This window comes from Lysobacter rhizosphaerae (assembly GCF_054779795.1).
Genome location: NZ_BAAGXO010000004.1, coordinates 30,179 through 86,467, shown reverse-complemented (window position 1 = coordinate 86,467; position 56,289 = coordinate 30,179). Strand labels below are relative to the sequence as shown.

Here is a 56,289-nt window from a genome sequence, read left to right as displayed (position 1 = left end):
GTCGCCCTGCTCGACGTGCTGCAGTTCATTGCGCCCGACGCGCAGGCGCGCGCACTCGATGCCGCGGTCGCGATGCTGGTGCCGGGCGCGAAGCTGGTGATACGCACCGGCCTGGCAGATGGCAGCAAGCGCGCGCGGGTCACGCGCGCCGTCGATGTGTTCTCGCGCGCACTGGGCTGGATGAATGCCGGGCCGTCGCGCTATCCCGACGCCGATGACCTGCGCACGCGCTTCGCCGCGGCGGGACTGCAGGTCGAGTTCACGCCGCTGTACGGCAACACGCCGTTCAACAACTGGCGGGTCGTGGCGACGAAGTAACGAATCGGCCCCAGACTCAGGGGGCTTTGCATAACAGCGCGGGTGCGGCCTCCGCCGGCTCGAGGTCTTCCGGCAGCACGGTGCCGTAGCCCAGTGCCTCCAGGCGCTGCAGCAGCAGGGTCATCGCTTCCAGGTTGCGGCCGTGCGGGGATCCCTCGTGCGCCAGCACGATCGCGCCCGGCGCCAGTCCACGCTCGATGCGGCCGACCACCGCTTGGGGATCCGATGCGACCGCGTCGAAACCGCGCGCGCACCAGGCAACGCGTGCGAGGCCGTGGTCGCGCAGGGGCGCGGCCACGAACGGGTTGGCCAGGCCGACCACGGCGCGGAACCAGCGCGGCGCGGTGCCGGTGATGCCTGCCAGCGTGGACTGGTTGCGCGCGATCTCCTGGCGCAGTTGCCGCGGCCCCAGCGCCCAGAACCACGCCTGCGGATGGGTCTGGCTGTGATTGCCGAGCGTGTGGCCGCGCCGCACGATCTCGCGGATCAGTTCGGGCCGCCGTGCGGCGCGCTCGCCGATGACGAAGAAGGTGGCGCGCATCCCGTGGCGATCCAGCAGGTCGAGGATCGCGAGGGTGTCGTCCGAAGGGCCGTCATCGATGGTCAGCCACACCTGCCTGGCATCGGTCGGCAGGCGCCGCAGCACCGGGCTGAATACGCGCGAATCCGGCTTCAGCGTGCCCCACCACACCGGCACGTGCGACAACAGCATCGCCGGCAGGCCCCAATGCCAGCCCCAGCGCCACCAGACCAGGACCACCGCCAGCTGCGACAGCGGCAGCCAGACGATCCACGCATACGGATGGCGTGGCGGGCGATGCAGGGGTTCGGGCATGGCCGCGATGATGCGGTCCGCGACTGCCCCACGCAACGCACCGTTGCCGGGCGCCGCGGCGAATTCAGCTGAAAGCGGCGGCCGTGGCGCGTAAAATTGCGCATCCCCGTTCCGGAATCCCCCATGTCCCTCGATCCCATGCTGCGTTCGCGCATCGAAACCCTGTTGCAGGCGAACCGCATCGTGCTGTTCATGAAGGGCAACCCGCAGGCGCCGCAGTGCGGCTTCTCGGCCAAGGCGGTGGCGGCGCTGTCGGCGCTCGACGTCGACTACGCCCACGTCGACGTGCTGTCCGATCCCGAGATCCGCGAGGGCATCAAGCAGTACGGCGACTGGCCGACGATTCCGCAGCTCTACGTCGGCGGCGACCTCGTCGGCGGCAGCGACATCGTCGAGCAGATGGTGAACTCCGGGGAGCTGCATGCCCTGCTCGGCCTGCCCGCCCCGGACCGCACGCCGCCAGTAATCACCATCACTCCCGAAGCGGCGGCGATGCTGCGCGACGCGCTCGGCAACGCCGGCGACGGTTACGCGTTGCAGGTCGAAGTCGACGCTCGTTTCAACGCCAAGCTGCAGCTCGCCCCGCTCGACACCAACGCGATCGCGGTCGAGCAGGAGGGCATCCGCGCGCAGTTCGACATGACCAGCGCGCGCCGCGCCCAGGGCCTGCGCATCGACTGGGTCGACGACGAACGCGGCCGCGGCCTGGTGATCGACAACCCGAACGCGCCGCCGAAGACGAAGATCATGACCGTGGTCGAGGCCAACGCGCGCGCCGCCGCGGGTTCGCTCACCCTGGTCGACGTGCGCCCGCCGGAAGAGCGCGCGCTGGCGGCGGTCAACGTGCCGTTCTCGGTGTTTGACGGCGATGCCCGCTCGCACCTGGAAGGCCTGCCGAAGGACACGCCGCTGGCGTTCCTGTGCCACCACGGCGGCCGCAGCGCGCAGGCGGCGGAGCATTTCCGCGGGCTCGGCTTCCGCGATGTCTACAACGTCGAAGGCGGCATCGAGGCGTGGGCGCTGGAAGCCGACGCGCACGTGCCGCGGTATTGAGGCGCGAACCAGCAGTTATTGAATCGGCGGTTATTGGAGAAGGCGGGCACAAGCCCGCCTTTTTCGTGGCGGTGACAGCAGCGGATCGCAGCGTTGTCCGCAGCCGCGCGCGTCAGCGGCCGTTGCGCGCGAGCGCGTCCAGCGCGTCCTTGCGGCTCTGCGCCAGGTCCACGATCGGCGTGGCATAGCCGTTCGGAATCACTCCAGTCCACGGCTGGTGCCGCTGCGCCGGCGGCAGATCGGCCAACTCGGGCACCCAGCGCGCGATGTAGTCGCCGCGCGGGTCGAACTTCTGCGCCTGCAGCACCGGGTTGAACACGCGGTAGTACGGCGCGGCATCCGCGCCGGTGCCCGCCACCCATTGCCAGCCCAGCGTGTTGTTGGCCAGGTCCGCATCGACCAGCGTGTCCCAGAACCAGCGCGCACCGTGCTGCCAGTGCACACGCAGGTTCTTGCTCAGGAAGCTCGCCACGATCATGCGCACGCGGTTGTGCATCCAACCGGTGTGCCACAGCTCGCGCATGCCGGCGTCGACGATGGGGATGCCGGTGCGGCCGCGCTGCCATGCCTGCAACTGGCGCACCGACGGCTGCGCCCACGGAAAACCGTCGAAGCGCGGATTGAAGTTGGCGCCGGGCGTGTGCGGGAAGTGATGCAGCAGGTGGTGGGCGAATTCGCGCCAGCCCAGTTCGCGCACGAAGGCATCGCGATCGGTCCCGGCGGGGGCGGCATCGAGCAGGTGTGCGATGCGCCACGGCGCGATCTCGCCGAAGTGCAGGTGCGGCGACAGCCGCGAGGTTCCGGCAAGATCGGGGCGGTCGCGACGGTCCTGGTAGTCCGCACACGCGCTGCTAATAAAGCGCTGCGCGGCGGCGTGCGCACCGTGTTCGCCCGGTGTCCACTCGGACCAGAAGCCCGCGTCCCAGCGTGATGCCGGCTGCAATCCCAACGCGTCGATGGACACCGCGCCTTCGATCGCCGGTGGCGCGGGCAACCGCGGCGGCGCGTCCACCAGGGCCGGCAGCCGCCACTGACCTAACGCAGTGCGCCAGAACGGCGTGAACACGCGGTAGGGATCGCCGTTCTTCGTCTGCAGCTGCCATGGCTCGAACAGCAACGCGCCGTTGTGGCTCTCGGCGCGGACTCCGTCGGCGCGCAGCGTGCGCTTGATCGCGGCATCGCGCGCCTCGATCACCGGTTCGTAGCGGCGGTTCCAGAACACGGCTTCCGCGCCCACCTGCACCGCGAGCCGCTGCAACGTGGACAGCGTGGGTCCGCGCAGGACCTGCAGGCGCGAACCGCGGGCGCGCAGGTCGGCGTCGAGGGCGAGCAGCGAGCGCTGCCGCCACGCGTCCGAAGCGGCGCCGGGCGCCCACTCGCCTTCTTCCTCCGGCGCATGGACGCACACGGGCACCGGCTCGAGTCCCGCCCGCAGCGCCGCCTGCAGCGCGGGATGGTCGGCGAGGCGCAGGTCGTTGCGGAACCAGACGAGGGCGCGGGTCATCGTTCTACGATGCAGCGACACGCATGCGCATCAACCGCGGAATCCGCCTTCGGCGAGAAAGGCGCGTTCCTCGCTCGTGGTCTCGCGTCCAAGCGCCGCATTGCGGTGCGGGAAGCGGCCGAAGCGGCGGATGATGTCGTAGTGAAGGCGCGCCCAGCGATCGCCGCCGGTCGGCAAGCGCGAGAACAGTTCCAGGGCGCGCTCCTGGTCGGCCATGGCTTCGGAATGCTCGAACGGCAGGTAGAAGAAGCTGCGCAGGTTGAGATCGACCTGCACATCGAAACCCAGGGTCAGCGCGCGCGAGGCGTAATGCCGCGCGAGACCATCGGTGGCGAAGGCATGACCGCTGCGACGGAACACGTTGCGCGGGATCTGGTCGAGCAGCAGCACCAGCGCCAGCGCCCCTTCGGCATCGGCCAACCAGTGCTCGAATTCGCGCCGTGCCGCGAGCAGGTGCGCCTCGAGGAAGCGCGTGCGGCATTCGCCGTCGAACGCGTCGCCACCGCCAAACCAGCGCTCCGGGCCGGAGTCGCGCCAGAAGCCGACGATATCGCTGGCCGTCGTCATGCCAATTCCTCCATCGCTTCGGTTTCGTCGTCGCCGAGTTGGGTTTCCAGCTCGGCGCTCCAGGCCGCGGTGATGCTCTCCAACGTAACCGCATGGATCAGCGGCTGGATCGCGCCGGCAGAATAAGACTGCGCGATGAAGCGGGCGTAACGTTCGCGGAACGCCAGCCACGCCAGGTGGACGTGCTCGAAGGCGGCGAGGTTGTCTCCGTCGAGCTGGCGGCGCAGGTGCGCGACCACGCCGTCGAGGCGCGCGTCCACGCGCTGGAAGGCGGCGACGGCCTGGATGCTGAGGTCGTCGTGCGCAGTGACCGCCTCGCCATGGCGCGCGACTTCGCCGGCCTGGCTGACGTAGCGGCCGGCGATCTTCACCGCGGCTTCGGCCTTGCCGATCAGGCGGCCCTCGAACTGGCGCAGCTCCTCCAGGCTGGTGCTGGCCTGCTCCAGTCCCTGCTTCAGGTTCAGCAGCTTCTGGTTGCGCTCGATCACCTCGGTGGTCTTGCGCCGTTCCAGGCGGCGCTGGATGAAATACAGGCCCCAGGTGATTGCGGCGCCAACCAGCAGATAGACGATCTTTTCCATTACCCCTCCGTCTTGGGGAGATAGTGTGCGCGTAGGGGGTCGCAGGGGTTGCGACACCCTCGCAGCACCAGGCGCTCATTTGATGTGGCCGATCATCGGGGACGGCCTATCCACCGGCGACGGGTTGCGGCTCTGCCATCAGGTCGTTGAGGTCGGCGACGATCCCCGGCAGGGCTTCCTCCGAGTAGCCCCGATACACGCGCGCCACGGTTCCGTCCTTGCCGATCACAAACATGTGCGGTATCGACGAAACGCCATAGGCATCGCTGACCACGCCGCTCCAGTCGCCGGTCATGGTGAATTCGAACTTCTTGAGCTGGCGCAGCAGCGCGCGATAGGTCCGGCGGTCTTCGCGGGAATTCACCGCGATGACTTCGATCCGCGACTTCCCTGCGGCCTTCTGGATGCCCTCGAGAACGGGCAACTCCTTGCGACAGTAGCCGCACCAGGATGCCCAGAACGACACGATGACCACCTTGCCGCGCAGGCCGGCGAGGGTGATCGGCTGGTCGTTCTCATCCTTGCCGAATACGTCCGGCGGCGTGTCGCCCACCGCCACCACTGCCTTCGCCGTTTCCTGCGCCTGGGCGTATCCCGCGAACCCGAAGGCCAGCAGCGCAGCTACGAACATCGTCCTGATCAAATTCATCCCCTTGCAACGACGCGCCCCGAACAATTCGAAGCCCCCGCGCCGGTGTCTCGTTTTTGGCACACCTCCCACCGCCGCGCAAATCCGCACGCGGCGGGGCTCGTGACCACCCTACAAATGTCGCGTTTCGGCCGGAACTTCCATCCAGTTGTTATTGCGGCCGTCGCAATAACGGATGGGCGCGGCCAGCATTTCTTCCGGGGTGGCATCGTCGAGGCAGGTCACCTGCACGGAGACGTACTGGCCGCCGGCTTCGGGGATGTCGCCGCGGCCGAAGGGACGTACGCCGCAGGTCCTGCAGAACAGCCAGTGCGCGCTGTTGGTGCCGAACTGGTAGTCCGACAACGCGGCCTCGTCGGTCAGCAGGCGGAACGACTCGGGCTTGGTCATGACGGCCCAGTTGCGCGTCTTGGTGCAGATCGAGCAATTGCACTTGCCGGAGCCCTGGCTGAGATCGAGGTCGGCTTCGAAGCGGACGGCGCCGCAATGGCAACTTCCGTGGTAGGTCTTCATGGACATATCGCTGCTCCTTGCGTGGGTGGGACGGCGCACGCTCGGCCGCGTGCGCCCGGGAGACTGCCTCGTTACTCGTCGAAGCGCAGATGCTTCACCGACTTGCCATTCCGGCGGATCAGGCGCAGCGCCTCGATCCCGACCTGGATGTGGTTGTCGACGAATTCGCCGGTGACCTTGGCGTCGGAGGCCTCGGTCTTCACGCCTTCGGGAATCATCGGCTGGTCCGACACCAGCAGCAGCGCGCCGCAGGGAATGTGGTTGGCGAAGCCGGCGGCGAAGATCGTCGCGGTTTCCATGTCGATCGCCATGCAGCGCAGCTTGCGCAGGTATTCCTTGAATGCTTCGTCGTGCTCCCAGACGCGGCGGTTGGTGGTGTAGACGGTGCCGGTCCAGTAGTCGTGGCCGAGGTCGCGGATCATCGTCGACACCGCGCGTTGCAGGGCGAATGCGGGCAGCGCCGGCACTTCCGCCGGCAGGTAGTCGTTGGAAGTGCCTTCGCCGCGGATCGCCGCGATCGGCAGTATCAGGTCGCCGAGCAGGTTCTTCTTCTTGAGGCCGCCGCACTTGCCCAGGAACAGCACCGCCTTGGGCATGATCGCGGTGAGCAGGTCCATCATCGTCGCGGCATTGGGGCTGCCCATGCCGAAGTTGATCATGGTGATGCCATCGGCGGTGGCGCTGGGCATCGGGCGGTCGAGACCGACCACCGGCGCGCCGGTGAGGCGGGCGAAGGTGTGCAGGTAGCCGCCGAAATTGGTCAGCAGGATGTGCTCGCCGAACTGCTCCAGCGGCACGCCGGTGTAACGCGGCAGCCAGTTGCCGACGATCTGTTCTTTGTCCTTCATTCCGTCCTCCTCATCGTCATCCCGAGCACGGCCCGGGATGTTGTTTCATGCAGTGCGGCAGAAGCCCGTCGTTGACCCCTGTCGGCCGCGGCCCTGCTTGTGCCGAATCTGGCGGTTTGCCGCGAGGCGATTCTGTCACGTGGGCCATGACCAACGTCAGGGCTTGGCGTCCGGGCCTCGCGGGAGCTACGGTGCAGCGGTTGTCCATCCGCTATCCAGTTCCATCCCCGGGGAAAAACCATGTCCTTACGACCCATGTGGGCCGGCAGCGCGCTGACGCTGCTGGTCGGCGTGCTCCAGCTCGGCGCGGCGCACGCGGCGACGCCCGCCACCGCGCCCAAGCAGTCCCGCTTCACCCAGGATCCGTACCCGAGCACCTACCGCGCGATCGCGGCGGGTCCGGTGCTGATCCAGCACGCAACCGTGCTCACCGGCACCGGCCAGCGCCTCGATGACGCCGACGTGCTGATGCGCGACGGCAAGATCGTCGCCGTCGGCACGGCGCTGGAAGCGCCCGCCGATGCCACCCGCGTCGACGGCACCGGCAAATGGGTCACGCCGGGCATCATCGACGTGCATTCGCACCTGGGCGTATATCCGAGCCCCGGCGTGAGCGCGCACAGCGACGGCAACGAGGCGACATCGCCGGTGACGCCGAACGTGTGGGCCGAGCATTCGATCTGGCCGCAGGATCCGGGTTTCCTCACCGCGCTCGCCGGTGGCATCACCTCGCTGCAGGTGTTGCCGGGCAGCGCCAACCTGATCGGTGGCCGCGGCGTCACCCTGAAGAACGTGCCGGCCACCACCTACCAGGCGATGAAATTCCCCGGCGCGCCGTGGGGCCTGAAGATGGCGTGCGGCGAGAATCCGAAGCGCGTGTACGGGCAGAAGGGTGGTCCGTCGACGCGCATGGCCAACGTGGCCGGCTATCGCGCCGCGTTCATCGACGCCAGCGAGTATCTGCGCAAGAACGCGCCCAAGAGCGCGCCGAAGAAGAAGCATTGGTGGAGTTCCAGCAACGGCAGTAGCGCCGACAGCGAGAAGGACACCGGCGGCAAGCGCGACCTCAAGCTCGACACCCTCGCCGGTGCGATCAACGGCGACATCCGCGTGCACATCCACTGCTACCGCGCCGACGAAATGGCGACGATGCTCGACCTCGCCAAGGAATTCGGCTTCAAGATCGCCGCCTTCCACCACGCCGTGGAGGCCTACAAGATCAGCGACCGGCTGGCGCAGGAAGGCGTGTGCGGCGCGATGTGGGCCGACTGGTGGGGCTTCAAGATGGAAGCCTTCGACGGCGTCCAGGAAAACATCGCACTGGTCGACCGCCCGCAGAACAGCTGCGCGATCGTGCACTCGGATTCCGAGGAAGGCATCCAGCGCCTCAACCAGGAAGCAGCCAAGGTGATGGCGCACGCCAAGCTTGCCGGCATGGACATCGCGCCGGAACGTGCGATCCGCTGGGTCACCGAGAATCCGGCCAAGGCGCTGGGCATCCTCGACAGGACCGGCACGCTGGAGAACGGCAAGATGGCCGACGTCGTGCTGTGGAACGGCAATCCCTTCAGCGTTTACGCGAAGGCCGACCAGGTCTACATCGACGGCGCGCGCGTGTACGACCGCAACGATGCGACGCGACAGCCGGAGTCGGACTTCATGCTCGGACAGGGCGCGACGGGAGGTGTGCGATGAATAAGTCCAAGACCCTGAAGGCGCTGTCCGCCGCCCTGCTGCTGGCATTGGCGGCCGGCGCGAACGCCCAGGACGTGCTGATCCGCAACGCCACGGTGCATACCGCCAGTGCGCAGGGCACGCTGCAGAACGCCGACGTGCTGGTGAGCAATGGCGTGATCCGCGCGGTCGGCAAGGGCCTGCTCGCCACGGCGGACGCGCAGGTGATCGACGCGCAGGGGCGGCCGCTGACGCCGACCCTGTTCGGCGGCGTCACCGAGATCGGCCTGGAGGAAGTGTCGGGCGAGAAGAGCACGGTCGACGCCTCGGTCGGCCTCGGTGCCGGCCGCAAGGAGATGACGGTACGGCCTGAGTTCGACGTCACCCTGGCCTTCAATCCGGACTCGGTGCTGATCCCGGTCGAGCGCATCGAAGGCATCGGCTGGACGCTGCTGGGCGCGAACACCACCGACGGTGGTTCGATCATCGGCGGCCAGGGCGGCGTGGTGCGCCTGGACGGCAGCCCGGATCCGGTCGGGCCGCGCGTGCTGTTCGTCAACCTCGGCAGCGAGGCCGCCGGCCTCACCGGCAATTCGCGTGCGGCGCAATGGATGCTGCTGGACCAGCTGATCGACGAAGCACGCGGCCGCATCGCTCCGGATTCGAACATGGCCCTGCTGACACCGGCGGGCCGCGCCACGCTGGCGAAATACCTCAACGGCGGCGGCCGCGTGATGGTCAGCGTGCACCGCGCGGCCGACATCCGCCAGTTGCTGCGCTGGTCGGCGCGCCACAACGTGCGCATCGCGATCGAAGGCGGCTCGGAAGCATGGAAGCTCGCACCGCAACTCGCCGCGGCGAAGGTGCCGGTGTTCGTCAACCCGCTGGCCAACCTGCCCGCCAACTTCGACGAGATCAACGCGACCATGGAGAACGCCGCGCGCCTGCGTGCGGCGGGCGTGGCGGTGAGCTTCGCCCAGGACGGCGACGCCTCGCACAACGCACGCAAGATCCGCCAGATCGCGGGCAACGCGGTCGCCAACGGCCTGCCCTGGGAAGACGGCCTGGCCGGGCTCACGCGCGTGCCGGCGGAAGCCTTCGGCGTCGGCGACAAGCTCGGCAGCATCGCGGTGGGCAAGCGCGCCGACCTGGTGCTGTGGAGCGGCGATCCGCTGGAAGTGAGCACGGTGGCGATGCAGGTGTGGCTGGACGGTCGCGCCATCATTATGCGCAGCCGCCAGACCGAACTGCGCGATCGCTACCTGCGCACGGCCACCCCGGCCGAAGTCGGGGGCATGCCGCGGGCGTATTCGAACAGCGGGCACTGAGCCGTTGCCATGACCCACGAAAAAGCCCGCCATCCGGCGGGCTTTTTCGTGGCGGGCTTTTTCGTGGCAGCCCTTCAGCGCAACGCGCTCATGACGTCACCGGCTCCGCCAGCTCGCGGACTCCCGTGCCGTCCAGCACCACCACGCGATTGCGCCCTTCGTGTTTGGCCTGGTACATGGCCTCGTCCGCGCGCTGCAACAGCGACGTCGCGCCGTCCTGTGCCTGGCATTCGACCACGCCGATGCTCAGCGTGAGGGCCACCGGCGCGCCGCGCACGCGGGCGCAACGCGCTTCCACTTCGCGGCGGATGCGCTCGGCGAGATCGCGCGCGTGGCGACGCGCCGAACCCGGAAGCAGCAGCAGGAACTCCTCGCCACCGGTGCGGCCCAGCTTTTGCTCGGGCTGCATTTCCTCCTCGATGGTCTCGGTGACCGCGCACAGGCAGGCATCGCCGATGGCGTGGCCGTGGGTGTCGTTGATGCGCTTGAAATGGTCGAGGTCGAGGAACAGCACCGACAGCGGCAGCCTGCGCTGGCGACTGTCGGCGATGGCCTGGTCGAGTCGGCGCATCATGCCGGCGCGATTGAGCACGCCGGTCAGGCCATCGTGTTCGGCATCCTGCTTGGCGGCATCGCGCTCGCGCTGGAACATGCGCATGCGATGCGCCAGGCCCAGCACCAGTACGACCGCGGCGAAGGCCTGCATCAGCGGCAGCCCGTATTCGAGCCAGCGATTCAACGGCTGGCCGGACGCGAGCTGCAGCGTGCGCGCGGTCGAGACGAACACCAGCGGTACCCAGGCGATCAGCACGAAACCCGCCTGCCGTCCGCCCCGCAACCACACCACGGCCAGGGTGATGATCGCGAGGGCATTGGCCGCAAGCAGCAATGCATTGCCGATCGGCGGGAACCAGCTGCGGTCCGCGCCCGGCAACACCCCTGACACCATCAATGCACCCAGCAGGGCCGCCGGCAGCACCGCGCCGACGAGGGACAGGGCAGCGCTCAGGCGCGGCGCCCGCGGCCACAACTCGCCGAAGTCGAGCAGGAACAGCACCGTCACGATCGTCGAACAAGTGGCGATGAACCAGATGCCGGCGACGCCGAACGGCGCCAGCCACGCGAACACGGTGAGTGCATAGGCATCGCCATACGCCAACAGCACGTACAGCATCTGCAGGGCCATGGTCGTGGCGAACATCAGGTACACGCGCTCGCGCAGCTGCACCCAGAACAGCAGCGTCACCAGCGACACGCCGATCAGGATGCCGAGGCTGAGCCACAGCACGCGGACGTGGCCGTAGTCCTCGACGCTGAAGTCCTGCGGGGTACGCACCGCGACCTGCAACGGATAGCGCGCATCCTCCACGCCGATATAGACCGGTTGTGCGGTATCGGGCCAGGCGAAGGCCAATGCGCGGCGCGAATGCCCGCCATCGAGCGCGCGGTCGAAGATCGACTTGCGTTGCGGCCGGTAGTCGGGCGGCGCCAGCACCGTCAGGCGCGCGCTGTAGGGGTGGTAGACCAGCAGCAGCCGAGCTTCCCGTGCCGTCAGCGCATGCACTCGCCACCAGCCGCTGCCATGCTGCGCACCGGCCAACTGGTGCGGCTCTCCGGTGGAGGTCCAGGCGCTTTCCGGTTGCAGGCGCACCTGCTCGGGCCGCGCGATGCCGTACTGCAGGCGTTCGATGCGGGCCACGCCATTGCCCGCCTGGGTCTGCGCACCGGCAGGCGCCAATGCAAGCCAAGCTACGAGCAACACTGCCAGCCATGCTGTCTTCATGCGCTCCCTCCCTGCCGGGCCAGTGTCCCCTTCGGCGCATGGCACCGCAAGCCTGCACGGCCGTATGCTGCCGCCTTCATGGGGAAATCTGATTGGGGACGTGCATGTCGATGGATATCAACTGGCTGGCCGTGGTCGCGGCGGCTGTTTCGGCCTTCCTGCTGGGTGGCATCTGGTACGGACCGCTGTTCAAGAACGCGTGGTGCCGTGAAGCCGGGGTGGATCCGAGCAAGCCGGCGGGCCATCCCGGCCGCGTCTTCGGCAGCGCTTTCGTGCTGGCACTGGTGGCGGCAATCGCGTTCGCCATGCTGCTCGGCCCTGCCCCGTCGCTGCACCTGGGCCTCCACCATGGCGCACTGGTGGGCTTCGCCTTCGTCGCCACCAGCTTCGGCATCAACTACGCCTTCGCCGGGCGCAGCCTGAAGCTGTGGCTGATCGATGGCGGCTATCACCTGCTGCAGTTCGTGCTGTACGGCGTGATCCTCGGCCTGTGGCATTGAGGTAAGCGCATGTCGGCCCGCTGGTACTTCGACTTCCTCTCGCCGTTCTCCTACCTGCACTGGCAGAAGGTGAAGGCATTGCCCGGCGCGGTGACGCCGGTGCCGATCGTGTTCGGCGCCGTGCTCGCTGCATGCGGGCAGAAAGGGCCGGCGGAGATTCCCGGCAAGCGCGAATTCACCTATCGCCACGTGCTGTGGCAGGCGCGGCAGGAAGGCGTGACCCTGCGCTTTCCGCCCGCGCACCCGTTCAATCCCCTAGCCGCGCTGCGCTTGTGCGTGGCGGCGGGCAGCACGCACCAGGCAGTGGATGCCCTGTTCGACTGGATCTGGAAGCAGGGCCACGCCGGCGACAGCCTCGAGGCGCTGGCGCCGGTCGCGGCGGCGCTCGGCATCGAGGCCGCCGCCGTGCAGTCCGAGACCGTGAAGACGCAACTGCGCGCGAATACCGAAGCCGCCGTTGCAGCGGGTGTGTATGGCGTACCGACGCTGGCCTTCGACGGCGGGCCCCTGGATGGCATGTTGTTCTGGGGCAACGACGCCCACGCCTTCGCGCTTGCTGCGCTGGACAATCCCGCCCTGCTCGCGGATCCCGAGATGCAGCGCGTGTCGGCATTGCCGGTCGGCGTGCAACGGCGCTGACGCGCCACAACGAGGACGCGCCACGACTAGCATTGGCAGCCACGGGCGCAACCCCGTTCCTCGGCGTATGCTGCCTCTACTTGATACGAAGACGCCACAGGGGAGGCTTCGATGCGTATTGGTCTTGTTGTCGATTCACCGTGCGACCTGCCGGACAGCTACCTCTCGGCGCATCGGATCTCGATCCTGCCCACCAACGTCCGCATGGGCGCGGCCGTCATCGACGACTACCGCAATCCCGAGGCGACCCTGCAGTTCCTGCATACCCACCTGGCCGAGCGCGGCTGGGAAGCGGAAAGCAGCCCGTTCTCGGTCGACCAGATCCGCGACCTGTTCCTGGGCAAGCTGGTCATCGATTACGACTTCGTCTTCTGCATGACCATGACGAAGACGCGCAGCCTCATCTTCGACAACGCGCAACAGGCGAGCTTCGCCATCCTCAACGAATACAAGGCAGTGCGCGCCGCCGCCGGCAACCATTCGCCGTTCGCGCTGCGCGTGATCGACACGCAGAACGTGTTCGCGGCGCAGGGCATCGCCGTGGTCGAGAGCGTGCGCCTGCGCGACGCCGGCGAAGGCTCACCCAAGATCCGCGCGCGCCTGGAGAACCTGGCGCTGCACACCCAGGGATTCCTGATCCCGCGCGACCTCAACTACATGCGCGAGCGCACCCGCATCCGCGGCGACCGCAGCGTGGGCTTCCTCGCCGCCAAGCTCGGCACCGCCTTCGACATCAAGCCGATCCTGCATTGCAACCGCGGTGAAACCGGCCCGGTCGGCAAGGTCAAGACTTTCGACAGTGCCGCGCAGAAACTGTTCGAGCATGCCGTGCGTCGCATCGAGCGCAACGAACTGATGACGCCGACGCTGTGCGTCAGCTTCGGCGGCGAACTCGACGAGCTGCACACCCTGCCCGGCTTCGAAACGCTGCGCGCGGCGTGCAGCGCCCACAACGTGGAACTGTTCGAGTCGGTGATGAGCCTGAGCGGCATGGTCAATGTCGGCAAGGGCGGCCTGGCGTTGGGCTATGCGGCGGAAACGGCGAAGGTCGAACTGTAGGCCGGTGTTCGCTGGCCCGGGCCACACGGCCGGTCGATGCAACGCCGGCAATCGAGGCGATTGCCCATTCACATCGGCGCAATAGACCGGGCCCTAAGCTCGAATGCGTTCCTACTGATGCGTCCCTAATGCGTTCCCACTGAAGGGGATTTCCGGATGGCGACCCGTTACTACATCAGCCTGCCCGAGCCGGCGCGCGCACGCGGCAGCGATCCGGCACTCGCGTTCAGTGCGCATGGAGCGGATGAATTCGCCGCGCAGTTCCAGGAGGCATTGCGGACCACGTCGCTGTTCGATCGCTGGCGCGCCCGCCAGGACGATCCCGACGATGTCGATCCGTCCTTCGCCGCGACGGATCCCGATGCCACTGTGGTTGGCCGGCAGGACGACCTGCATGTGGTGCTGGTCGTCACCAGCTCGATTCCCGGCAACGTACTCAAGCAACGCCTGCGGCTGCTTGCCGGCGGCGGCTGGGAACTGCGCGACGTCACCGCGGCCTGAAAGGCCGCCCACGGCCGCTGGCCGTCGCCCATCTAGACCATCGAGGCGTCGGCGGCGGCCTTCTGGTCGGGCCGATGCAGCGCCAGCAGGGCCACGCGGCCACTGATGCCTTCGCGTTCGAACACCTGGTGCAGGTGGCTCTTCACGGTCTCCGGGCTGATGCCCAGGCGGCGGCCGATCTGTTTGTTGCTCATGCCCATGGCCGCCCAATGGACGATCTCACGCTGGCGATCGGTGAGGTGGCCGAGGTTGTGCACCGGTGCCGGGGCACGCCGTTCCGCGGCCAGCGCGCGCATGAGCAGGGAGCTGTCGACCGCGAACAGGCCCGATTCGACGGCGCGGAGGGCGCGCAGCAGGACTTCCGGGGGCGCCTGCTTCTCCAGGCAGCCGCTTGCCCCCACGCGCGCGCAGCTGCGCAGGCTGGCCACGTCCGGATGCCGGAAGCAGTAGATCCGCTGGGACTCGCCTTCATCCTGGGGTAACCGCGCCGTACGCAGGTCGTCCCCGTCCAGCAGCCAGATCGCCTGCCGGCTGACCGAGACCGGGGGCAGGGTCTCGGCGCTGAATACGCCGCACCAGTCCAGTTCGCCCCGCGGCCCGAGCACACGCTGCAGGTGCGCGGCCCAGCGGCGATCACGACCAAATGCGAGGACTGGCAAACCCGCCATTGAACCCATTCCCCGGGCACGGACACGCATGCCCCGTAAAAGCCACAACGCACCGTGAACGCGAGGTCGGCCACCGCCGACGGGGAGGGCCGATTCAGGGCCTTAAGCCGGGACCCGGCGGCGGCGGACCGCATAAGCTAGGGCATGCCCACGCGACCCATCCTCCTGTCCTGGAGCGGCGGCAAGGACGCGGCCTGGACCCTGCACGCACTACGCAACCGCGACGACGTCGAGGTGGTCGGCCTGCTGACCACTGTCACCGAGGGCTTCGAACGCATCGCCATGCACGGCATCCGCCGCGACATCCTGTTGGCGCAGGCCGAAGCAACCGGACTACCTCTGGTCGAGGCGCGCATTCCGCAGCAGTGCGACAACGCGACCTATGAAGCCGCCTTCGCCGGCGCATTGGCGCAGGCGCGCGTGCGCTGGCCCGGACTGGAGACCATCGCCTTCGGCGACCTCTTCCTCGCCGACGTGCGTGCCTGGCGCGAGGCGCTGTGCGCGCGGCTGGGATGGCGCATCGAGACGCCGCTGTTCGGTGCCGACACGAGCGCACTGGCCCGGGACATGATCGCCGGCGGGCTGCGCGCGACCTTGTGCTGCGTCGACACGACGCAACTCGCGGGCGACTACAGCGGACGTGAATTCGATGCCGCCCTGCTGGCGGAGTTGCCGGCGGCGGTCGACCCGTGCGGCGAACGCGGCGAATTCCATACCTGCGTGCACGCCGGACCGATGTTCGCGCACCCGCTCGCCCTGCGCGGCGGCGAGCGGGTGCTACGCGAAGCGCGCTTCGCCTACACCGACCTGGAGCTGACTGCGTAGGCGAAGCGGTTGAACCTCAGCGCGGTTGCGGCACGCAGTGGTCGACGTCCATCAGGAAGCCGGGGGCGCACTGGTCGCTGCTGCGCACCATCGTGCGGCACAGGCCGCTGACCGGCTCACAGCCGTAACCCGAGGCGGCGCAGTCGTTGCGCGCGCCGGCACTGGTCACGCTCAATGTCTGTGTCTCGCAGTAGGCGTGCACCAGGCTACCGCCCTTGCGGGTCCATTCGGCCAGCTGCGATTGCAGTTGTGCATTCTCGTTGCGCAACTGCTGGTTCTTGTCGCGTTCCTTTTCCCACTGCTGCTTGTAGTCGATCTGGATGGCATTGACGTTCCCCGGTGCCATCATCGGTCTCACGTTACCGACGTTCTGCGCCGACAGCGGCGCGGCGATCAGCAGGGTCAACAGCATCCAGCAGGCATTGCGATTCATCGGACTCCCCTCCGTATTGGCCGCCGGCCGGCGACGCCGCAGGATAGCGTTCGGGCACGCCGCTGTCCGACCAGCGGCCGGGCCCGCGTTTATGCCCATGCCACCCGCAGGAGCCCGCCATGCGCCGTGCATCCGCTTTCCCCGCGACTCCGTTCGTGATCGCGACTCCATTCCTGATCGCGACCCTGTTCGTGGTGCTGTTGCTGGCGCTGCTGGCCGCGTGCGAAGGCAACACCCCGCGGGATGCCGCGCCGGCTTCCCAGGTCGCCCTGTTCGAGAATTTCGGCGAACTGCATCGCGACATCGGCACGCGCGTGCCCGCCGCACAGCGCTACTTCGACCAGGGATTGCGCATGACCTACGGCTTCAACCACGAAGCCGCCGGACGCGCCTTCGCCGAAGCCGCGCGCCTGGACCCGTCGTGCGCGATCTGCGTCTGGGGCCAGGCCCTGGTGCTGGGGCCGAACATCAATCTCCCGATGCCTCCCGAAGCGGCCGCACCGGCCGCCACCCTGGCGCGGCGTGCATTGGAGCTGGCCGCGAACGCACAGCCGCGCGACCGCGCCCTGATCGAGGCGCTGCAGTTGCGCTATGCCGATCCCGCGCCGTCCGACCGCATGCCGCTCGACCAGGCGTATGCGACGGCGATGGCGGACGTGGTGCGGCGTTTCCCCGACGACGATGACGCCGCCACGCTCTATGCCGAGGCCTTGATGGACCTGTCGCCGTGGGCGTATTGGACCCGCGATGGCGCACCGACCGGACACACCAGCGAGATCACAACCACGCTCGAGCGCGTGCTCGCCCGCAATCCCGCGCATATCGGCGCGGTGCACTACTACATCCACGCGGTCGAGGCATCGAAGACGCCGCAGCGGGCCGAACACCTTGCCGACCAGCTGGCATCGCTCGCGCCCGGCTCGGGCCATCTCGTGCACATGCCCGCGCACATCTACATCCGCACCGGCCGCTATCACGACGCCACGCTCTCCAACTTCGCCGCCGCGACCGCCGACAAAGCGTTCCTCAGCGTGTGCAGCGGCAGCAATGGCCTCTATCCGCTGGGCTACGTGCCGCACAACTGGCACTTCGCGACGATGACCGCCGGCCTGCACGGTTCGCGCACACTGGCACTGCAAGCCGCGGAGCAGACCGCGCAACGCGCCGACCGGGGACGGCTCGAAGAGCTGGAATTCATGCAGCAGTACGTGGTGATGCCGCTATTCACCCAGGTGCGTTTTGGCCAGTGGGACGCGATCCTCGCGCAGGCGCAGCCCCCCGCGGCACTGCCTTATCCGACGGCGATCTGGCACTTCGCGCGGGGCATGGCACAGGTGCGCAAGGACGAGCTCCGCGCCGCTGCGAGTGAGTTGCAAGCGCTGCAGGCCGTGGCCAGGCAACCGATGGAGAAGCCGAAGCCCGGCAACAACGCGGCCAGCCGCCTGCTGCCGGTTGCCGAAGCCTTGTTGCGTGGCGAACTGGCGCTGCGGCGCGGCGACACGCGCCAGGGCATGGCCGCGCTGCGCGAGGCCGCGGCCGCCGAAGATCGCCTCGACTACAACGAACCCGCGGACTGGCCGCTGCCGGTGCGTCCCTACCTGGGCGCGGCATTGCTGCAGGCCGGGCACGCGCGCGAAGCCGCGCAGGCCTACGCCCAGGACCTCGAGACGTACCCGGACAACGGCTGGTCGCTGTTCGGACTCGCGCAGGCACAACGCGCCACTGGCGACACCGCGGCGGCGGCCGACAGCGAGCGCCGCTATCGCGCCGCCTGGCAGTGGGCGGACACGCCGCTCACGGCCTCGCGCTTCTAGGCCCGCGATGCTCCGCATGGAGCGCAGTGACCGCCGTCCCATGAACGCCACGCGCCCCGCCGCGAACCCCTGATCCACCACGACCGGACCGCTACAATCCTCCGCCCGCGGCGCGCCATCGCCGCGTGGTCATTTTGGGGGAGAACCGGCATGCCGATCCTGGGCCTTGGCCTGCACGTGGTCATCGCGATCTTCTTTGCCATGCACGCCGTGCGCAGCGGGCAGGAACGCTATTGGCTGATGATCCTGTTTGCATTCCCCGGGCTGGGCAGCCTGGTGTACGCGCTGACGGTCTGGCTGCCGTCCATGCGCTACACGCGCCATGGCCACGCGCTGGTGCGCGGCGTGAAGCAGGTGCTCGATCCGACCCGCGAGCTGCGTCGTGCGCAGGAGGCCTTCGAGGATTCCGCCACCACCGACAACCGCCTGCGCCTGGCCGATGCGCTGCTGGCCTCGGGTCGCGCGTCGGAAGCGGTGCCGCAGTACCAGTCCGCGCTGCGCGGCATCCACAGCGACGATCCGGACATCCAGGTGCGGCTGGCACGCGCGCTGCTGGAATCGGGCCACGCCACGCATGCCCGCGAGTTGCTCGACGAACTGATTCACAAGCGTCCCGGCTTCCGCTCGCAGGACGGCCATATCACCTATGCATGCGCAGCGGCCGCCGAAGGCGATCGCACCCGGGCGCGCAGCGAATTCGAGACGCTGATCGGCTACGCCAGCGGTTTCCAGGCGCACGTGCGCTATGCCGAGGTCTTGCAGGGCTGGGGCGAACTCGACAAGGCGCGTGGCCTGTGCGAACAGGTGTTGTCGCGTGCCAGGCGCATGCCGGGCTACGCGCGCCGCCTCAACAAGCCGGAACTGGATCGGCTCAAGCAGTTGTCCGCGCAGCTCGCGAAAGCGTAAGCCCGCTTCGCCTTACCCCCTCCCCCGCAACGCGGGGGAGGGCTGGGGTGGGGGCACGACGTCCTGGCGCCGCGCAATATCTAGCCCGTGTTCTGGATGCCCGCCGCGATGCCGTTCACCGTCGCGATCAGCGTTTGCAGCATGGCATCGTCCACGCTGCCGCCCGCGCGCCAGCGCGCGAGCAGGTCGACCTGGAGCACGCTGATCGGATCGAGGTAGGGATTGCGCAGGCGGATCGAGCGAGCCAGGCGCGGGTCGTCGGCGAGCAGCTCGGTGCTGCCCTTGATTGCGAACACCGCATCGCGCGTGCGCTCGAACTCGGCGGCGATGCGCGGATGGAACTGCGCGTGCAGGTCGCCCTGCGGCAGTTGGCTCGCGAGCAGCGAGTAACGCTCGAAGATGCCGGGGTCCGACTTCGCCAGCACCATCTCGACGTCGTCGACCAGCGTGTTGAAGAACGGCCAGTCGCGGGCCATTTCCGCCAGCGTCCCGACGCCGTGCCGTTGCAGCGCGCGTTGCAGCGCGGTGCCGACGCCGTACCACGCGGTGAGGCCGGAGCGGTTCTGTGCCCACGCGAACACCCATGGGATCGCACGCAGCGCGGCGATGCCCGGTGGCCGCACCACGCCGACGCCACCGGCGCGCTTGCTCGGCCGTGAGCCGATGCGCAGGCATTCGATCACGTCGATCGGGGTCGCCGCGCGAAAGTACGCGGGGAAATCGGGATCGTCGTGCACCAGGGCGCGGTAATGTGCGCGCGAGTCGCGCGCGAGTTCGGTCGCCAGCGCGCGCCAGCCGTCTTCGCGCGGTTCGGGCACGCGCGGCCGCAGCGTCGCCCGCAGCACCGCGCCGGTGGTCTGTTCGAGATTGCGCAGCGCGATCGCGCGGATGCCGTACTTGCGGTGGATGACTTCGCCCTGCTCGGTCAGGCGCAGGTAGCCGTCCACCGAACCGCGCGGCGCGGCGATCACGGCGCGTTCGGTCTTGCCGCCACCGCGGCTGATCGAACCGCCGCGGCCATGGAAGAACGCGATCTGCACGCCGCTGTCGCTTGCGAGCCTGGTCAGCGCGACCTGCGTCCGCTGCAGCGCCCAGCGCGATGCGAGAAGGCCGCCATCCTTGGCGCTGTCGGAATAGCCGAGCATCACCACCTGGCGCTGGCCGCGCGAGGCAAGGTGTTCGCGGTACAGCGGGTCGGCGAACAGCGCGCGCAGTGTGTCCTCGGCGGCGTCGAGGTCGTCCACGGTTTCGAACAGCGGGGCGATGTCGAGCGGGACGGCGCCGCGCCTTTCATTGGCCGGGGTTTCATTGGAATGTTCCACACAGCCGGCGATGCGCGCGAGCGCCAGCACCGACAACGCATCGGTGGCGTTGCGGCTCATGCTGATGATGTAGGGACCGAAGGCGCGTTCGCCGTAGCGCGGCCGCAACGCCGCCACGGCGCGGAACACCTCGAGGGTGGACTGCGAAGTGGCATTGCCTTGCGAGGAAACCCCCTCGTCCCGCAGCAGGCGGTGCAGGCGCTGCGTGCGCGCCTCCACGCTGCGCCCCGACCAGTCCGCGTCTTCGAGCAGGGCCGCGATGGCCGCGTCGTGCGTGGCCGAGTCCTGGCGCAGGTCGAGGCTGGCGAGATGGAAACCGAAACAGGCCACGCGTCGCCGCAGGCGCCGCACGGCGAAGCCGCCGGCGTGCTCGCCGCGGTGCGCGCGCAGGCTGTCCTCGATCAGCGCGATGTCGGCCTGGAACTCGGCGGCATCGGCGTAGGCCTCGGGCTCATCGTGCAGCGTCGCCCACAGGCGTTCGTAGATGAAGGTGAGCAGCTTGCGATACGGCATGTCGGCATGCCTGGGACGCAGCTTCGCCGCCGCCTGCGGCATGTGCTCGAGATAGAAGCCGATGCGGGCGAGCAGTGCGTCCGACACGCCCACGCGCGTGAGCGACTGGCTCAGTGCTTCGCCCAGCGAGAGCAGGTCGCGCCGGTACGCGGCGAGCACCAGCGCGCGCTGGCCGGCGAGCGCGGCGGTGATGGTCTCGGCGCCGACGTTGGGATTGCCGTCCATGTCGCCGCCGACCCAGCTGCCGAAGCCGAGCACGTCGGGTATCGGCGCGTCGCCATAGGTGTCGTGCAACGCATCCTCGAACACTTCGTAGAACACCGGCAGCACGCGGTACAGCACGTCCGACAGGTAGTAGCCGACGTGCTGGAACTCGTCGGCGACGCTGGGCTTGGCCGGCGGCGCCTCCGCGGTCTGCCAGCTCGTGGTCAGTGCCAGGCGGATGCGCTCGCGGTCGGCGCGGCGTTCGGCGGGAGTGCGGCCGCGGTCGATGTCGCCGATCAGGCAGGTGACGATCTCGCGCTCCTTCTTCAGCAGCGCACGGCGCACGGCCTCGGTGGGATGCGCGGTGAACACCGGCTCGACGCGCAGGCGCGGCAGCAGCGCGAGCAGCTCCTCGCGGCTGACGCCCTGGCGCGCGAGTCCGCGTAGCACCTCGCGCAGCCCGCCCGGTTGCGGCGCTGCCGCCTGGCGTTCGTAGTCGCGGCGGCGACGGATGCGATGCACGCGCTCGGCGAGGTTCACCGCCTGGAAGTAGGTGGCGAAGGCGCGGACCAGGTCGCTGGCATGCTCGAGTTCGATGCCCTGCAGCACCTCGGCGATTTCCGCGACGGGCGCGTTGCTCTCGCGGCGGCCGATCGCGGCGCGGCGCAGGCGCTCGACTTCCCCGAGGAACTCCGGCGAACGCTGCTCGGCGAGGATCTCGCCCACCAGCGCGCCGAGCATGTTCACGTCCTCGCGCAGCAACGTATCGGTGGCGGCGAACTCGACGGTGCGCAGGGGTTCCGGAGTCATCGCGGCGACAGGCTCGGTCATCCCGCGAGTCTAGGACGGATCATGCTGCGTGGCAGCATGATTTTCAGTTGCTACGATCTTCCTCTCTCTTCTCCCCGCCTGCGGGGAGAAGCTGCCCGCAGGGCAGATGAGGGGGAGCGAGCGCAGCGAGCTGCTTTTAGGTTTGAGAGGAAGCAACAGCAGGAGCACGGCTCGCTGCGCTCGCCGCCCCTCTCTCGCCTTCGGCGTTCTCTCCCCGCACGCGGGGAGAGGGGAAATACATGGCGGGGGGAGGGATCGCCGCGGCGGCGAATTTCTAGTAGGCGAACTCGCGGAACACGTGGTCGATGTTGCCGCCCCACTCGCCATGGAACATCGCGAGCTTGCGCTCGGCCGGGGTTTCGTTGGCCTCGGCGAACTCGATCAGCGGCTCGAGGAAGCGGCTTTCGTCGGTGCCCTGGCTGTTCAGGCGCGCGCGGCGCTGCAGGCCGCCGACCGCGATCTTCACTGCCTCCAGCGCGAGGTCGCGCACGCTGCCACCGCGGAACGGCAGTTTCAATGCGTGCTTCGGCACGCCATCGCGCAGTGCATTGCGCTCGGCGAGGCTGAAGTCCTTGACCAGGTCCCATGCGGCATCCAGCGCGGCATCGTCGTAGAGCAGGCCGACCCAGAAGGCGGGCAGCGCGCACAGGCGATTCCACGGCCCACCGTCGGCGCCGCGCATCTCCAGGTACTTCTTCAGGCGCACTTCCGGGAACGCGGTGGTCATGTGGTCGGACCAGTCGCGCAGGGTCGGCAGCACGCCGGGCAGCACGTCGAGTTCACCGCGCAGGAACTTGCGGAACGACTTGCCGCTGGCGTCGACGTACTCGCCGTCGCGGTAGGAGAAGTACATCGGTACGTCGAGCAGGTAGTCGACGTAGCGCTCGAAGCCGAAGCCGTCCTCGAACACGAAGTCGAGCATGCCGGTGCGGTCGGGATCGGTGTCGGTCCAGATGTGCGAGCGGTACGAGAGGTAGCCGTTGGGCTTGCCTTCGGTAAACGGCGAATCGGCGAACAGCGCGGTGGCGATCGGCTGCAGCGCCAGCGACACGCGGAACTTCTTCACCATGTCGGCTTCGCTGCTGAAGTCGAGGTTGACCTGCACCGTGCAGGTGCGCGTCATCATGTCCAGGCCGAGGTCGCCGCGCTTGGGCATGTACTCGCGCATGATCTTGTAGCGGCCCTTGGGCATCCACGGCATCTCGTCGCGGCGCCACTTGGGCTGGAAGCCCATGCCGAGGAAGCCCAGCTGCAGTTCGTCGGCGACGGCTTTCACCTCCTTGAGGTGGCTGCCGACTTCCATGCAGGTCTGGTGGATGTTTTCCAGCGGCGCACCGGAGAGCTCGAGCTGGCCGGCCGGCTCGAGCGTAACCGAGGCGCCATCCTTGAGCAGCGCGATGGTGCGGCCGTGCTCGTCCACCGGCGCCCAGCCGAATCGGGTCAGGCCGGTGAGCAGCGCCTCGATGCCGCGCTCGCCATCGAAGGTCGGTGGCCGCAGGTCGTCGAGGCGGAAGCCGAACTTCTCGTGCTCGGTGCCGATGCGCCAGTCCTCACGCGGCCGGCTGCCACTGGCGAGGTACTCGACCAGTTCGCGGTGGTCCGTGATCGGTGATTCGGCGACGTTGCTGGGGCTCGACATGGGGCCGCTCTTCCTGGAGACGTGGGGTGTTTCGACGAACACGATATGGGGCCGCTGCCCTAACATCGCAATCGATGAAGCATAGCCCGGCCCCATGACGCGATTGCCCGCCCTGCTGCTGTGGCTGTGTTCCAGCGCTGCGTTCGCCTCGCCCCCCGTGCAACTGGAAAGGGGCAACGGCCCCGAACCCGCCACGCTCGATGCGCATCGCTGCCAGGAAGTCGCCTGCGGCAACGTGCTGCGGGATCTGTACGAAGGCCTGGTGACCGAGGATGCGCGGGGCCGGCTGATCCCCGGCATGGCGGAACGCTGGACGGTATCTCGCGATGGCCGCGTGTGGACCTTCGCCCTGCGCCCGGGCCTGCGCTGGAGCAACGGCGAAGCCCTGGATGCAACGCAGGTCGTGGCCAGCTTCCGCCGCGCCTTCGCCCCGGCGACCGCGGCGCCGTTCGGCGAACTGTTCGATGCCTTGCATGGCGCCCGCGCGGTCCAGGCCGGCGAGGTGCCGCCGGCGTCGCTCGGCGTCGCCGCGCCGGACGCGCGCACGGTGGTGTTCACCCTGGATCGCAGCGCACCGCTGCCGGCGCTGTTGACCCTGCCGATCGCATTCCCGGTGTACCTGCCCGCGGTGGAGCAGTACGGCGCTCAGCACACGCGCCCGGGGCAGCTGGTGTCGAACGGCGCGTACCGGCTGGCGGCGTGGACGCCGCAGGCAAACCTGGTGGTTGAACGCAACACTCACTTCCATGGCGCGCGCGACGTGGCGATCGAGCGCGTGCGTTTCCATGTCACCGAGGACGCCGCCGCGGAACTGCAGCGCTTCGCCGCGGGCGACCTGCACGTCACCGAGGTGGTGCCGCCGCAACCCCTGGAGGCATTGCGCACGCGCTTCGGCCCGCAGCTGCGGATCTCCCCGTACATCGGCGCGTTCTGGCTTGGCATGAATCTGACCCGGCCACCGCTGCGCGACAACCCGACACTGCGCCGTGCACTGGCCATGGCGGTGGATCGAGACAAGCTCACCCGCTACATCACCGGCCTCGGCGAACAACCCGCGTACGGGGTCGTGCCGCCACGCATCGCGGGCTACACGCCCGCGTCGACGACGTGGGCAACGCTGTCGCAACCGCAACGCGAAGCGCAGGCCCGCGCCCTGTATCGCGCCGCGGGCTATTCGGCGCAGCACCCGCTGGAGATCGAGCTGCGCTACAACACCTCCACGCCGCACCGGCGCATGGCATTGGCCGTCGCGGCGATGTGGCGCGACGTGCTGGGCGCGCGGGTGCGGCTACGCAACGAGGAATGGAAGGTGTTCGTCGGCAACCGCAAGCAGCGCGTGATCACCCAGGTGTTCCGCGGCGGCTGGATCGCGGACGTGCCGGACGCGCGCAACTTCCTCGCCGCGTTCGGCAGCGACGGGCCGCTGAACTGGCCCGGCTATGACGATGCGGGTTTCCGCGAACGGCTGGCGAAGTCGGATGCCGCGAATACCGAAGCCGCGCGCAACGCCTGGCTGCGCGCGGCCGAGCAGCGGCTGTTGAATGCCGACGCCGTGGTGCCGCTGTACTTCTACACGTCCAAGCATCTGGTCAGCGCGCAGGTACGCGGCTTCGAGGCGAATGCGCTGGACCGGCACGCGAGCCGCTGGCTGTCGCTGGGAGCGGCGCCTTGAAGCGCTTCGCCGCGCGCTGCCTGGAAGCGCTCATCACCCTGTGGCTGCTGGCAACGCTGTGCTTCGTGCTGCTGCGCGCCGCGCCGGGTGGTCCGTTCGACAGCGAGAAGGCCGCGCCGCCGGAAGTGCAGGCAGCACTCGCCACGCAGTACCGGCTCGATCGGCCACTGTTCGCGCAGTACGGCGCGTGGCTGGGCGATGTCGCGCGTGGCGATCTCGGCCCGTCGTTCCAGTATCCCGACTACAGCGTCAACCAGCTGGTCGCGAGCGCGTTGCCGGTGTCCGCGCTCAACGGCGGGCTCGCCCTGCTGCTGGCGCTGGCATTGGGCATTCCACTGGGCATATGGTCGGCGCTGCACGCGGGGCGCTGGCTCGATCGCGGGCTGATGTTCGTCGCCGGGCTCGGCCTGGCGGTGCCGAAGTTCGTCGCCGCGCCGCTGCTGGTGCTGTTGTTCGCGGTGACGCTGCACTGGCTGCCGGCCGGCGGCTGGGGCGAATGGAAGAACATCGTGCTGCCGGTGGTCGCGCTGGCGCTGCCCAACCTCGCCTACTGCGCGCGGCTCACCCGCGCGTCGATGCTGGAAACGCTGTCCGCGGACTACCTGCGCGCCGCGCGCGCACGCGGCCTGTCCGAAGCACGCCTGTTGTTCGCGCATGCGCTGAAGCCGGCGCTGCTGCCGGTGGTGGCGTGGCTGTCGCCGGCACTGATCAATGTGGTCACCGGCTCGGCCGTGGTCGAACAGGTCTTCGGCATCCCCGGCATGGGCCGCTACTTCGTGCAGGGCGCGCTCAATCGCGACTACACCCTGGTGCTGGGCGTGGTGCTGGTGGTGGGCGCGCTGATCGTGCTGATCAACACGCTGGTGGATGCCGTGCGCGGCTGGCTCGATCCGCGCCTGGACGCCGCGGACTGAGGCATGCCGATGGGACTCGTGCATGTGGCCGATGATTACGTTTGCAATGCCGCGACCCCGCGGGGCGGACGCGGCGCGCGCCCCTAGAATCGGTTTGCGCCAATCCGGCGCTTCCCCTCGGGAATCGCGCATGAGGCTGCTGGTCACGCTGTGCATGGCGTTGTTGTTCAGTACCGCCGCCAATGCGCGCGAATTCGCCATCGACCACCTCGAACCCGCCAGCTGGTGGGTCGGCATGAAGCACGACCGCGTCGAGCTGATGGTGCACGGCGACGGCATCGCGATGCTCACCCCACGACTGGCGCATCCCGGCGTGTCCATCACCGGCGTGGAAAAGACCGGGAACCCCAATTACCTCTTCGTCACCCTGGCCATTGCTGCCGACGCGAAGCCCGGTGCGTTGGAGATCGAGTTCCTTGACGGCGCGAAGGTCGCGCTGCGGCATCCCTGGCGACTGGACGCACGCGAAGCCGGTTCGGCGCAGCGCCATGGCTTCGATGCCGCCGACGCGATCTACCTCGTCACCCCGGACCGCTTCGCCAACGCCGAGCCGGGCAACGACAGCGTCGCGGGCATGGTGGAGCGTGCCAATCGCGCCGATGCCAACGGCCGCCACGGCGGCGACATCGCCGGCATCCGCCGACATCTGGATTACATCGCCGGCATGGGCTTCACCCAGTTGTGGCCGACGCCGCTGCTGGAGAACAACCAGCCCGGGTACTCCTACCACGGCTATGCGATCACCGATCTGTACCGAACCGATCCGCGCTTCGGCAGCAACGAGGACTACCGCGCGCTGTCGCGCGAGGCGCGTCGGCATGGCCTGGGCCTGATCATGGACGTGGTGCTCAATCACGTCGGCGACCACCATTGGTGGATGGCCGACCCGCCCGCGCCGGACTGGTTCAACCGCACCGCCGGCTACGCCGGGACCAACAATCGCCGCACCACCGTGCAGGATCCCCATGCGGCGCCGGAGGACAAGGCGCTGTTCGTCGAAGGCTGGTTCGTCAAGTCGATGCCCGACCTCAACCAGCGCAACCCGCACCTTGCCACGTACCTGATCCAGAACACGCTGTGGTGGATCGAATACGCGGGGCTGACCGGCATCCGCGAGGACACCTTCGGCTACGCCGATACCGCCTTCCTCAGTGCGTGGGGTCGCGCGGTGATGGACGAGTACCCGGACTTCGCGATGGTCGGCGAGGAATGGAGCGCGAACCCGGCGATCGTCGCGCACTGGCAACGCGGCAAGGTCAATCCGGACGGCCACGTGCCGTACATGCCGAGCATGATGGATTTCCCGTTGCAGATCGCCCTGCGCACGGCGCTGGCCCAACCGGAGGGATGGGACAGCGGCTGGATCGGTTTGTACGAGATGCTGGCCAACGATTTCCTGTATCCGGATCCGGGCCGGCTGGTGGTGTTCGCCGAGAACCACGACTCCGCGCGCATGCTCGCCCACCTCGGCGGCGACGTCGCGCTGTGGAAGCTGGCGATGGCCTACGTCGCCACGGTGCGCGGCACGCCGCAGTTCTATTACGGCTCGGAAGTGCTGCTGCAGGGCCCGCGCGAACGCAACGACGGCGAGCTGCGCGCCGACATGCCCGGGGGTTGGGCCGGCGATGCCGGCAACGCCTTCACCGGCAAGGGCCTGTCGCCGGCGCAGCGCGACGCGCAGCAATACGTGCGCGCGCTGTTCAACTGGCGCAAACGCTCGCCGGCCGTGCAGCACGGCAAGTTGCAGCACTTCGCCCCCGCCGATGGCGTCTACGTGTATTTCCGCTACGACGGCCAGGACACCGTGATGGTGGCACTGAACAGGAATCCTGGCACCACGTCATTGGCGCTGGATCGCTTCGCCGATTTCATCCCTGCCGGCAGCCGCGGGCACGATGCCCTCACCGGCAAGCCGATCGTGCTGGGTGCAGCGCTGCAGTTGGCGGGCGAGTCGGCGACAATCATCCAAATCGACTGACGTCGTCGCGCGCATGAGGCGGCTTGCCGGCTATTTGTTCGCCGGTACGTCGCCTGTTGCCGGTGCCGCCTTCTGGCGAAGTTGTGCGATGTAGGCGAGCTCGTTCTGAGCCAGCTTGTCGTCGCGGTCCAGCTCGAGGCACGCGTGGAATTTGGCCTCGGCATCATCGAGGCGACCCAGTTCGATCAGTGCGAACCCGTGCATGCGTCGCGCGCGGCCCAACGAAAGCTTGCGCTCGGCTTCCGGCGAGAACGCCACGGCATCTTCCGCCGCGATCGCGCTGCCCAGCATGCCGGGCCAATCTTTAAGGCCTTTCTGCACGGCCGCCAGTTCCGACAGGTACGCGCTGTTGTAAGGCGATATCGCAATGGCTTGCTCGAGTTCGGCCTTGGCTTCAGTCAGCCTGCCGCGTTCGACCAAGGCATAGCCCTTCAGGTAATGAGCCAGTGGCCAGGCATCGGATGGCAGGATCTTGGCGTTGGCTTTGGTTGCCCTACCGGCATCCATGTCAGTGGCGGCAAGCAGCAGATAGGCGAGTTGCTCTCCTGAGTCGCGGGCGGCGTACCAGCGCGTAGGGCCGTTGCCGTAGCGCACCTGAAACTGTGCCAGTGCGGCGTCGAGCAGGGGTAGCGCCGCTTCGGGCTTGCCAGCCTGCAGCAGGCGCACTGGTTCGACCAACAGAGCGTCGTCGGCCTGCGCCTGGGCGGCGTTCTCGGCCTGGGCAGGCGCCGTTGGCGGCGCGGTGGTAACGGTCCCGGCTGCACGCTCAGGCGCGGCCAGCGGAGTGGCCGCCACTAGGGTCGGCACAAGCAGGAGACCCGGCAGCAGAAGTCGGTTCGGACGATTCAAGTGGAAGGCTCCCAGGCTGGAAGTAATGATCGCGGTTGCGTGAGCGTATGGCCGCGGCTACAGCTCCAGCCAGCGCGCGACCACGGCGCGCGCCTCGTCCACGCCCTGCTTCGATTCGCCCGAGAACGTCTGCACGCTCACCGTGTCGCCGTAGGCGCGCGACAGTTCCATCCGCACGGCCTGCAGGGTGTTGCCGGCCGCACCACGGCTGAGCTTGTCGGCCTTGGTCAGCAGCACGTGCGCGGGGAGGTCGCGACGCACGGCGTAACCGAGCATCTGCCGGTCGTAGTCCTTGAGCGGGTGGCGGATATCCATCACCACGACCAGCCCGCGCAGGGCCTGGCGGGTCGCGAAATAGCTCTCGATGAAGGCCTGCCAGTGCGCCTGCAGCTCCTGCGGGACCTTGGCGTAGCCGTAGCCGGGCAGGTCGACCAGGTACTTCTCGACGGCTGGATTGCTTGCGGTCGGCGTGAAATCGAAAAACACCAGCTGCTGGGTCCGGCCCGGAGTCTTGGACACCCGCGCGAGCGCGTTCTGCTGGCAGATCGCATTGAGCGCGCTGGACTTGCCGGCATTGGAACGGCCGGCAAAGGCGACCTCGAGGCCGCCGTCGGCAGGCAACTGGCGTGGGTTGTGCGCCGCGAGCAGGTAGCGGGCGCGGGCGAAATGGTTGGGGACGGTGGCCATGCGGTACAGGATCGCACGGGCCGCCCGCGTGTGGCCCGATGAGCCGGCATGGGTGATGCCGCGCGCGCGGCCGAGGATGGCAAGGCGTCGGCGCTTCCTGCTCTGATCGGCCGGCCGGACCGGTACGGCCGACCCACTGGATTGGCGCGGGCGGGTGCTCTGAGCTCTTCGGGTTTGACCGTCCCGCGGCCGGCAACGATAATTTCGCGGTTTCGACGCCCGCATCCGGGCGTCCCTCAAGCATTTCCGGAGCCCAGCTCATGCGCCACGCCCGCGTCCTCGGCCTCGTCGGTTTCGCTGCACTCGCAGCCGCCGCCGTTGCCTTCGCCCAAGCCACGGTCACCCCGGTGCCGGACAACGCACCCGTGCAGACCGCGCCGCTGGTCGAGAAGCCGGCGACCTGGGGCGACGTGAAGGCAGGTGCCGCCAAGGCCGGCACCTGCGCGGCCTGCCACGGCCTCGACGGCAACCCGACCGATCCGCAGTACCCGCGCCTGGCCGGCATGCCGGAGCGTTACATCGCCCACCAGATCGCGCTGCTCAAGAGCGGCGAGCGCAACACCGGCATGGCCGCGGTGATGAAGCCCTTCGCCGACCAGCTGACCGCGCAGGACGCCCGCGACCTGGGCGCCTACTTCGCCACCCAGAAGGCCGGAGCCGGCGTCGCCGACGACACCGTGATCGCCAGCGGTCCGAACAAGGACAAGAAGTTCTACGAAGTCGGCGAGCAGCTGTTCCGCAGCGGCGACAAGGCCCGCGGCATCCCGGCGTGCATGGCCTGCCACGGTCCGGTCGGCGCCGGCAATCCGGGCCCGGCCTATCCGGCCGTCGCCGGCCAGCAGGCCGCCTACGTGCAGCGTCGCCTCGAGGAATACCGCACCGGCACCACCACGCAGAAGGATGCGCACCTGTTCAAGGTGATGGCCACCGTCGCCGGCAAGCTGACCGACGAGGAAATCGGCTCGTTGTCGACCTACGTGCAGGGCCTGCACCCGCGCGCCGCCGAGGCGATGGCGGAAGCGGCGCCTGCCGCCGCCCACTGAACCGTGCACTGAACTTCGCTACCGGCGCACGGTCACAATCGACTTCGCTGTTGTTCAATACGCCGACCGTGCCGCCACGGTCGGCGTTTTCATTTCCACTATTTTCATTCCACCCTTCGCATACCAAGCCCGCCTCCCATGACCTTCCGTCTGAGCCTCCTGCTTGCGCTGCTGCTTCCGGTCAGCGTCCTTGCCGCCCCGCCCGCCGCACCGGTCGAGGGCACCGATTACGAAGTGATCGCGGACGGCGTGGCTTTCGAACCCGTCGCCGGCCGCATCGAGGTAGCCGAGGTCTTCGGCTACACCTGCCCCCACTGCGCCCACTTCGAACCGGAGGTGCAGGCATGGAAGGCCAAACAACCCAAGGACGTGAAGTTCACCCCCGTCCCCGCGCCCTTCGGCGGTTATTGGACGGCCTTTGCCCGCGCCTATTTCGCGGCCAAGACGCTCGGGGTCGCCGATCGCTCGCATGAGGCGGTATTCCGCGCCGTGCATGAGGACGGCACCTTGCCGCGCAATCCCACCGATGACGAGCTGGCGGCGTTCTATGCCCAGTTCGGCGTGCCGGCGGCGCGTTTCGTCGCCACCCTCAACGGCCCGGCCGTCGAAGCGGCAATGCAGCAGGCGGGAGTCTTCGTCCAGCGCAACGGCGTGGAGGGCACGCCGACGATGATCGTCGCCGGCAAGTACCGGGTGATCGCGCCGACGCATGCCGAGGTCCTGCGCGTGGTCGACCAGCTGGTGGCGCGGGAACGCGCCGCGGCCAAGTCGCGGCGCTGAATCGCGGCCGGAAGCGGCTGATCGCGTCCACACACCCCCGCCCGTTGGCGCTCGCTATCCTTGCGGCCTCGCTTCCAGGCGATGCCGACCTGACCCGTTCCCCGGAGATGTTTCGATGATGCTGCGCCCGGCCCTGTTGTTGTCCGTCCTGCTGCCGTTGGCCGCCTGCAAGCCACAGCCCGAGGCACCCGTCGAGCCCGCCACGCCCGCGGTGGCGACCACCCCGGCGCCTGCGCCAGCGACGGTCGTCGAAACCGCCGCGGAGCCTGCGCCGGCCACGACGCCGGATGTCCCGGTCGGCCCGGCGCCGGTGGCTGGCATCGATTACGTCGCGATAGCCGGCGGCAAACCCTTTGAAGCCAGCAATGGCCGGATCGAAGTGGCAGAGGCCTTCAGCTACACCTGCCCGCACTGCGCGCACTTCGAAGAGCTCGTGCGCGAGTGGCGCGCGCGCCAGCCCGCAGACGTGAAGTTCACGCCGGTGGCCGCTTTCTTCGGCGCCAATCCCGAACCGTTCGCGCGGGCCTTCTATGCGGCCGAGGCGATGGGTGTGCGGGTGAAAACCCACGAAGCGATGTTCCGCGCCATCCATGTCGATCAGACGATCGATCCGGGCAAGGCCACGCCCGCGTCGATCGCCGCCTTCTATGGCCGGTTCGGTGTCGACCCGGCGCAGTTCGCCAGCGCCATGACGAGCGCCCGGACCGATGCCCAGCTGAAACATGCCGCCCAGTTCGTCGAACAGACAGGAGTCGAGGGCAGCCCCAGCATCATCGTCGACGGCAAGTACCGCGTGACCGGCAAGACCATGGAAGACATGCTGCGCATCACCACGCACCTGCTCGCGAAGGAGCGCGCGGCCCGCGGCGGCTGAGCCCCGCACGCGGCGATGACCATGGACAAGCCCACGGGCCATCGCCGCCTGAAACTGCTGAGCGCCAACATCCAGGCCGGCTCGAGCACGCGTCGCTACAGCGACTACGCCACCCGCAGCTGGTCGCACGTGCTGCCGATGGGCAAGCGCCTCAGCCTGGACACCATCGCGCAACTGGCCGGCAAACACGACATCGTCGGCCTCAACGAGAGCGACCCCGGCAGCCTGCGCTCGGGGTTCACCAACCAGACGCATTACCTGGCCCAGCGTGGCGGCTTCCACTACTGGAGCCATCAGCCCAACCGTCGTGTCGGTGGCGTCGCCTCCAGCGCCAATGGCCTGCTGAGCAAGCTGGAACCGGTCGAAGTCATCGACCACGCCCTGCCCGGCCGCATCGCCGGCCGCGGTGTATTGCTGGCGCGCTTCGGCGACGACAAGGCCTCGCTCACCATCGCGGTCGCGCATCTTTCGCTGGGCGCGCAGTCGCGCGCCTCGCAGCTCGCCTTCATCGCCGAACTGCTGCACGACCATCCCCATGCCGTGCTGATGGGTGACTTCAACTGCGACGTCGACAGGCCGGAGATGGCGGCCCTGTTCCGCCGCACCCGCCTGCAGCCGCCGCAACACGCGGTGCCCACGTTCCCCAGCTGGAGCCCGCAGCGCGCCATCGACCACATCCTGCTGGGCGATGGCCTTACGCATCACCACGCCCGCGCGCTGCCGGCCGCGCAGTCGGATCACCTGGCGTTGTCACTGGAACTGGATGTCCCGATGGCAGCCATCCGCGGCTGAGCGCACGCACCGCGGGACGCGACGTGCGCACTGCATTTTCTATACGCAAAAAGAAAGCGGCCGCTGGTGAACCAGCGGCCGCTTGTCCTTGCTCAACTAAGTCCGATCAGAACCGGTAATTGGCGCTGACGTACCAGAACGCCCACGGCAGGTCGTAGGTACCCGCGTCGTAACCATTGAGCGAACAGGTCACGCACACCGGCGGTTCCTTGCCGAAGATGTTGTTCACACCGAGGGTCAGGTCGAGGCCCTCAACCGTGAACGCGTGCTTCCAGTTGGCCTGCAGGTCGTGGTACGTGGTCGAGCCCAGGGTGTTTTCCTGCTCCGGGTTGAGGCATCCCGGCACTTCCGCAATGGTCGCGGAGGTGCAGTCTTCCTTCACCGAGCTGATGTAGCGGACCGTCCAGTTCACGTCGAAGTCGCCCATGCCCCAGCCCAGCTGCATGTTGGTCTGCCATTCCGGGATGGCGCTGTCGCTGACCTCGATGCCGACCGCGCGGGTGGCGACGTTGCCATCGGCGTCCACGGCCTTGTACTCGTTGATCCAGGTCGACTGCACCGAAGCGCTCAAGTGGCCCCAGTTCCAGTCCGGGCTGATCCAGTTGCCCTTGAGGTCGACGCCGTCGGTCTTGATGCTGCCGAGGTTCTCCAGGCGGTTCTGCGGCGGGAACAGGTTGCTGGTGTTGTTACGGGCGAACGGTGCGCACGCCGGTCCGGTACCGCCCTGCTCGATGTAGCACTTGTTGAGCAGCGACTGGATATCGGCGGCCTGGATCGCGCCATCGATCTTGTGCTTGTAGTAGCTGACCTCGAAATCGAGCTTGCGCGACCACGACTGGTCCGCACCCCACGACGGGCTGTAGACCCCGCCGAAGGTGTAGCTGTCGGACTCTTCCGGCTGCAGGTCCGGATTACCACCGGTGAAGGTGATGATCTGGGTATTGGCCTGCTCGAAGCCATTGGGCACGCCCGCGTTGACGCAAGCCTGTTCCAGCCCGGGCGAGATGCCGTTGGTGGTATCAACCACCGGCGCACCGGTCGGGCCGCAGGGATCGGTGAGGGTGGCGCCGAACTGGGTCAGGCCGTACAACTCGCCCAGGTTCGGCGCACGGAAGCCCTGCGAGTAGGTGCCGCGCACCACCAGGTCCTCGATCGGCTGCCAGCGGAAACCCAGCTTGCCTGTGGTCTTGCTACCGAACGTCGAGTAGTCGGAATAGCGCAACGCAGCGGAGACCTCCAGGCTCTCCAGGAACGGCAGGTTGACCTCGGCATAGAGCTCGTCGACCGAGTAGTGCGCCTTGACCGCCGCCGCGAACGAGTCCTGCGATTCGCCGCTCTGGCGCAGCGGATCCGGGAGGAACTCGCCACGGTACCTGCGGTGCTCCGCACCGGCGGCGAACCCTGCGGTACGGTCGCCGATATTGAACATGTCGCCGGTGATGTTGGCCTGGACCAGGTCCAGCACCTGCTTGCTCGAGTCGATCTGGGTGGTACGGATGTAGTCGATCTGGTCCTGGGTCATCGGACGGGACTGGCCGCCGAAGATATCCAGCGGCACGCAACCCGGCACCAGCGCACAGATGGCCGGATCGCCCAGCGCCAACTGGATCTTGGCGACGTTGTAGCCGTTGGTGAAGACCTGGTCCGCCTTGTTCTCGGAGTGGACCGCGTTGACGTCCCAGTTGTAGCTGCGATCACCGAAGTCGAACACGCCGTCGAGGCCGGCATTGAAGTACCAGGTATCGACATCCTGAGTGAACACGCGCGGGCCGACTTCCAGCGGACGGCGGCCGATGAAGCTGAAATTGTCGCCTGCGATCAGGTCGATGCCGAACGGATTGTAGGGATTTAGCGCCGAAACCGAGATGGTGTCCGCGAGGCCGCCGGTGCCGGCGTCGGGGCCGACGAAGATCGGTTCCGGAGCGGCCTGGTTGGTCGACGTACGGTTGTTGTACAGCGCCTTCACGTGCAACCGGGTGTTCTCGGTGATGTCGTAGCTGAGGCTGGTGAACAGCGCCTTGCGCTTGTTCGGCGTCAGCAGCAGGTTGAACGGCGCGAAGTTGAAGCGATCGGCACCGGTGAAATGGTGGTAGGTGCCGCCGTTTTCGTTGGTCGGGTCCCACACCGGCGTGGTGGTGCCGTCATTGAGGGTCGCGCTGTAGAACGAGCCGTCGGCGCACGAGCCGACCGAACCCGAAGGCGTGGCGTGATCGCAGAAGCGGAAGCGGCCCTGCGGCGTGCCCGAGCTACCCGCATCGAGGCCGGCGCCCGGTTCCGGGAATGCCGATTGGCCCCACTCGCCCGAGCTGATGTCTTTCTGTTCGTTGTAGCTGGCGCCGAACACCGCGCTCCAACGGTCGCCGCTGCCGCCGAGGGTCATCGACGCCTCGGTGGTGTCGCCGCCCTTGTTGTACTTGCCGAAGTAGGCGTGGACTTCCGCGCCATCGAACTTGCGGCGGGTGATGATGTTGATCACGCCGGCGATGGCGTCGGAGCCGTAGATCGCGGAGGCGCCGTCTTCCAGCACTTCGATGCGGTCGACGATCGACAGCGGAATGGTGTTGAGGTCGGCGCTGCCGCTGACGCCCGAGGCCGAGGATTCGTTGACCCAGCGGATGCCGTCGACGAGGACCAGCACGCGCTGCGAGCCGAGGTTGCGCAGGTCGACCTGCGCCGAACCGGCGCCGATGCCGCCGCCATCCGGCGGATAGCCGAAGTTGCCCGAAGAGTTGAACTTCGAGTTCAGCGCCTTGCCGCTGGAGGTCAGTTCCTGCAGCACGTCGCCTACCGACTGCAGGCCGGTCAGTTCAAGCTTCTGCCGGTCGAGCACGAACACCGGCTGCGAGGTCACGAGGTTGGATTGCTTGATGCGCGAACCGGTGACGGTGACCGCATCGAGGGTGGTGGCGCTCTTCTGCGGCGCCGGTGCGGGAGCGGGGGCATCCTGAGCTACGGCAATCGCGGGAAGACTCAGGAACAGGGACAGCTGGATGGCTTTCGCCAGGGTTCGGGGGCGCAGCGACTTCATGATTCTCTCTCCTGGAATTCTTATGAATTGCTGTGGCGGGATAGAGCGGACAAGCAGCGCCGCCGGGAGGCCCTGGGGCGGCGTCCCTGAGTTGTAAACAATTAGTGAAGCGGCCACAAGCGGAAAGAAGTCACGCCCGATGCGGCAAACCTGCCGCGCTGCTCAGCCGCCGAGTGCCAGACTCGCCGCCACGGCGAGGAGAAATCCCGCAAAAACGCGCTTCAGCGTGCGCCCATCCAGCCGGTGTGCGAGACGCGTCCCATAGGGGGCGGCCAGCACGGAAGCCGCCGCCACCCCGGCGGCGGCGGGCAGGTAGACATAGCCCCAGGCAAATTGCGGCAGCGCACCATCGGGCGCGTGCAGGGCATAGCCGACCGCGCTGGCCAGGCCGATCGCAACGCCGCAGGCCGACGAGGTGCCGACCGCGCGGACCGGGAAGACACCGCGCCAGACCAGCAATGGCACCGTCATGCTGCCGCCGCCGATGCCGACCACGGCCGAGACCGCGCCGATGCAGCCGCCGGCCAGGGTCATCGGCAGCCCACGGGGCGCGGCCACGTCGCCCGCCGCGGACGCGGGGCGTGTGCCGCCGAACATCAGCTGGGCCGCGGCGAGCACGCAGTACACCGCGACGATCCAGCGCAACGCGTCGCCATCGATGTGCACGGCGACATCGCTGCCGAGCCAGCCGCCGACCAGCAGGCCCGGCACCATCCAGCACACCGTTGGCCACAGCACGCTACCGCGCCGGTTGTGCGCACGGGCCGATGCCGCGGCGGTCAGCACGATGCTGGCCAGCGAACTCGCCAATGCCGCATGCATCGCCGCTTCGCGCGGCACGCCCATGTTCGGCAACAACCACGCCAGCGCCGCTACGAGCACAAGGCCACCGCCCACGCCGAGCAGGCCTGCGAGCACGCCGGCCACGGCGCCGAGCGCGAGGAACAACAGCAACGACACCAGCATGGCCACACCCGCGACGGACAAGGCCGCGATCGTAACGTGCACGGCGAGCCGCGCAGCCACCGTCCAGCAACGCGCGCGCACACGCCGCGCATGCGGCGCGCATGGCGACCGGGCATTCACATTGCTCGGCTATAGTCGGGCGCTATGTCCCCCCGCATCCTCCTCACCACGCTCGCGGCAGTCGTGGCCGGAGCCCTGCCCCTGGTGTCCGGCCCTTCCACGCTGCGCTCTACCGGCGCGGCGCCCATGCCCATGGCGGTCAGCATCGTCGCCGCGGATCCCCAGCTGCAACGTGTGGCGACAGCTATCCAGGCCGCCGAACGCGACGGCTTCGACGCATCCCAGTACGCCGACCTCGCATCGCATCCGCTCTACGCCTGGATCGAATACGCCACCCTGCGCCGCAATATCGATGCCGTCAGCGCGGCGCAGGCGCAGGCGTTCCTGGCGCGTTACGACGGCCAGGCCGCCGCCGAAGCGTTCCGAGAGATCTGGGTCGCGCAGACTGCACGCCGCGAGGACTGGGCCGCGTTGCTGGCGGCGTGGAAACCCGCGGTCGGCCGCAACAGCGAACTGCGCTGCGCCGAATTGCAGGCGCGGCAGTCGCTGGGACGCGACGATGCGCAATGGCTCGGCGATGCCCAGGCACTGTGGCGCGATGCGGCCAAGCCGCTGCCGGCCAACTGCGATGCCGTCCTCGAAGCGCTGGCCGCGAAGGGCGGTCTGGCCGCCGACCTGCGCTGGGAGCGCATCGACAAGGCCGCGGCCGAATGGCAGCCCTCGGTGATGCGCGTCGCCGCGCGCGGCCTGCCGGTCGAGGAGGCCGCGCTCGCCAACGACTACGCCGCCTTCATCGAGTCACTGCACCCACGCGCGCTGAACTGGCCCAGGACCGAACGCAGCCGACGCATGGCCTCCTACGGCCTCGCACGCGCCGCCAAGTCGGTGCCGATGATCGCCGAGACCCAGTTGCCGCAATACGCGCAGGCCCTCGGCTTTACCGAGGAGGAGCGTGGCCGCGTGCTCTACCAGGCGGCGCTGTGGACCGCTGCCTCTTACGAGCCCGAATCCGCGCAACGCCTCGATGCCGTGCCGGAGATCGCGTACGACGAGCGCCTGCACGAGTGGCGCGTGCGCGAGGCGATGGCGCGCTCCGACTGGCCGGCCGCGCTCGCGGCCATCCGCAAGATGGGCGACAAGCAGCGCAGCGAAGCGCGCTGGCAGTACTTCGAGGCGCGCCTGGCCGAACGCAGCGGCGACACTGCCGCGGCACAACGCCTCTACCGCGAAGCCGCCAACAAGGCCGAGTTCCACGGCTTCCTGGCCGCCGATCGCATCAAGGCGTCCTACACCCTGTGTCCGTGGCAGCCCACCAGCACCGCTGCGGAACGTAATGCCATAGCGCGCGACCCGGCAATCGTGCGCGCGCTGGGGCTGTACCGCATCGACCGTCGCGGCTGGGCGACGCGCGAATGGGACGATGCATTGTCCCGCTTCGACGACACCCAGCGCCGCCTCGCCGTGGAAACGGCGCAATCGCAAGGCTGGTTCGATCGCGCCGTCTTCGCGCTGGGCAAGACGCCCAAGGGCGAGGTGCGCCCTGACGAGCTGCGCCTGTACAAGCTGCGCTTTCCCCTGCACCACGACGCCACCATCCGCCGCGAAGCCGTGCGCAACCGGCTCGATCCGGCCTGGGTCGCCGGCGAGATCCGCGCCGAGAGCGTGTTCGATCCCCGCGCGCGGTCCGGCGCCAACGCGATGGGGCTGATGCAGTTGCTGCCCGAAACCGGCGCCGCCGTGGCCAGGGACCTCGGCCTGTCCTGGGGCGGCGCCGAGTCGCTGTACGAACCGGACACCAACATCACGCTGGGCACGGCCTATCTGCGCCAGCTGCTCGACAAATACGGCGGCCAGCCCTACCAGGCCATCGCCGGCTATAACGCGGGTCCGACGCCATTGGCGCGCTGGCAGTCGCAGCGGCCGGGCATGGATCCGGATTTCTGGATCGAGACGATCAGCTACAAGGAAACACGCGACTACGTAGCCCGCGTGCTCGCTTTCAGCGTGCTCTACGACTGGCGCCTCGACGGCACGGCCCTGGGCATGGAGGACCGCATGCACGGCCGCCTCGACGGGCCGCGCAAGAAGTTCGTGTGCCCGGTCGCGGTCGCACCCAAGCCGGCGGTCGCGCCCTCGCCCGCCCAGCCTGCGAAGAAGAAGAAACATCATTGACGCCCGCCGCCCGCGGCTGGCGCAACGCATCAGCACGGTTGGCGCCGCGCGCGCGGCCGATGGCAATCACGGGCCGACACCGAACTCCCTGCGCCGGCCATCAAACCCGCTTCCTTTAGACTCGTTGCATGAAGACCTACCTCGTCGGCGGCGCAGTCCGCGATCGTCTGCTCGGCCTTGGCCACGGTGATCGCGATTTCGTCGTCGTCGGCGAAACGCAGGCTTCGATGCAAGCGGCCGGCTACAAGGCCGTGGGCCGCGACTTCCCGGTGTTCCTGCATCCGCAGACCGGCGAGGAATACGCGCTGGCACGCACCGAGCGCAAATCCGGCCGCGGCTACCGCGGCTTCGTCGTCCATGCCGACCCCGCGGTGACGCTGGAGGAAGACCTGCAGCGCCGCGACTTCACCATCAATGCGATCGCGCAGGATGGCGACGGCCAGCTGATCGATCCCTACGGTGGCGCGCGCGATATCGAAGCCCGAGTGCTGCGCCACGTCAGTCCCGCCTTCGGCGAGGACCCGCTGCGCGTGCTGCGCGCGGCGCGCTTCATGGCGCGCTTCGCCGGCCTGGGCTTCACCGTCGCTCCGGAAACGATGGCGCTGATGCAGGCAATGGTGGCCAGCGGCGAACTCGCCGAACTCACGGCCGAACGCGTGTGGCAGGAGCTGCGGCGCGCAATCGCGAGCGCCACGCCTTCCGCGTTCCTGCGCACGCTGCACGACTGCGGTGCGCTGGCGGTAGTACTGCCGGAAATCGCTGCGTTGTACGGCGTTCCGCAGAGCGCGGAGCACCATCCGGAAGTCGACACCGGCGTGCACATCGAACTGGTCTGCGACATGGCGGCGCGGCTGGCACCTGGCGACGAATTGATCGGCTTCGCCGCGCTCACCCACGATCTGGGCAAGGCGCTGACGCCTGCAGATGTGTTGCCGCGGCATGTCGGCCACGAAAGCGCCGGCCTCGCCCCGCTGCGCGCATTGTGCGAGCGCCTGAAGGTGCCGCTGGAGCATCGCCAGCTTGCCGAGTGCGTGTGTCGCGAACACCTCAACGTGCATCGCTTCGGCGAGCTCAGGGCCTCGACGGTGGTGGAGCTGATCACTCGCTGCGACGGGTTTCGCCGGCCCGGCCGCATCGCCCAGCTCGCCGTCGCGTGCGAAGCCGACAAGCGTGGCCGCACCGGGTTTGCCGATATCGATTATCCGGCCGGGCAGCAGCTGCGCGATGCGCATGCCGCGGCCATGGCGGTGCGCGCGTCCGACTTGCCTGGCGAACTGCAGGGCCCGGAGCTGGGCGAGGCGCTGCGCAAGGCACGGATCGCGGCGGTTGCGGCGGCGACGGGCAAGAAGCCTTAGCCCGAGTGTCCGCGCAAAAAAATCGGGCGGCCGAAGCCGCCCGATGATTCGTCCGTTTCAGGATTCGATCAGAACTCGACCCCCAACTTCACGTACCACTCGCCACCGTTGAAGCCGAACGGCGAGGACAGCGGATACTGGGCACCCAGGAACCTGAGCGTGCTGTTCTGCTCCTTGTCCGGGTAGTTGTCGAAGATGTTGTTGCCGCCCACGGTCAGGTGGGCACGGTCGTCGAACAGGTTGAAGCTCACCGCCAGGTCGAACAGCCATTCCGAACCGAACTCGCTCTGCTCGCCGAAGGTGAAGTCCTCCCAGCCGTCGTAGCGGTTCGCGCGGGTGGTGACGCTGAAATTCCACGGCGACTGCCAGTCGAAGGTAAGCACCGAACGGTTGTTGGGCAGCTGGTTTTCCAGGTCGGCCACTCGTTCGGCATCGAGGATCGGCGTGGTCGTGCCCGGAAGCGTGTCGACGTGGTCGACCTCCTGCTTGTTCCAGCTGTGGCGGACGTCGAAGGTGCCGGTGCCCCAGTTGCCGAAATCCGCCTTGTAGATCGCCACGAGATCCACGCCCTGCACGGTGGTGTCGACACCGTTGGTGAAGTACGACACCTGCCCGGGAATGGCCGACGCCGGAATGCCGGCATCGAGCAGTGCCTGCTCTTCCGGCGAGCCCGGGGTAATGGTGAAGTTGCGCAGCGCGATGCGGTCGTCGATCTCGATGTTGTAGTAGTCGACGGTGAGGCTGAAGTTAGCGGTCGGGGTGTAGACCAGGCCGGCCGAATAGGCGAACGACTCTTCCGCCGTCAGCGGTACCGCACCCAGCGCGATCGCGGCCGCGCTGTTGACCGGGAAGGTGCCCTGCGGGATCAGCGCGCCACTGGAGTTGGCCGTGGTGGTGATGTCCAGCGTATTGATCTGGCCCGGCGTCGGCGCGCGGAAACCGGTATTGACGGTGGCGCGGAAGGCCAGCGTGTCGGTCGCTGCGAAACGCGACGACAGCTTCCAGTCGAAGGTGCTGTCGAACGCCGAGGAATCCTCGAAGCGACCGGCCACGCCCGCGGACCAGCGCTGGGTCACGTCGGCTTCGAGATCCACGTAGACAGCGCGGCTGTACTGGCTGAATTTGCCCGCGCCTTCCGGCGAGTCGCCCTGGAAGCCATCGGAGCCGAAGCCGAACAGGGCAGCGGTCGGGCCCACCTGGTACGACGCCGGATCACCGGTGCCGATCTTGTAGGTCTCCTCGCGCCACTCGCCACCGAAGGCGACGTTGATCGGCGATGCGAACGCGTCGTTCTGCCAGGGGTAGGTGAAGTCGAGGTTGGCGCCGCGCTCGAGCTGGGTCAGGATCCCGGGCTCGAAGCTGGTGGGACTCAAAAGGCCCAGGCTCGGATTGATCGAGTTGATCAGCTTGTAATAGACCCGGTTCTCGCCCTGGCGCAGGCTGGCATCCCAGTGCAATCCGCTGTCGAATTTGCCCTTGGCACCGAACACGCCTTCGTAATCCATGATGTCGGCGGCGAAGGTCGGCGTGTAGCCGCCTGGGAACTGGGTATAGATCGGGTTGAGTGCGATATAGCCGGACGGGCTGGTCGCAGAGGGGGTCAGGAAGTCGGCCGGATTCAGTCCCTGCGCGAGGATGGAGTCGACGATGGACTGGTCCACCGGGTCGGCTGCGGTGCCGCCGGCCGTACCGCAGCCCACGCAGAGCGTGCTGCGCGGGCCGATGCCCGCCACGCCCACGGGCGTGCGGTAGAAGAAGCTCGAGTCGTACTTCGAGTCGCCATAGCTGCCAAAACCATAGAGGCTGGCGTTTTCGGACAACGGCAGTTCGGCATCGAAGAACGACCGCAGGCCCTTGCCATTGGGGTCGCCCCAGCGCTGACCCAGGCCTTCGAACGGCACCTGGCCGGGACGCGCGGCTTCCACCACGGCCGCATCCGCACGCGGAATGCCACGCGAGGTGAAGTCGCTCTCGTAGTACTCGGCGGTCATGTTGAAGAAGCCGTCTTCCATGAGCGGCAGGCCCAGGTTGAACGAACTGCGCCACTTGTCGCCGTCGCCCTTGAAGGTCGAGCCGTACTGCCCGTCGATGCGCACGCCCTTGGCGTTGTCGTTGAGGATGATGTTGATCACGCCGGCGATGGCGTCCGAACCGTACTGCGCCGAGGAACCATCGCGCAGTACTTCCACTTTCGCGATCGCGGCGGCAGGAATCTGTCCGAAGTCGACGGCCTGCGAGCCCTGGTTGATGGTGCCGAACGGTTCGGCCTGCAGGTTGACCAGCGCCGAGCGGTGGCGGCGTTTGCCATTGATCAGCACCAGCGTCTCGTCGGGCGGCAGGTTGCGCAGACTGGCCGGTCGGATGAAGGCCGTGCCGTCGGCGATCGGGAAGCGCTGGGTGTTGAACGAGGGCGCGATGTTGGCCAGTTGGTCGGTCAGGTCGGCCGATGCCTGCTTCTCCAGCTTCGCGGGGCTGAACACGTCGATGGGTGAAAGCGACTGCGTCGGCGATCGGCCCTGCACGCGGGTACCGGTAACGACGAGCTGGTCGAGTTCGACCGGCTTCTTGGCGGCCGCCGGCTCGACCGGCTGGGCCGGTTGGGCCGGCGCCTGGGTGGTTTCCTGTGCAAAAGCGGGCAGCGCGGCGCCCGTGGCGAGCGCGGCGACAACGGCCAGCGCCAGGCGGTTGCGATGGGTACGAGGCATGGTGGAAGTTCCTTTCTGGAAGTGGAAAGGGCTCCCCTGAAGCCCTGAACCGAGCTTCATAAATTTTTAACGTTTGCGCAAGTTGCTCGGATTGTTTGCCCGATCGGCTATTCACGCCGGCAACGATCGGCCAACGGCGAACACGGCGATTTCACGTGCCCTCGCGCACCAGCCCCCCGCCGGCAGGGGCAATCCCGTAGCCGTCCCTTGTTGCGACGCAGCAGCTGGCGGCGACCGCCCTAGCGCAGGCGCGCGTCCAGCCGTTGCAGCCACCGCGCCGCCGGGGTGAATGCCAGCAGCAACCCCAACAGCACGCCGGTGGCATTGGCCAGCGCATCGGCCGGGTCGGCCATGCGCGTCTGCGTCAGCATGCCCTGGGCGAATTCCAGGGCGATCCCCATCGCCACCAGCCCGGTGGCCGCGCACAGCTGCGCACGCCAGCGCGCGAAGAGCAGCACCGCGCCCGTGGCCAGGAACCCATAGCTGAGCAGGTGTTCGACCTTGTCGAAGTTGCGCGGCACGTGCATCGGTGGCGGCGGCGTCAGCGAAAACACGATGACTGTGACTATCGCCAGCCACCACAGCGCCAGCCACAGCCGCGGCCGGCGGAAATCCCGCAATGGCGACCCGCCCCGCGCGCTCACAGGCGGAAGCTCAGGTCGCCCGCCATGAAGGCGACGCCGAATTCGACGTCCTTGGCGAAGCCCATCACCTGGAAACGCTCGCCCATCTCGCTGGGCAGGGTCAGCTTCTTCACCTCGTTGCGGCGGCGCTGCTGTTCGGTCGCATCGTGCATGCGCTCGATGCGCTCGAACACGCTGGCCATGCCGTTGCCCAGCAGGAAACTGGCCTGCGAGCAGTAGCCGGCGAAGTCGAAGCCCGCAGCGACGCCGGCTTCGGCCAGCGCGGTGAAATCGACGGACGCGGTGAGGTCCTGCAGGCCCGGCCACAGCAGCGGTTCGTCGTGCATGCGGTGACGGTAGTACGCGCGCAGCGTGCCGTCGGTGCGGTCAGGCTGGTAGAACTCGCCGCGCGGATGACCGTAGTCGACGAACAGCATCGCGCCGCGCTGCATCCCGCCCGACACGGCCTGGATCCAGTACGGCAATTGCGGCAGCACCTCGGAGCGGTAGCCCTCGGCAAAAGGATGTTCCAGGCTGCGCTCGACATGGCGCACGGCATTGCCGAGGAAGGCGTCCGCCGGCCGCAGCGTGCGCGCGAAGCGGTCGCCGTCGACGGTCACGTATTCCTCGAACACCTCACCGTCGCGGATCGCGAAGCGCGGCGTCGGCAGCGCATCGATGACCTCGTTGGCGAACAGCACGCCGCTCCAATCGTCCGGGAGCGGACCGTTGAGCCATTCCACCAGTTCGAACAACATCGGCGACAGGCTGCGCTGCAGGCGTTCGCGCTGGCGCTCGCGCAGGTCGGCACTGGGTTCGAGGATCAGGTAGCGGTCGGGCAGCGCATCGAGTTCGAGCAAACGCTTGAGCGCGACCTCGGCGAAGGCGCCGCTGCCGCCGCCCAGCTCGAGGAACACGGCGCTTGCTCCGAGTTGCTGCAGCACCGGCGCCACGCTTTCGGCGATGCACGCGGCGAAAATCGGCCCAAGCTCGGGCGCGGTGACGAAATCGCCGCCTTCGCCGAACTTGCGCGCACCGGCGCTGTAGTAGCCCAGGCCCGGCGCATACAGGGCCAGCTCCATGAAGCGCGAGAACGGAATCGCGCCGTCGCTGGCGGCGATCTCGTGACTGATGAGGGCGGACAGGCGCTCGCTGTGGGCGAGCGCGTCGGCATCGGGTGCGGGGAGCGAGGTCGGGGGGCCTTGAGTCATGCGGCATTATCTCCTGCGCCGCGTGCACAATGCCGCGACCACAAGGAACCGCCCGGCATGAACAACGCCCGCCCCGTCGCCCTGGTCACCGGCAGCGCGCGCCGCATCGGCGCGGCGATCGCCCGCACGCTGCACCGGTCCGGTTACGACCTGGTGCTGCATTGCCGGCATTCGCGCAGCGAACTCGAGGCATTGGCGGCGGAGCTGGAAGCCGCGCGTCCGGGTAGCACCTTCGTGCAGCAGGCCGATCTCACCGAGTTCGATCGCCTGCCGGAACTGGTCGCACACGGCATCGGCCGCTACGGGCGGCTGGATGCGCTGGTCAACAACGCCTCGTCGTTCCAGCCCACGCCACTCGGGACCGCTACGCCGGCGCAGTGGGATGTGCTCTTCGCCAGCAACGCCCGCGCACCGTTCTTCCTCGCGCAGGCGGCCGCACCGCACCTCGCGGCCACGCGCGGCGCGATCGTCAACCTCGCCGACATCTACGGAGAACGCCCGCTGCGCGAGCACGCGCTGTACTGCATGGCCAAGGCCGCGCTGCTGATGATGACGAAGTCGCTGGCGCTGGAACTGGGGCCGGCAGTGCGGGTCAACGCGGTGTCGCCCGGCGCCATCCTGTGGCCGGAACAGGAGGGCGACGCGGCCAGGCAGCAGGCGATGCTGCGGCGCACGCCGCTCGCGCGCACCGGTACGCCGGAGGAAGTCGCCGAAGCCGTGCGCTGGTTGCTGCAGGACGCGCACTACAGCACCGGGCAGGTGCTGCACCTGGATGGCGGGCGCCTGCTCGACGCCTGAGCAGGCGGCGACGGGACCGGGCAACCCCGATCCGGTCGATAGGCTTACTTGGCCTGGAACGCGTGTTGCAACTGCAGGCCCTGGAAAGCCGCCGGCGCCTCGCCATTGGTGGCGTACCGGTACAGCGCCGCGGAATAGATGCCGCTCAATGCCGCCTGGTACACGCCCACCAGCAACACCGCCACCACGAACACGACAGCCACGGCGATGGCGAGCGCCAACGAGACCTGCGCGGCCAGGTAGGCCAGCAACGCGCCGACCAGGATGATCGAGAAGCTCACGAGCCCGAAGAACATGCCGATGCCGACGCTGCCGATCGCATTTTCGCCCCAGGTGCGCTTGAGCAGGCTGGCGCTGTGTTTCAGCGCATCGATCGGACCCACGTTCTGGCTGACCAGCACCGGCACCACCAGGAAGGTCGCCAGCGTCCACGCCGCGCCCAGGCCGCTGCCGAGCAGGCGCACCAGCAGGCTGTCGTCATCCTTCATGCGCTTGAGCACCAGGCCGACCGTCGCTGCGATCGCGGCATAGCCGAGGATCGCCGGCAGGCGCGCCCGTGCGGCATTGAAGCCATCGGCGAGGGTCGGATCGCCACCGTCGAGGCGGATCATCGCCGCGCCCACCAGCGCGCAGTTGCAGAACAGGATCACGCTGTACTGGCAGAAGTAGAAAGCGAACACCAGCACCGCACCGAACACGTTGAAGCCGCCGTCGAACACACGCAGCAACCAGATCGGCAACAGGAACGTCGCCAGCACCACCAGCGTCAGCGCGCCGGAGATGAGCGGAAACACCATCAACTCCTTGTCCGAGCGCAGCACCGCCGCACTCGCCTGGACCAGCGACCAACTGCGCGAAAACCTGTCGAACATCGTCCTGTCTCCCGTGGTTGCCTCATGGCAGCGCGCATCCTCGGGCGCGGACACGGACAACGCAAGCCATCGCGGTTCGAAGGCCCACGCGGAGCCGCGTCAGAGCGCGACCTGCTCCATGACGGCGTTGCGCTCCGGGTGCAGGTCCCAGAGTTCGACCAGGGTGTGGCCCGTGCCGGGCACCACGATGTCGGGCGCGATCTCCGCCAGCGGCCGCAGCACGAAGGCGTGCTGCAACTCCGCACGTGGGATCTGCAGGTGGCCCTCGCCCTCGAGCATCAGGTCATCGAACAACACGATGTCGATATCAAGCGTGCGATCGCCGAAGCGTGGCCCGCCGCGGTCGCGGCCATGCGTGTCTTCGAGCGCGTGCAGCCATTCGTTCAAGGCGAAGGGATCGAGCGCGGTGTCGATGATCGCGGCGGCATTGAGGAAGTCGCCACCGTCGAAGCCGACCGCGCGGGTGCGGTACACCGGCGACAGCACGAGTCCGCCGAAATGCCGGCGCAGCGCGGCAATGGCTTCGCGCAGGTGCCGCTCGGGCTCGCGATTGCTGCCGAGGCTCAGGTAGGCCTTGCCCATCAGACCATGCCCATCGGAATCGCCACCTCAGGCGCGGCTGCGCTCGATGATCACGCCGACCGCGCGTGCGCCGCGCACCGCGCCGGGCTTGCTCAACTTGAGCCGCACGTGCTGCACGCCGAATTCGTCGAGGATGATCGCGGCGACGCGCTCGGCCAGGGTTTCGACGAGACCGAAGTCGGACTGCGACACGTATTCGACCAGGCGCTTGCTGACGGCCTTGTAGTTGAGCGTGTCCTCGATCGCATCCGACGCCGCCGGGATGCGGTTGTCGAAACTCATCTCGACGTCGAACAGCAGTGGCTGGCGGATGCGCCGTTCCCAGTCGTAAATGCCGATCAGCGCTTCGATTTCGAGCGCCTCGATGAAGACCTTGTCCATTCAGCGCGGATCCGTATGGCGTTGCAGGTGAAGAGTGCGTTGGTGCGGCGCGACGCTACGCGACTGCCGGCAGCGTCGCCATGTCCCAGCGCGGCGTCACCCGCACCGAGGCGTCGTTGTGCTGACCGGCCTGCAGGCGCAGCGCACCGGCGAAAGCGATCATCGCGCCGTTGTCGGTGCAGAACATCGGGCGCGGGAAGCTGACGCGGCCACCGCGTTTTTCCGCCAGCGCCTGCAGCTTCGCGCGCAGGCGCTGGTTGGCACCGACGCCGCCGGCGATCACCAGGGTGTCGAAGCCGGTGGCATCGAGCGCGCGACCGCACTTGATCGCCAGTGTGTCGACCACCGCATCCTCGAAGGCGCGGGCAATGTCGGCGCGGGTCTGCGCGGACTGGTCGCTGTCGCGCCAGGCCAGCAGCACCTGGGTCTTGAGGCCACTGAAACTGAAGTCGAGTCCGGGCCGGTCGGTCATCGGCCGGGCGAACTTGAACACGCCGGGCCGCCCCTCTTCGGCCAGCGCGGCCAGCTGGGGGCCACCGGGATAGGGCAGGCCCATCAGCTTGGCGGTCTTGTCGAAGGCTTCGCCCGCGGCATCGTCGAGGGTCTCGCCGAGCAGGCGGTAGCGGCCGATGGCGTCGACCGCGACCAGCTGGGTATGGCCACCGGAGACGAGCAGGGCCACGAAGGGCGGCTTGGTGTCCGCGTCCTCCATCAGGGGCGCCAGCAGGTGGCCTTCCATGTGGTGGACGCCCACGGCCGGCACGTCCAGCGCCCAGGCCAGGGACCGGGCCACGCCCGCGCCGACCAGCAACGCGCCGACCAGGCCGGGGCCGGCGGTGTAGGCAACGCCGTCGATATCCTCGATGGCCAGGCCGGCCTCGGCGAGGGTCTGGCGGATCAGGGGCAGCAGCTTGCGCACATGGTCGCGGCTGGCCAGTTCCGGCACCACCCCGCCATATTCGGCGTGCAGGGCGATCTGGCTGTAGACGGCGTGCGCGCGCAGCCCCGCCGCGCCATCCGGGCCGCCCCGATCGAGGGCATACACGGCGACACCGGTTTCATCGCAGCTGGTTTCGATGCCGAGGACGTTCATGCGGGCGAATATGGGGTCTGGACGCGCGATTTGGAGGCAAGGTCCGCGGGCGGTTGCACGCGGCCGGAGTGGGCGGCTATCATACGCGGCTCCCCCGGTCTGCCCGGGTCGGTCCACCAACGAGATTACGTATGCCCAGCGTCAAAGTCCGCGAAAACGAGCCCTTCGAGTTTGCGCTCCGTCGCTTCAAGCGCACCTGCGAAAAGGCCGGCGTCCTGGCCGAGACCCGCAAGCGCGAGTTCTACGAAAAGCCGACGCAGGAACGCAAGCGCAAGGCGGCTGCCGCGGTCAAGCGCCAGGCGCGCCGCAGCTCGCGCGACGTCACCAAGCGTCAGCGTCTGTATTGATTGACCGGCGGGCCTGAGCCCGCCCGACAATCACGGCAGAAGCCGGCCGCGCATCGCGCTGCCGGCTTTTTGCATTTCTGGACTTCCCGGATCGCCTCCCGCCCGACCCTCCCGAGGCCGCCTGTAGCGATCCTGCCCTCCCCTCACCCGGAGCATTCCATGTCCCTCAAGCAACGCCTCACCGAAGACATGAAGGCCGCCATGAAGGCCGGCGACAAGGACACCCTTGGCGTGATCCGCCTGATCAACGCCGCGATCAAGCAGCGCGAAGTCGACGAGCGCATCGAACTCGACGATGCCGCCGTGATCGCCGTGCTGGAGAAGGGCGTCAAGCAGCGCAAGGATTCGATCAGCCAGTACGAAGCCGCCAACCGCGAGGACCTCGCCGCGATCGAACGCGCCGAGATGGCGGTGATCGAGCGCTACCTGCCGGCGAAGATGGGCGAAGCCGAGATCCGCGCCGCCATCGACGCGGCGGTCACCGAGACCGGCGCCGCCAGCGCCGCCGACATGGGCAAGCTGATGGCCGTGCTCAAGCCGAAGCTGGCCGGCCAGGCCGACATGGGCCAGGTCTCGGCCCTGGTGAAGCAGCGCCTCGCCGGCTGAGCCCGCGCCCATGCGGGCTGTCGCGCCGCTGGTTCCAGCGCAGCCCCCCGGGGCTGGGCCGACACCAGCGCCAGCCCAGCGCCGCGAGCCTGCGCGATCGAACGCGCCCAACGCCCCTGATGCGATGACTATCCCGACAATCGCCGCGAAGATCGCAACGAACCGCCCCGGCGTCACCCTGCGCCTCGCTACCCGCGACGACGTGGCGCTCATCCTCGCCCTCATCCGCGAGCTCGCCGAATACGAACGCGAACCCGATGCGGTGCAGACCGATGAAGCCATGCTCGCCGCCAACCTGTTCGGCGCGCAGCCCGGCGCGGAAGTGGTGATCGCCGAGGCCGACGGGCAGCCCGCCGGCTTCGCCCTGTTCTTCCACAACTTCTCGACCTGGCTTGGCCGTCGCGGCCTTTACCTCGAGGACCTGTTCGTGCGCCCCGAATACCGCGGCCGCGGCGTCGGCCAGGTGCTGATGGCGTACCTGGCGAAACTGGCGCTCGAACGCGGCTGCGGCCGCTTCGAATGGTCGGTGCTGGACTGGAACACGCCCGCGATCGACTTCTATCGCCGCCTCGGCGCCACCGGCATGGACGAATGGACCGTGCAGCGCGTCACCGGCGATGCGTTGCAGGCACTGGCGGCCAGTTTCGAAGCGCGCGGCTGAGGGCGAAGCACGCAGGTGGGTAGTCGTGTGATTTCCGTGGGACGATAGTCGCCTAATGGCCCGCATCCCCGACGCGTTCATCGATGACCTGCTCGCGCGATCCGACATCGTCGAGATCATCGGCACGCGCGTGCCGCTCAAGCGCCAGGGCAAGGAATATTCGGCGCGCTGCCCGTTCCACGACGAACGCTCGCCATCATTCACGGTGTCGCCGACCAAGCAGTTCTATCACTGCTTCGGCTGCGGCGCGCACGGCACCGCGATCTCGTTCCTGATCAACTACGACCGCCTCGAATTCCTCGATGCGGTCGAGGAACTGGCCAAGCGCATCGGCATGGAAGTGCCGCGCGACACGCAGCAGCGCAACGCCAATCCGGACAGCAACGACCTGTTCAACGCGGTCGATGCGGCGGCGAAGTTCTTCCGCAAGCAACTCGCCGTGAGCGCGAAGGCGCAGGCCTACCTGGACGGGCGCGACGTCAGCGAAGCGATCCGCGAGCAGTTCTCCATCGGCTACGCGCCCGACGGCTTCAACGCGCTGCGCGATGCGCTGGGCACCGATCCGCGCCGTATGTCGCTGCTGGAACGCGCCGGCCTGTTCTCGAAGAACGAGCGCGGCCACGTCTACGACAAGTTCCGCGACCGGGTGATGTTCCCGATCCACGACCGTCGTGGCCGGGTGATCGCGTTCGGCGGCCGTGTGCTCGAGAAGGACGACAGCCCCAAGTACCTCAACTCACCGGAGACGCCGCTGTTCCACAAGGGCCGCGAACTCTACGGCCTGTGGCAGGTGCGGCAGGCGCACAACAAGATCGAGCGCCTGATCGTGGTGGAGGGCTACATGGACGTGGTCGCGCTGTTCCAGCACGGCGTCGACTGCGCGGTGGCGACGCTCGGCACCGCAACCACGCCGGACCATGCCGAGCTGCTGTTCCGCAACGCGCCGGACGTTTACTTCTGCTTCGACGGCGACCGCGCCGGCCGCGGCGCCGCATGGAAGGCGGTGGAATCGGTGCTGCCGCGCATGAAGGATGGCCGCCAGGCGTTCTTCCTGTTCCTGCCGGACGGCGAGGATCCCGATTCGTTGGTACGCAAGGAAGGCCGCGACGGCTTCGATGCGCGCCTGCGCGCGGCGACGCCGCTGTCGCAGTTCTTCTTCGACTCGCTCGGCGTGGACGTGAACCTGTCGACGCTGGAAGGCAAGGGCCGCCTGGCCGAACGCGCCAAGCCGTTCCTCGCCCAGATTCCCGACGGCGCCTTCGGCGACCTGATGAAGCAGCGCCTGACCGAACTCACCGGCGTGGGTGCGCGTGCGAGCGCGGCGGACCCACAGGCATCCGCAGCGCGCGCGCCACGACTCAACACACAAGCGCCGAAGCGCTCGCTGGTGCGCGCGGCCATCGAGCTGCTACTGCATCAACCGTCCCTCGCGCTCAGCCTTCCGCGACCGCATCGCTTTCCGAGCCTCAACCAGGCTGGGGTGGAGCTGCTTGCGGAAATCATCGACCTGGTGGAGTCGCGTCCGGACATCACCACCGGCGCCGTGATCGAACATTTCGCGGACCGCGACGAGTCGAAGGCTTTGCAGAAACTGGCGGCCAGCAGTTTCATCGGCGATGAACAGACGCTGGGCCATTCGTTCCTCGGCACCATGTACCAGCTCGAGTTGCAGGCGGTGGAACAGCGCAATTCCGAGCTGGGCGCGAAGCTGCGCGAACTCGGCCCTTCGGGCATCGACGGCCACGAACGCGCCGAAGTAACCCAGCTGTTGACCGAGGCCCGCTCGTTGCGGGCGATGATCAGCAAGTACGCGGCGCCCATGTAGGGCGGCCGTTGCCGCGCGCCCGGCCCGGCGGCATGACTTCCGGCCGAGCTTGGCAAAGCGGTTCGACGCTAAGCTCCGGGAAACACCCGGGGAAAACAACCATGTCCATCCGCCGCACCCTGCCCGTTGCCGCGCTTGTACTCGCATGCCTGCCGGCGTTCGCACAGAGCGCAACGGCCACGCCGAACAATGTCGTACGCGAAGAAGTTGTCCGTGAGGAGCTGGGCAATCGCGTCAGCGAAAACATTCCCGCCATCCCCACCGAACTGGTCGAACGGCTCAACCGCTACCAGAACACGCGTGGTGCCGGTCTCGCCGGCTGGACCAGGGACGGCTGCCTGCTGATCAGCACGCGCTTCGCCGAGACCGCGCAGGCGCACCGCGTGTGCCAGCCGATGGGCATGCGCGAGCAGCTCACGTTCTATCCCGAACCGCTCGGCGGCGTGACCGTCGCGCCCTCGACGTCGAAGCTGGACGGCTTCGTGTTCGGCAAGGACAAGGGCGGCGACGAATTCTCGCAGCTGTACTGGTTCGACTTCGCCTCGCGCAACACCTCGCTGCTCACCGACGGCAAGCGCACCCAGAACGGTGGCGCGCTGTTCTCACGCGACGGCAGCCGCATGGCCTACAGCAGCACCGCGCGCAATGGCACCGATACCGACATCTGGGTGCGCGACGTCGCGACCGGGCAGGCGCGCGCGCTGGTAACCGCAGGCGGCAGCTGGAGCGCGCAGGACTTCTCACCCGACGGCCGGCGCCTGCTGGTGACGAAGTACGTGTCCGCGGCGGAGTCGTATCCGGGCGTGGTCGATGTCGCGACCGGCAAGCTGGAACTGTTCCCGGTCGACGGCGGCAAGGCGGCGTTCGGTGGCTTCGCGTTCGCACCTGATGGCCGCGCGGTCTATTTCGTTTCGGATGAGCCCCTGGCGGGCAAGGCACAGGAATTCCAGACCCTGCGTTACCACGATCCGGCCTCGGGCAAATTCGAGGTGCTCACCCGAGACATCCCATGGGACGTCGACGGCTTCACCGTCGCCGAGGACGGCAGGCACCTCGCCTACGTCACCAACGAGGACGGCATCAGCCGACTGCATGTGCTGGCGCTGCCATCGCACCGGGAAGTGAAGCTGCCGGCGCTGCCGATCGGCGTGATCGGTGGCTTCAGCTTCGCGCCCGATGGCCAACGCCTCGCCCTGGCGCTCAACAGCGCCACGTCGCCGAGCGACGTGTACGTCGTCGACTTGGCCGGCGCGAAGCTCACGCGCTGGACGCAGAGCGAAGTCGGCGGCCTCGACGCCGGCCGGTTCGTAGCGCCGACGCTGATCCGCTACCCGACCTTCGACAAGGTCAACGGCAAGCCACGGACGATCCCGGCGTTCTACTACCGCCCCGCCAACATCCCGGCCGGCACGAAGGTGCCGGTGGTGATCAGCATCCACGGCGGCCCCGAGAGCCAGGCGCAGCCGGTCTTCACTCCCACCGCGCAGTTCCTCGCCAACGAACTCGGCGTGGCGACGCTGGTGCCGAACGTGCGCGGATCATCCGGCTACGGCAAGACCTACCTCGCCCTCGACAACGCCGCCAAACGCGAGGATTCGGTCAAGGACATCGGCGCCCTGCTCGACTGGATCGCGCAGCAGCCCGAACTCGATTCCTCGCGCATCGCAGTGCAGGGCGGCAGCTACGGCGGCTACATGGTGCTGGCCTCGCTGATGCACTACAGCGACCGCATCCGTGCCGGCGTCGATATCGTCGGCATCTCCGACTTCAGCACCTTCCTCACCAACACCGAGAGCTACCGCCGCGACCTGCGCCGCGCCGAGTACGGCGACGAGCGCACGCCCGAGATGCAGCAGGTGTTCGCGGAGATATCGCCGGCACGGCATCCGCAGCGCATCAGATCGCGCCTGTTCGTCGCCCAGGGCAAGAACGATCCACGCGTGCCGTACAGCGAGGCCGAGCAGATCGTGAAGGCGGTGCGCGGCAACGGCCAGCCGGTGTGGTACCTGCTGTTCAACGACGAAGGCCACGGCTTCAAGAAGAAGGCCAACAACGACTACTACGGCGCGGCCACGATCCTGTTCTGGCAGCAACACCTGCTCGCAAAGTAGGCCATCGCTGCGATTGCACTCGGCGGCCCGCAGCGATGCGGGCCGTTTTTTCATTGGTGGGTGAAGCAATGCGCACCAGGAACGGTTCCACTGCCTTACGGGACAATCGACCAGTTCAAGTCAGTAACGCCAATCACAGCCGGCTGCAGCGCAGCATTACCCGATAGCCAGATCGCATCACGCCCATCGCCGATGTTGCGCCAGAACACATCCGACTTGCCGTCGCCGTTGTAATCGCCCACGGCGACGACCGTCCAGTTCTGGTCGGTAACCGTTCCCGCCACCGATTGCGTGTTGGCGCTGCCCGACTGCCAGATGGAATCCTGGCCGGTGCCGATGTTGCGCCAGAACACATCCGACTTGCTGTCGCCGTCGAAGTCGCCCACGCCGACTACTTTCCAGTTCTGGTCGGGAACCGTTGCCACTGGCGGTTGTGTGGCGGCGTTGCCCGACAACCAGATCGCGTTCTGGCCGCTGCCGCCGTTGCGCCAGAACACGTCCGACTTGCCATCGCCGTCGAAGTCACCTACACCGACGACCCTCCAATTCTGGTCGGGAACCGTTGGCGCCCCCGCTTGCGTGGCGGCATTACCTGCCAACCAGATGGAGTCCTGGCCAGTGCCGATGTTGCGCCAGAACACATCCGACCTGTTGTCGCCGTCGAAGTCGCCAACGCCGGCGACCTTCCAGTTCTGGTCGGGGACCGTTGCCGCGCCCTGCTGCGTGGCGCCATTGCCCGACAACCAGATCGCGTTCTGGCCGGTGCCGATGTTGCGCCAGAACACATCCGACCTGCCGTCTCCGCCGAAATCACCCACGCCCACGACCTTCCAATTTGTGTCGGGGACAGCCGCCACTGACGGTTGCAGCGCGGCGTTGCCCGACAGCCAGATGGCGTTCTGGCCAGTGCTTGCATTGCGCCAGAACACGTCCGCTTTGCCGTCGCCGCTGAAGTCGCTGCTGCGACGCGAGGTGGCGTCAAACGGAACAATCACCCACGTCAGGTCCGTAACTCCGGTCACGGCCGGCTGCAATGCGGCATTGCCCTGCAGCCAGATCGCATTGCGCCCATCGGCAATATTCCGCCAGAACACATCCGACTTGCCGTCGCCGTCGTAATCCCCCACGGCGACGACCTTCCAGTTCTGATCGGTAACCGTTCCCGCCACCGATTGCGTGGCGGAGTTGCCCGACAGCCAGACGGAGTTCTCGCCGGTGTCGATGTTGCGCCAGAACACATCCGCCTTGCTGTCGCCATTGAGGTCGCCGATGCCGACTACTTTCCAGTTCAGATCGGGGACCGCTGCCGCGCCCTGCTCAGTGGCGGCATTGCCCGACAACCAGATCGCATTCTGGCCAGTCCCGATATTGCGCCAGAACACATCCGCCTTGTTGTCGCCATTGAGGTCGCCGATACCGACCACTTTCCAGTTCTGATCGGGGACCGTTGCGGCGCTCTGCTGCGTGGCGCCATTGCCCGACAACCAGATCGCATTCTGGCCAGTCGCGATGTTGCGCCAGAAGACATCCGCCTTGTTGTCGCCATTGAGGTCGCCGATACCGACTACTTTCCAGTTCTGATCGGGGACCGTTGCAGTGCTTTGCTGCGTGGCGGCATTGCCCGACAACCAGATCGCATTCTGGCCAGTCCCGATGTTGCGCCAGAACACATCCGCCTTGCCGTCGCCGTCAAAGTCGCCAAAACCGACGGCCTTCCAGTTTTGATCGCCAACCGTGGTCACTGCAGGCTGCGTGGTGAAGTTTGCCGACAGCCAGATTGCATTCTGGCCCGTGCCG

Annotated in this window: 50 protein-coding genes (1 of these 50 running past the window's edge); 26 read left to right on the top strand and 24 right to left on the bottom strand. The window is 68.0% G+C overall.

Annotated features, from left to right (window positions below):
• On the top strand, positions 1-318 hold the final stretch of the coding sequence (locus ACYVGE_RS07465; RefSeq protein ID WP_460728578.1) for a methyltransferase domain-containing protein. It extends 381 nt beyond the left edge of the window; only the last 318 of its 699 coding nucleotides appear in the window; its start codon lies beyond the left edge, outside the window; it ends in the stop codon at positions 316-318.
• 16 nt (positions 319-334) lie between these two features.
• On the opposite strand, the gene ACYVGE_RS07460 is transcribed toward ACYVGE_RS07465, so the two are convergent.
• Positions 335-1,153 carry a polysaccharide deacetylase family protein gene (locus ACYVGE_RS07460; RefSeq protein ID WP_460728576.1) on the bottom strand — a complete coding sequence of 273 codons (819 nt, stop codon included), beginning with the start codon at positions 1,151-1,153 and terminating at the stop codon, positions 335-337.
• 123 nt (positions 1,154-1,276) lie between these two features.
• On the opposite strand from ACYVGE_RS07460, the gene grxD reads away from it, so the two are divergent.
• On the top strand, positions 1,277-2,206 hold the full coding sequence (gene grxD, locus ACYVGE_RS07455; protein WP_460728574.1) for a Grx4 family monothiol glutaredoxin: 930 nt from the start codon (positions 1,277-1,279) through the stop codon (positions 2,204-2,206).
• Between the two features lie 112 nt (positions 2,207-2,318).
• Here the strand turns inward: grxD and ACYVGE_RS07450 are convergent, their stop codons facing one another.
• The 6 genes from ACYVGE_RS07450 to ACYVGE_RS07425 all read right to left on the bottom strand — a co-directional run bounded on the left by ACYVGE_RS07450 (position 2,319) and on the right by ACYVGE_RS07425 (position 6,868).
• The gene (locus tag ACYVGE_RS07450) at positions 2,319-3,710 is read right to left on the bottom strand and encodes a cryptochrome/photolyase family protein (RefSeq protein WP_460728572.1); all 1,392 of its coding nucleotides are present in this window, start codon (positions 3,708-3,710) and stop codon (positions 2,319-2,321) included.
• A 30-nt stretch (positions 3,711-3,740) separates the two neighbouring features.
• Positions 3,741-4,277, bottom strand: a complete 537-nt coding sequence (locus tag ACYVGE_RS07445; protein WP_460728570.1) for a DUF924 family protein — start codon at positions 4,275-4,277, stop codon at positions 3,741-3,743.
• Positions 4,274-4,858, bottom strand: a complete 585-nt coding sequence (locus ACYVGE_RS07440) for a lysozyme inhibitor LprI family protein (protein WP_460728568.1) — start codon at positions 4,856-4,858, stop codon at positions 4,274-4,276. Before ACYVGE_RS07440 ends, ACYVGE_RS07445 begins: the two co-directional genes overlap by 4 nt.
• Positions 4,859-4,964: 106 nt before the next feature.
• Entirely contained in the window at positions 4,965-5,507 is a 543-nt protein-coding gene (locus tag ACYVGE_RS07435) for a TlpA family protein disulfide reductase (protein WP_460728565.1), read from the bottom strand.
• A gap of 111 nt (positions 5,508-5,618) precedes the next feature.
• Positions 5,619-6,026, bottom strand: coding sequence for a GFA family protein (locus ACYVGE_RS07430; RefSeq protein WP_460728563.1), 408 nt, complete (start codon positions 6,024-6,026; stop codon positions 5,619-5,621).
• Between the two features lie 65 nt (positions 6,027-6,091).
• Positions 6,092-6,868: an AMP nucleosidase gene (locus tag ACYVGE_RS07425; RefSeq protein WP_460728561.1), complete on the bottom strand. Its 777-nt coding sequence runs from the start codon at positions 6,866-6,868 to the stop codon at positions 6,092-6,094.
• A gap of 255 nt (positions 6,869-7,123) precedes the next feature.
• On the opposite strand from ACYVGE_RS07425, the gene ACYVGE_RS07420 reads away from it, so the two are divergent.
• Together ACYVGE_RS07420 and ACYVGE_RS07415 are read left to right on the top strand one after the other, a co-directional pair.
• Positions 7,124-8,563 (top strand): amidohydrolase, encoded by a 1,440-nt coding sequence (locus ACYVGE_RS07420; protein ID WP_460729105.1) that lies wholly within the window; start codon positions 7,124-7,126, stop codon positions 8,561-8,563.
• Positions 8,560-9,870 carry an amidohydrolase family protein gene (locus ACYVGE_RS07415; protein ID WP_460728559.1) on the top strand — a complete coding sequence of 437 codons (1,311 nt, stop codon included), beginning with the start codon at positions 8,560-8,562 and terminating at the stop codon, positions 9,868-9,870. The genes ACYVGE_RS07420 and ACYVGE_RS07415 overlap by 4 nt, the downstream gene beginning before the upstream one ends.
• 88 nt (positions 9,871-9,958) lie before the next feature.
• Here ACYVGE_RS07415 and ACYVGE_RS07410 read toward each other — a convergent pair whose 3' ends face one another.
• Positions 9,959-11,653, bottom strand: coding sequence for a GGDEF domain-containing protein (locus tag ACYVGE_RS07410; protein ID WP_460728557.1), 1,695 nt, complete (start codon positions 11,651-11,653; stop codon positions 9,959-9,961).
• Positions 11,654-11,757: 104 nt separating this feature from the next.
• On the opposite strand from ACYVGE_RS07410, the gene ACYVGE_RS07405 reads away from it, so the two are divergent.
• The 4 genes from ACYVGE_RS07405 to ACYVGE_RS07390 all read left to right on the top strand — a co-directional run bounded on the left by ACYVGE_RS07405 (position 11,758) and on the right by ACYVGE_RS07390 (position 14,352).
• Positions 11,758-12,153 (top strand): DUF1761 domain-containing protein, encoded by a 396-nt coding sequence (locus tag ACYVGE_RS07405; RefSeq protein ID WP_310055167.1) that lies wholly within the window; start codon positions 11,758-11,760, stop codon positions 12,151-12,153.
• Between the two features lie 9 nt (positions 12,154-12,162).
• On the top strand, positions 12,163-12,792 hold the full coding sequence (locus ACYVGE_RS07400) for a DsbA family protein (protein WP_460728555.1): 630 nt from the start codon (positions 12,163-12,165) through the stop codon (positions 12,790-12,792).
• A gap of 111 nt (positions 12,793-12,903) precedes the next feature.
• The gene (locus ACYVGE_RS07395) at positions 12,904-13,851 is read left to right on the top strand and encodes a DegV family protein (RefSeq protein WP_460728553.1); all 948 of its coding nucleotides are present in this window, start codon (positions 12,904-12,906) and stop codon (positions 13,849-13,851) included.
• A gap of 156 nt (positions 13,852-14,007) precedes the next feature.
• Entirely contained in the window at positions 14,008-14,352 is a 345-nt protein-coding gene (locus ACYVGE_RS07390; RefSeq protein ID WP_460728551.1) for a hypothetical protein, read from the top strand.
• A gap of 32 nt (positions 14,353-14,384) precedes the next feature.
• Here the strand turns inward: ACYVGE_RS07390 and ACYVGE_RS07385 are convergent, their stop codons facing one another.
• The gene (locus ACYVGE_RS07385) at positions 14,385-15,020 is read right to left on the bottom strand and encodes a response regulator transcription factor (protein ID WP_460728549.1); all 636 of its coding nucleotides are present in this window, start codon (positions 15,018-15,020) and stop codon (positions 14,385-14,387) included.
• A gap of 144 nt (positions 15,021-15,164) precedes the next feature.
• On the opposite strand from ACYVGE_RS07385, the gene ACYVGE_RS07380 reads away from it, so the two are divergent.
• A complete protein-coding gene (locus tag ACYVGE_RS07380; protein ID WP_460728547.1) occupies positions 15,165-15,845 on the top strand; it encodes a Dph6-related ATP pyrophosphatase in 681 nt (226 codons plus the stop codon).
• A gap of 16 nt (positions 15,846-15,861) precedes the next feature.
• Here the strand turns inward: ACYVGE_RS07380 and ACYVGE_RS07375 are convergent, their stop codons facing one another.
• Entirely contained in the window at positions 15,862-16,278 is a 417-nt protein-coding gene (locus tag ACYVGE_RS07375; protein WP_460728545.1) for a hypothetical protein, read from the bottom strand.
• A 119-nt stretch (positions 16,279-16,397) separates the two neighbouring features.
• On the opposite strand from ACYVGE_RS07375, the gene ACYVGE_RS07370 reads away from it, so the two are divergent.
• Positions 16,398-18,092 carry a hypothetical protein gene (locus ACYVGE_RS07370; protein ID WP_460728543.1) on the top strand — a complete coding sequence of 565 codons (1,695 nt, stop codon included), beginning with the start codon at positions 16,398-16,400 and terminating at the stop codon, positions 18,090-18,092.
• 150 nt (positions 18,093-18,242) lie between these two features.
• Positions 18,243-18,998, top strand: coding sequence for a tetratricopeptide repeat protein (locus ACYVGE_RS07365; protein WP_460728541.1), 756 nt, complete (start codon positions 18,243-18,245; stop codon positions 18,996-18,998).
• An 80-nt stretch (positions 18,999-19,078) separates the two neighbouring features.
• Here ACYVGE_RS07365 and ppc read toward each other — a convergent pair whose 3' ends face one another.
• Both ppc and ACYVGE_RS07355 read right to left on the bottom strand, forming a co-directional pair.
• Positions 19,079-21,868, bottom strand: coding sequence for a phosphoenolpyruvate carboxylase (ppc, locus tag ACYVGE_RS07360; RefSeq protein ID WP_460728539.1), 2,790 nt, complete (start codon positions 21,866-21,868; stop codon positions 19,079-19,081).
• A gap of 274 nt (positions 21,869-22,142) precedes the next feature.
• Positions 22,143-23,507: a glutamate--cysteine ligase gene (locus tag ACYVGE_RS07355; protein WP_460728537.1), complete on the bottom strand. Its 1,365-nt coding sequence runs from the start codon at positions 23,505-23,507 to the stop codon at positions 22,143-22,145.
• A 94-nt stretch (positions 23,508-23,601) separates the two neighbouring features.
• On the opposite strand from ACYVGE_RS07355, the gene ACYVGE_RS07350 reads away from it, so the two are divergent.
• The 3 genes from ACYVGE_RS07350 (at position 23,602) to ACYVGE_RS07340 (ending at position 28,071) form a co-directional block, all read left to right on the top strand.
• Positions 23,602-25,179 carry a peptide ABC transporter substrate-binding protein gene (locus ACYVGE_RS07350; RefSeq protein WP_460728535.1) on the top strand — a complete coding sequence of 526 codons (1,578 nt, stop codon included), beginning with the start codon at positions 23,602-23,604 and terminating at the stop codon, positions 25,177-25,179.
• On the top strand, positions 25,176-26,093 hold the full coding sequence (locus tag ACYVGE_RS07345; RefSeq protein ID WP_460728533.1) for an ABC transporter permease subunit: 918 nt from the start codon (positions 25,176-25,178) through the stop codon (positions 26,091-26,093). The genes ACYVGE_RS07350 and ACYVGE_RS07345 overlap by 4 nt, the downstream gene beginning before the upstream one ends.
• Positions 26,094-26,223: 130 nt before the next feature.
• Positions 26,224-28,071, top strand: coding sequence for a glycoside hydrolase family 13 protein (locus ACYVGE_RS07340; protein WP_460728531.1), 1,848 nt, complete (start codon positions 26,224-26,226; stop codon positions 28,069-28,071).
• Positions 28,072-28,101: 30 nt separating this feature from the next.
• Here ACYVGE_RS07340 and ACYVGE_RS07335 read toward each other — a convergent pair whose 3' ends face one another.
• Both ACYVGE_RS07335 and yihA read right to left on the bottom strand, forming a co-directional pair.
• A complete protein-coding gene (locus ACYVGE_RS07335) occupies positions 28,102-28,737 on the bottom strand; it encodes a hypothetical protein (protein WP_460728529.1) in 636 nt (211 codons plus the stop codon).
• A 240-nt stretch (positions 28,738-28,977) separates the two neighbouring features.
• Positions 28,978-29,607, bottom strand: a complete 630-nt coding sequence (gene yihA, locus ACYVGE_RS07330; RefSeq protein WP_460728527.1) for a ribosome biogenesis GTP-binding protein YihA/YsxC — start codon at positions 29,605-29,607, stop codon at positions 28,978-28,980.
• Positions 29,608-29,867: 260 nt separating this feature from the next.
• Between yihA and ACYVGE_RS07325 the strand changes: the two genes are divergently transcribed.
• The 4 genes from ACYVGE_RS07325 (at position 29,868) to ACYVGE_RS07310 (ending at position 33,096) form a co-directional block, all read left to right on the top strand.
• Complete coding sequence (locus tag ACYVGE_RS07325) at positions 29,868-30,650, top strand: c-type cytochrome (RefSeq protein WP_460728525.1); 783 nt, start codon at positions 29,868-29,870, stop codon at positions 30,648-30,650.
• 138 nt (positions 30,651-30,788) lie between these two features.
• On the top strand, positions 30,789-31,430 hold the full coding sequence (locus ACYVGE_RS07320; RefSeq protein ID WP_460728523.1) for a thiol:disulfide interchange protein DsbA/DsbL: 642 nt from the start codon (positions 30,789-30,791) through the stop codon (positions 31,428-31,430).
• Positions 31,431-31,545: 115 nt separating this feature from the next.
• A complete protein-coding gene (locus ACYVGE_RS07315) occupies positions 31,546-32,304 on the top strand; it encodes a thiol:disulfide interchange protein DsbA/DsbL (protein WP_460728521.1) in 759 nt (252 codons plus the stop codon).
• Between the two features lie 21 nt (positions 32,305-32,325).
• Positions 32,326-33,096, top strand: a complete 771-nt coding sequence (locus ACYVGE_RS07310; protein ID WP_460728519.1) for an endonuclease/exonuclease/phosphatase family protein — start codon at positions 32,326-32,328, stop codon at positions 33,094-33,096.
• Between the two features lie 106 nt (positions 33,097-33,202).
• On the opposite strand, the gene ACYVGE_RS07305 is transcribed toward ACYVGE_RS07310, so the two are convergent.
• Complete coding sequence (locus ACYVGE_RS07305; protein ID WP_460729103.1) at positions 33,203-36,127, bottom strand: TonB-dependent receptor; 2,925 nt, start codon at positions 36,125-36,127, stop codon at positions 33,203-33,205.
• Between the two features lie 159 nt (positions 36,128-36,286).
• Positions 36,287-37,111 carry a sulfite exporter TauE/SafE family protein gene (locus ACYVGE_RS07300; protein WP_460728517.1) on the bottom strand — a complete coding sequence of 275 codons (825 nt, stop codon included), beginning with the start codon at positions 37,109-37,111 and terminating at the stop codon, positions 36,287-36,289.
• A 225-nt stretch (positions 37,112-37,336) separates the two neighbouring features.
• Between ACYVGE_RS07300 and ACYVGE_RS07295 the strand changes: the two genes are divergently transcribed.
• Together ACYVGE_RS07295 and ACYVGE_RS07290 are read left to right on the top strand one after the other, a co-directional pair.
• Positions 37,337-39,322 (top strand): lytic transglycosylase domain-containing protein, encoded by a 1,986-nt coding sequence (locus tag ACYVGE_RS07295; RefSeq protein WP_460729101.1) that lies wholly within the window; start codon positions 37,337-37,339, stop codon positions 39,320-39,322.
• A 128-nt stretch (positions 39,323-39,450) separates the two neighbouring features.
• Positions 39,451-40,677, top strand: coding sequence for a multifunctional CCA addition/repair protein (locus ACYVGE_RS07290; RefSeq protein WP_460728516.1), 1,227 nt, complete (start codon positions 39,451-39,453; stop codon positions 40,675-40,677).
• 68 nt (positions 40,678-40,745) lie between these two features.
• On the opposite strand, the gene ACYVGE_RS07285 is transcribed toward ACYVGE_RS07290, so the two are convergent.
• The 3 genes from ACYVGE_RS07285 to ACYVGE_RS07275 all read right to left on the bottom strand — a co-directional run bounded on the left by ACYVGE_RS07285 (position 40,746) and on the right by ACYVGE_RS07275 (position 45,216).
• Complete coding sequence (locus ACYVGE_RS07285) at positions 40,746-43,382, bottom strand: TonB-dependent receptor plug domain-containing protein (RefSeq protein ID WP_460728514.1); 2,637 nt, start codon at positions 43,380-43,382, stop codon at positions 40,746-40,748.
• 239 nt (positions 43,383-43,621) lie between these two features.
• On the bottom strand, positions 43,622-44,026 hold the full coding sequence (locus tag ACYVGE_RS07280; protein WP_460728512.1) for a VanZ family protein: 405 nt from the start codon (positions 44,024-44,026) through the stop codon (positions 43,622-43,624).
• Positions 44,023-45,216 carry a class I SAM-dependent methyltransferase gene (locus ACYVGE_RS07275; RefSeq protein ID WP_460728510.1) on the bottom strand — a complete coding sequence of 398 codons (1,194 nt, stop codon included), beginning with the start codon at positions 45,214-45,216 and terminating at the stop codon, positions 44,023-44,025. The genes ACYVGE_RS07280 and ACYVGE_RS07275 overlap by 4 nt, the downstream gene beginning before the upstream one ends.
• Before the next feature lie 57 nt (positions 45,217-45,273).
• Here ACYVGE_RS07275 and ACYVGE_RS07270 point away from each other — a divergent pair, with 57 nt between their 5' ends.
• Positions 45,274-46,014, top strand: coding sequence for a pteridine reductase (locus ACYVGE_RS07270; RefSeq protein WP_460728508.1), 741 nt, complete (start codon positions 45,274-45,276; stop codon positions 46,012-46,014).
• 44 nt (positions 46,015-46,058) lie between these two features.
• Here ACYVGE_RS07270 and ACYVGE_RS07265 read toward each other — a convergent pair whose 3' ends face one another.
• From ACYVGE_RS07265 to tsaD, 4 genes are all read right to left on the bottom strand, one after another.
• Positions 46,059-46,886 carry a DUF6159 family protein gene (locus ACYVGE_RS07265; protein ID WP_460728506.1) on the bottom strand — a complete coding sequence of 276 codons (828 nt, stop codon included), beginning with the start codon at positions 46,884-46,886 and terminating at the stop codon, positions 46,059-46,061.
• A gap of 99 nt (positions 46,887-46,985) precedes the next feature.
• Positions 46,986-47,468 (bottom strand): 2-amino-4-hydroxy-6-hydroxymethyldihydropteridine diphosphokinase, encoded by a 483-nt coding sequence (gene folK, locus ACYVGE_RS07260; RefSeq protein ID WP_460728504.1) that lies wholly within the window; start codon positions 47,466-47,468, stop codon positions 46,986-46,988.
• 27 nt (positions 47,469-47,495) lie between these two features.
• Entirely contained in the window at positions 47,496-47,849 is a 354-nt protein-coding gene (gene folB, locus ACYVGE_RS07255) for a dihydroneopterin aldolase (protein ID WP_460728502.1), read from the bottom strand.
• A 55-nt stretch (positions 47,850-47,904) separates the two neighbouring features.
• On the bottom strand, positions 47,905-48,942 hold the full coding sequence (gene tsaD, locus ACYVGE_RS07250) for a tRNA (adenosine(37)-N6)-threonylcarbamoyltransferase complex transferase subunit TsaD (RefSeq protein WP_460728500.1): 1,038 nt from the start codon (positions 48,940-48,942) through the stop codon (positions 47,905-47,907).
• Positions 48,943-49,073: 131 nt separating this feature from the next.
• Between tsaD and rpsU the strand changes: the two genes are divergently transcribed.
• The 5 genes from rpsU to ACYVGE_RS07225 all read left to right on the top strand — a co-directional run bounded on the left by rpsU (position 49,074) and on the right by ACYVGE_RS07225 (position 54,492).
• Positions 49,074-49,289 carry a 30S ribosomal protein S21 gene (gene rpsU / locus ACYVGE_RS07245; protein WP_056134345.1) on the top strand — a complete coding sequence of 72 codons (216 nt, stop codon included), beginning with the start codon at positions 49,074-49,076 and terminating at the stop codon, positions 49,287-49,289.
• Positions 49,290-49,448: 159 nt separating this feature from the next.
• A complete protein-coding gene (locus ACYVGE_RS07240) occupies positions 49,449-49,895 on the top strand; it encodes a GatB/YqeY domain-containing protein (protein ID WP_460728498.1) in 447 nt (148 codons plus the stop codon).
• 124 nt (positions 49,896-50,019) lie between these two features.
• Positions 50,020-50,556 carry a GNAT family N-acetyltransferase gene (locus ACYVGE_RS07235; protein WP_460728496.1) on the top strand — a complete coding sequence of 179 codons (537 nt, stop codon included), beginning with the start codon at positions 50,020-50,022 and terminating at the stop codon, positions 50,554-50,556.
• Positions 50,557-50,611: 55 nt separating this feature from the next.
• On the top strand, positions 50,612-52,381 hold the full coding sequence (gene dnaG, locus ACYVGE_RS07230) for a DNA primase (protein ID WP_460728494.1): 1,770 nt from the start codon (positions 50,612-50,614) through the stop codon (positions 52,379-52,381).
• A 101-nt stretch (positions 52,382-52,482) separates the two neighbouring features.
• Positions 52,483-54,492, top strand: a complete 2,010-nt coding sequence (locus ACYVGE_RS07225) for a S9 family peptidase (protein ID WP_460728491.1) — start codon at positions 52,483-52,485, stop codon at positions 54,490-54,492.
• A 95-nt stretch (positions 54,493-54,587) separates the two neighbouring features.
• Here ACYVGE_RS07225 and ACYVGE_RS07220 read toward each other — a convergent pair whose 3' ends face one another.
• Complete coding sequence (locus ACYVGE_RS07220; protein ID WP_460729099.1) at positions 54,588-56,234, bottom strand: FG-GAP repeat domain-containing protein; 1,647 nt, start codon at positions 56,232-56,234, stop codon at positions 54,588-54,590.
• Positions 56,235-56,289: the final 55 nt, after the last annotated feature.

Excerpts from the sequence above, each read along its gene's own strand:
- ACYVGE_RS07270 (WP_460728508.1), top strand. The coding sequence starts at position 45,274 with ATGAACAACGCCCGCCCCGTCGCCCTGGTCACCGGCAGCGCGCGCCGC.
- ACYVGE_RS07370 (WP_460728543.1), top strand. The coding sequence starts at position 16,398 with ATGCGCCGTGCATCCGCTTTCCCCGCGACTCCGTTCGTGATCGCGACT.
- ACYVGE_RS07390 (WP_460728551.1), top strand. The coding sequence starts at position 14,008 with ATGGCGACCCGTTACTACATCAGCCTGCCCGAGCCGGCGCGCGCACGC.
- ACYVGE_RS07290 (WP_460728516.1), top strand. The coding sequence starts at position 39,451 with ATGAAGACCTACCTCGTCGGCGGCGCAGTCCGCGATCGTCTGCTCGGC.
- ACYVGE_RS07380 (WP_460728547.1), top strand. The coding sequence starts at position 15,165 with ATGCCCACGCGACCCATCCTCCTGTCCTGGAGCGGCGGCAAGGACGCG.
- ACYVGE_RS07400 (WP_460728555.1), top strand. The coding sequence starts at position 12,163 with ATGTCGGCCCGCTGGTACTTCGACTTCCTCTCGCCGTTCTCCTACCTG.
- ACYVGE_RS07435 (WP_460728565.1), bottom strand. The coding sequence starts at position 5,507 with ATGAATTTGATCAGGACGATGTTCGTAGCTGCGCTGCTGGCCTTCGGG.
- ACYVGE_RS07265 (WP_460728506.1), bottom strand. The coding sequence starts at position 46,886 with ATGTTCGACAGGTTTTCGCGCAGTTGGTCGCTGGTCCAGGCGAGTGCG.
- ACYVGE_RS07325 (WP_460728525.1), top strand. The coding sequence starts at position 29,868 with ATGCGCCACGCCCGCGTCCTCGGCCTCGTCGGTTTCGCTGCACTCGCA.
- ACYVGE_RS07315 (WP_460728521.1), top strand. The coding sequence starts at position 31,546 with ATGATGCTGCGCCCGGCCCTGTTGTTGTCCGTCCTGCTGCCGTTGGCC.
- ACYVGE_RS07385 (WP_460728549.1), bottom strand. The coding sequence starts at position 15,020 with ATGGCGGGTTTGCCAGTCCTCGCATTTGGTCGTGATCGCCGCTGGGCC.
- ACYVGE_RS07450 (WP_460728572.1), bottom strand. The coding sequence starts at position 3,710 with ATGACCCGCGCCCTCGTCTGGTTCCGCAACGACCTGCGCCTCGCCGAC.
- ACYVGE_RS07235 (WP_460728496.1), top strand. The coding sequence starts at position 50,020 with ATGACTATCCCGACAATCGCCGCGAAGATCGCAACGAACCGCCCCGGC.
- ACYVGE_RS07415 (WP_460728559.1), top strand. The coding sequence starts at position 8,560 with ATGAATAAGTCCAAGACCCTGAAGGCGCTGTCCGCCGCCCTGCTGCTG.
- ACYVGE_RS07405 (WP_310055167.1), top strand. The coding sequence starts at position 11,758 with ATGTCGATGGATATCAACTGGCTGGCCGTGGTCGCGGCGGCTGTTTCG.
- ACYVGE_RS07420 (WP_460729105.1), top strand. The coding sequence starts at position 7,124 with ATGTGGGCCGGCAGCGCGCTGACGCTGCTGGTCGGCGTGCTCCAGCTC.
- ACYVGE_RS07445 (WP_460728570.1), bottom strand. The coding sequence starts at position 4,277 with ATGACGACGGCCAGCGATATCGTCGGCTTCTGGCGCGACTCCGGCCCG.
- ACYVGE_RS07460 (WP_460728576.1), bottom strand. The coding sequence starts at position 1,153 with ATGCCCGAACCCCTGCATCGCCCGCCACGCCATCCGTATGCGTGGATC.
- ACYVGE_RS07350 (WP_460728535.1), top strand. The coding sequence starts at position 23,602 with ATGACGCGATTGCCCGCCCTGCTGCTGTGGCTGTGTTCCAGCGCTGCG.
- ACYVGE_RS07275 (WP_460728510.1), bottom strand. The coding sequence starts at position 45,216 with ATGACTCAAGGCCCCCCGACCTCGCTCCCCGCACCCGATGCCGACGCG.
- ACYVGE_RS07310 (WP_460728519.1), top strand. The coding sequence starts at position 32,326 with ATGGACAAGCCCACGGGCCATCGCCGCCTGAAACTGCTGAGCGCCAAC.
- ACYVGE_RS07365 (WP_460728541.1), top strand. The coding sequence starts at position 18,243 with ATGCCGATCCTGGGCCTTGGCCTGCACGTGGTCATCGCGATCTTCTTT.
- ppc (WP_460728539.1), bottom strand. The coding sequence starts at position 21,868 with ATGACCGAGCCTGTCGCCGCGATGACTCCGGAACCCCTGCGCACCGTC.
- tsaD (WP_460728500.1), bottom strand. The coding sequence starts at position 48,942 with ATGAACGTCCTCGGCATCGAAACCAGCTGCGATGAAACCGGTGTCGCC.
- ACYVGE_RS07430 (WP_460728563.1), bottom strand. The coding sequence starts at position 6,026 with ATGTCCATGAAGACCTACCACGGAAGTTGCCATTGCGGCGCCGTCCGC.
- rpsU (WP_056134345.1), top strand. The coding sequence starts at position 49,074 with ATGCCCAGCGTCAAAGTCCGCGAAAACGAGCCCTTCGAGTTTGCGCTC.
- ACYVGE_RS07440 (WP_460728568.1), bottom strand. The coding sequence starts at position 4,858 with ATGGAAAAGATCGTCTATCTGCTGGTTGGCGCCGCAATCACCTGGGGC.
- grxD (WP_460728574.1), top strand. The coding sequence starts at position 1,277 with ATGTCCCTCGATCCCATGCTGCGTTCGCGCATCGAAACCCTGTTGCAG.
- folB (WP_460728502.1), bottom strand. The coding sequence starts at position 47,849 with ATGGACAAGGTCTTCATCGAGGCGCTCGAAATCGAAGCGCTGATCGGC.
- ACYVGE_RS07410 (WP_460728557.1), bottom strand. The coding sequence starts at position 11,653 with ATGAAGACAGCATGGCTGGCAGTGTTGCTCGTAGCTTGGCTTGCATTG.
- ACYVGE_RS07295 (WP_460729101.1), top strand. The coding sequence starts at position 37,337 with ATGCCCATGGCGGTCAGCATCGTCGCCGCGGATCCCCAGCTGCAACGT.
- ACYVGE_RS07355 (WP_460728537.1), bottom strand. The coding sequence starts at position 23,507 with ATGTCGAGCCCCAGCAACGTCGCCGAATCACCGATCACGGACCACCGC.
- ACYVGE_RS07320 (WP_460728523.1), top strand. The coding sequence starts at position 30,789 with ATGACCTTCCGTCTGAGCCTCCTGCTTGCGCTGCTGCTTCCGGTCAGC.
- ACYVGE_RS07285 (WP_460728514.1), bottom strand. The coding sequence starts at position 43,382 with ATGCCTCGTACCCATCGCAACCGCCTGGCGCTGGCCGTTGTCGCCGCG.
- folK (WP_460728504.1), bottom strand. The coding sequence starts at position 47,468 with ATGGGCAAGGCCTACCTGAGCCTCGGCAGCAATCGCGAGCCCGAGCGG.
- dnaG (WP_460728494.1), top strand. The coding sequence starts at position 50,612 with ATGGCCCGCATCCCCGACGCGTTCATCGATGACCTGCTCGCGCGATCC.
- yihA (WP_460728527.1), bottom strand. The coding sequence starts at position 29,607 with ATGGCCACCGTCCCCAACCATTTCGCCCGCGCCCGCTACCTGCTCGCG.
- ACYVGE_RS07240 (WP_460728498.1), top strand. The coding sequence starts at position 49,449 with ATGTCCCTCAAGCAACGCCTCACCGAAGACATGAAGGCCGCCATGAAG.
- ACYVGE_RS07425 (WP_460728561.1), bottom strand. The coding sequence starts at position 6,868 with ATGAAGGACAAAGAACAGATCGTCGGCAACTGGCTGCCGCGTTACACC.
- ACYVGE_RS07340 (WP_460728531.1), top strand. The coding sequence starts at position 26,224 with ATGAGGCTGCTGGTCACGCTGTGCATGGCGTTGTTGTTCAGTACCGCC.
- ACYVGE_RS07395 (WP_460728553.1), top strand. The coding sequence starts at position 12,904 with ATGCGTATTGGTCTTGTTGTCGATTCACCGTGCGACCTGCCGGACAGC.
- ACYVGE_RS07375 (WP_460728545.1), bottom strand. The coding sequence starts at position 16,278 with ATGAATCGCAATGCCTGCTGGATGCTGTTGACCCTGCTGATCGCCGCG.
- ACYVGE_RS07225 (WP_460728491.1), top strand. The coding sequence starts at position 52,483 with ATGTCCATCCGCCGCACCCTGCCCGTTGCCGCGCTTGTACTCGCATGC.